Below are 57,671 nucleotides of genomic sequence, written 5' to 3' on the forward strand. Positions count from 1 at the left end.
CTAAGAAAGCGAGAGTTGCCATCGCCCGGACATTACTTGTGATCGTGTACCACCTATTAACCAAAAGAGAAATGTACAAAGAACAAGGGGCAAACCATTATAACCAACAAGCATTAGAAGCAAAAAAACAAAAGGCAATTAAGAGTCTTCAACGTTTAGGTTTTGTAGTCGACTTATCGCCACAGTCGGCTTAGAGAAGAATAATGAAATAAATATCAAAGTGACTTCAGGGATTTTTAAAAAAGTAATAAGATCCCCTTTATTTAGTGCGGTCTTAAAGCTGTAATTATTTTCAGGGTAGCTATCCAGTTCTACAGCTGTTGTTTCTCCGGCCAGGGCCATTGTTAAATCCAGGTCGGCCAGCATATTTTGTAAAACTTCCCGCACACCTCGTTCTCCCGCAACCGCCAGTCCATACATGCACGGTCTTCCCACAAGTACAGCATCAGCTCCAAGAGCCAGCGCTTTGACCACATCAGCCCCTCTGCGAATGCCGCTATCCATAAGTACAGGGATTTGATCTCCTACCGCTTCACAAACCTCCGGCAGCGCGTCCAGCGCTCCGATGGCGCCGTCCACCTGCCTGCCTCCGTGATTAGATACAATAATTCCATCCACTCCGTGTTCCAAGGCAAGCTTCGCATCTTCAGGGTGGAGAATTCCTTTTAACAGAATAGGAAGTTTCGTATGCTCCTTGATAAAAGTAAGATCCTCCCAGGTTAGTCCAGGGTTTCCGAAAGTCTGCGTCCAATGCATAATGGCTGAATTCGGGTCCTCTTCAGGGGTTTTTTCAAGACGAGAGCGGAATATAGGATCCGATAAATAATTTCCTACGCCTTCCCCTACCAGAAATGGAAGATAGACATTTTTCAAATCCTTCTCACGCCAAGCCATCATAGGTGTATCCAGGGTTACTACGATAGCGGAATACCCTGAATTCTCGGCTCGTTTCATGAAGCTGGCCGTTACTTCAGGGTCTTTATTCCAATAGAGCTGAAACCATCTAGGCGCATCGCCCATAGCCTCGGCAATTTCCTCAAGCGTCCTTGTGGAAGCAGAACTTGTAATATAAGGAACCTCCATTTCAGCCGAGGCTTTGGCGGCAGCCAGCTCTCCATCTGGATGGATAATAGACTGGACCCCAATAGGCGCAAGCATCAAAGGTGCTGCATATGTACGGCCGAATAGTTTAACTTCTAAATCGCGATTTTCTACGTTTCGGAGCATTCTAGGCACTATCTTCCACTTCTTGAATGCCTCAAGATTGGCGTCCAACGTGCTTTCTCCGCCTGCCCCTCCAGCTATGTAATCATAAGGTCCATCTTCCAGTACCTCTCTTGCGAGTTTTTCCCACTTTTCATAAACGACCGGCAGTCTGTCTGGATCCGGATCGGGCATCGTCTGGTAGATCTTGAACTGAATCTGATTACCGAAGTTCGACATGACATATCTCCTCCTTAGAATTTACACAATATGGTTATGCCCTCATTTTACCACATCATATGAATGCGTTTACAAAAATATAGGCTCTGGTATATCCATTTATTGATTTTATTAGAGATAAGCTCCCGATACTTTAAGACTCAGTTTCGAGATAAATGGGTCCGTTACGTTAGATGGATAAGGGTTGGTGGGGAAATAACTCGCTTTCCTATGAGGGAACGTTGAGCTTCCTCGCTCGTTTCACTCCCTGTGGGATCTCACCTAGTCCCTTCTCCCAGGGAGTCTCGCCATTTCCCCACCAACCCAGCCATTTTTTGTGAAACGCACCCTTCTAGAAGAGAAAGATTCTCCTCCTTAATCTGGATTAAATGCTTTTATGACAGGCTATTGCGGGTCGTCATCCTGAAAATAGCTGCACAATCACATGGTCGCATGTGATGTATGAAGTAGTTTCGAGCATCTTATTTGGCTAGGTCCGAAGGGGGGGGTGATGAATCTCCTGTGGGATAAACATGATCGGTAAGATCCCGGAAGGCGAAGCCTGAGGAAGCTTACCGAAGAAGAGGTTCGACTAAGAACGCCACGTCGTGTGGCAACGTCGAACGACCCTGCGTCGTGCAGGGCCGGAAAGCGAATCGCCCCCTCCGGACCTTCAGCATAATCAAACATCTCGAAACGGAGTCTTACACAGTCCGGCCTGTTAGTTGAGTAAGTGTCTGTGAAAATCACCGTAATGTATATCAAATCCCCAAATTAACCTGGCAATATCAGCCTCAAGACGGAACTAAATTCCTTCTGCAGTTCATCGTGGCATTACCTTATCCGCTATACAATAAATGTAATCCAATGATAAAGGCGTGATGAAAATGTCATCAGTTAAAGAAGCTGAGGTTCGTCAACATATGGCCGATCTTCAGGAAGAAAGTACACCTTCCGTTTTTAAAAACCGCAATTTCCTATTATTATGGGGAGCTGCTCTATTATCCAGTTTCGGTATTTCGTTCTTTTTATTTTCCCAAAGCTGGTATGTGGTCAATGTTTTGAACCTTGAAGCTTCCCTTGGGCTCATTTATATCGCAGCGAGCATCCCCCGCCTTCTGTTTATGATCATCAGTGGTACAGTGGCGGACCGATACGATAAGACGAAGATTATGTTTCTATCAGATTTTATAAGAGGACTGTTGTTAGCCGGGCTTGTGCTGTGGTTTCTGTTCGGTAGTATTACCCTGTGGACATTTGTCGGGTTTGCTTTTTTCTTCGGAATATTAGACGCCTTCTTCTGGGCAGCTGAGAGTGCCATTATTCCATCGATTGTTCAAAAAGAAAATCTGACTCGAAGTAATTCTATCATCCAGATGACCAACCAAACCTCCTTTATTCTCGCACCTATGCTTGCAGGCGTACTCATCGCCTATGGCAATTATGAAATCGTATTTGCCGTAACGGCCGCTATGCTGCTTACAGCCAGTCTATTGGTTATTTCTATGAAGCCAAAAAAAGACGAAGAGATGGAGGCCAATAAAAAGAAGAAATTCTGGCAGACCTTCAGGGAAGGAGTCACCTATGTTAAAGACTCCCGCTTACTGACCCTTATCGTTTCAGCCACTATATTTCTAAATCTTTTCATCGTTGGTCCGATGACGATGGGGCTCCCTTTATTTGTTAAGAATATTCTGGAAGGTACGGCAGTGGATTTCAGCTTTCTTGAAGCTGGTTTAGCGGGTGGAATGCTCGTTGGCTCCATCGTGATCGGAAGTTTAAACGTGACCAAAAAACGAGGGAAACTCACCCTTCTGACGCTGGTCCTTTCTGGCATCGCCTTTATAGGGCTGAGCTTCACGGCAGAACTGTGGCAAAGCATGGTGATGCTTGGGTTATTTGGAACCTTTCTCTCTATTTCCAATATCTCTTCCATTTCCGCTATTCAAAGTATTATCGAAGAAAAGGTGCTAGGTCGTGTAATGGGGCTCATTTCCTTAGCGTCGATGGGACTCATCCCTGTCAGTTATGCCCTTACCTCCGCCGTACTCTCTTTAGGAATATCCATTCACCATATCATGGCTGCCGGATCTATATTGGTTACTTTGTTTGCCTCCTTTGTATTCCTGACCTTTAAAGAATTGAGAGAACTTGATTGAACAAGACGCCAGCTTTATAAAAAGCCGGCGTCTTTAGTTTTTCACCTCAATATCAAAAAAAAGCGCCTTCCCAATAAATGGAAAGGCGTTACCCTATTTATTTCATTACTAACACTGGACACGTCGCATGCTGCACGATGTTATTACTTACGCTTCCAAGGAAAATTCGCTTCACATTGCCAAGCCCTCTGCTTCCGACAATAATCATATCAATTCCCTGTTCTTCCGCGTAGGTGCATACATCTTCTCCCGGGTTATTCTCAAGTTCTCCCACAAGCACGTTTGTCACGATCGTAATGTTTTCATCTTCATTTTCTTCTTTAATGAATTCCAGTTCCTTCTCATACTTCTTAGCCATTTCATCTCCAATACTTTTGGAGACAGCGGCATTGGTAAATGGACCAGTTGGCTTGACGACAGACACGACATGAATTTCTCTGTCTACTGTTTCAATAGCATGGTTTTTGGCTTCCATCACTGCCTGTTTGCTAGGTTCACTGCCATCATAAGCAACGAGGATTTTCTTAGTCATAGGAAAACCTCCATTCAAGCATTTCTTTTACACCACTATTTTATCACGTTTGAAAACGTTTTCCTAACATCCAGCCAAAGATTCATATAAATTCCATTAAACCGTCACAAAATATACATGATGGGGTATATTGTTTTTTCTGCTAAGTAGGAGTAAAATGAATGTATCGTTCACATTGTGAAATACATCACATAATATTAAGTAAGGTGAAGATAAAGGAGAGATGATGATGGGCAGAAAAATTATTATTGTAGGTGGAGTAGCAGGCGGGGCTACAGCAGCAGCGAGACTTCGCCGTTTAAGCGAAGAAGATGAAATTATTGTACTCGAAAAAGGAGAATATATTTCATATGCCAACTGCGGACTGCCTTACTATATTGGAGGCATAATTACAGATCGTGATGCCTTATTGGTACAGACTGTAGAAGGCATGTCCAAAAAGTTCAAGTTAGATATCCGGAATCTAAGTGAAGCCGTTGAAATCGATCGTGAATTACAAACTTTGACCATCAAAAACCTAAAAACCGGTACCGTATATAAAGAAAGCTATGATAAATTGATACTTTCTCCAGGAGCTAGACCCATTATTCCTAATCTGGAGGGATACAAAGAAGCATCCAATATCTTCACCTTACGATCTGTCCCCGACACGGATCAAATCAAGCATTGGATCGATGAACGCAAAACTCAGGAAGCCGTCATTATTGGCGGGGGATTCATTGGTCTTGAGATGGCTGAGAACTTAATGCACCAGGGGATTAAGGTCAGCCTTGTAGAGTTAGGAAATCAAGTCATGTCTTCACTGGATTATGAAATGTCAGCTATCGTTTACCAGGAGCTTCTGGATCAAGGGGTGAATGTAATCACAGAGGATGGAGTTAAGGCTTTCCGTGACCAGGGAAATATAGTGGAACTGCAAAGCGGACGGCTTCTCTCAAGCGACCTGACTATACTCTCTATAGGAGTTCGAGCTGAAAACGATCTTGCTAAGACTGCCGGCCTTTCTACTGGCAAGCGGGGCGGGATTATCGTCAATGAACATCTTCAAACGGAGGATAAGAATATTTATGCTATTGGCGATGCTATCGAAGTGAAAGATTACATTCAACAGACTCAAACGATGGTCCCTCTAGCCTGGCCCGCTAACCGTCAGGGAAGACTCGTAGCGGATCATATTCATGGAAAAGCTGTTTCTTATAACGGCACACTCGGAACTTCTGTTGCCAAAGTGTTCGATCTAACGGTTGCTGCTACCGGTAACAATGCAAAATTACTGGAACAACTCGGAATCCCGTTTGAAGCTGTCCATGTTCACCCTTCTTCAAACGCTTCCTATTATCCTGGAGGACGTCCCCTTTCACTCAAATTACTCTTTGATCCAAATACAGGAAAAATATTTGGAGCTCAGGCAGTTGGAGTCAAAGGAGTCGAAAAACGAATCGACGTCATTGCAACAGCAATTAAAGGGAACTTAACGGTTGAAGATTTAGCCGATCTGGAACTTTCCTATGCTCCTCCCTATTCATCTGCGAAAGATCCGGTAAACATGGCAGGATATGTAGCCGCAAATATAGTTGATAAGGAACTGAGCGTTGTTCATTACGACAAAATCGATGAAATTGTAGCCTGGGGCGGAGTTCTACTGGATGTAAGAGAGCCGGAAGAAAGAGAACATGGATATATTAACGGATCTATTAATATTCCGTTAGGGCAGCTGAGAGAAAGACGACACGAATTGCCTAAGAACCACCCTATTTATGTAACATGCCAGGTGGGGATGCGGGGATATCTAGCCGTTAAAACCTTGATGAACTACGGATACCAGGCTATCAATTTAAGCGGCGGGTATAAAACGTATGAAATGGTTCAGAGGATTAAAAAGAAAGAAGCGCTTCCGCTCTAAAAGGAAAAGGCAGCCCGTGACAGGCTGCTTTTTTTGCTTAAGAAAGTTAATAAGATCCGGACGGCTCCCGATTCTCCAGGTTCCAAAAGAATTAGGAATAAACTATTAAGAAACTAGAAAAAATATGGTAAGGTGATAAAATGCATTTATAAAAATAGGAGGAATACATCATGGGGAAACTATTTAAAGGGTGTTTAACATTAATCGGAGCGGTGGTCGTGATAGTTATAATTTTTGCGATCTTTGCGACAGGCGGCGATGATACAACAACAGAAAATAACTCAACCGACCAGGAAAACACGCAAACCGAATCAGATCAAACGAATGAAAGCCCCGGCGATGAGAATGCCGATGCCGATACAGAGGAAACCACAGAAGAATCAACTGATGAACCAAAAGAAGAAAAGACGGAAATGACAACGGCCCAGGAGAACGCCGTGCAGAGTGCGAATGATTATTTAGATTTCTCCGCATTCAGTAAAGATGGATTAATCGAACAATTAAAAGTTGGGGATGGCTATACACAAGATCAAGCCGAATTCGCAGTCAATCATATTGAAAATGAAGTCGATTGGAAAGAGCAAGCGGTCAAATCAGCAAAAGATTATTTAGATTTTAGTGCATTTTCTCAAAGCGGCTTGATTGAGCAATTAAAAGTCGGCGATGGATTTACGGATGAACAAGCCGAATATGCGGTCGATCAAATTGCGGATGAAGTCGATTGGAAAGAACAGGCGGTCAAATCAGCCGAAAGTTATTTAGAATTAAGTTCATTTTCTCGAAGCGGCTTGATTGAGCAATTAAAAGTCGGCGATGGATTTACGGATGAACAAGCCGAATATGCGGTCGATCAAGTAGGACTATAAGAAACGTTTTCAAGCGGTGGGGAAAATTCCCACCGCTTTTCTTGTGTACACGATGACAACCGACCGTTGCCGTTATCAACCTGCTAATTACTAGATTAATTGGAACGATATTCGCTTGACCAGAAGGGTAAATGGGACTTTATGTAGAAATAAATCAGGAATGTTTAGTAAAAATAATGATTGGAAGAGATACTATGATTACAGCATGGATAGGCAGTATTTCTTTTTTGGCAATAGCTATTTTGTACGTATTATTAGCTTTAGGTTTACCTTATGGGGAGTTTGCCATGGGAGGAAAATATAAAATATTACCAAAACAGATGCGAGTAGCCTGCGCAATCTCTGTCCTGATTCAATTGGCTGCCATCCTGTTTATATTACAGGCGGGGGATGTCATTTCGATCGATTTAATAGCGCCCATTGCAATAGGAGCCTGTTATTTTTTCGCTTTCTATTTATTCCTGAATACCATCATGAACCTTTTTTCGAAAAGTAAAAAGGAAAAGCTTGTCATGACACCATTATCTTTTATCACAGCGATATGTTTTTTGATCACGGCTTTGAATGGTTAATAGTCGGTTAGATTAAAAAGTCCATATCAAAACAAAACGCTTGGGTACTAAAGTCCAAGCGTTCTGTTTATTTATATGTTACTTGTGTGTCCAGCTGTCCTTTACTCTTAGGTGGAGCTTTTATTTTCTTTTTTGAATAAGATTAAAAAGTAAACCAGCGGACCGATCAGGATGAAGCTGCTGGTCAGAATCAACTTCGTAGATGTCGAAAGTTCGGTTAATCCTATCAGATATTCTGGTACGAATAGGAGAACTGGAATGATAATCGGGGCCCATAATTTACTCCATAAAGCCATGCCGATAAAGACAGCAGCTGCAAAAAGAAAAGTCAGGACATTGCCGGCGGTGCCGAATTCAACCGTGGGGGTACTAAATTGGTTATTGAAAAAAACCAGGGCGACAAAAGAACCCATGGGCGCAAACCCAGCTATGCCATAGATCAGCCATTCTTTCCATCTGGCGGGCCGGCTACTGCTGATATATCGCAGCCCAAAGGAGTAAATTCCAATAATGAACAGAAAAATCACGGGATATCCAACAGCCTCTAATAGAGAAAATTCTACTCCTCCATCCATGATTTCTCCAATCAGGAGGTAGGCAAGGGCTCCGATATAAATCAAAGGAATAACTTTAAAGATCATACCCTTATCCAATGGCATCTCCTGTGAAAATTGTTCCATGTATTCTTTAGGGGAGTTGCCGACAACATCTTCTATACCCTTGCCCCGTCGTTCAGCCTCATGCAAATGATCTTTCAGCTCTTCTGTAATTTCTTCGATTTCTTTTTCCTTTTTACCGCTCGCCATTAAGTACACCTGTAACCGACCAATAAAATCTTCACTCTCTTTAGAAAGCTCCAACTCTACCCCTCCTTATCCAATAATCGCTCGACACTGCTTGAGATCGTGTCCCACCTTTTTTTAAACTCCTCAAGTTCCACTTCGCCTTGTTCAGTGAGCTTATAATATTTTCTTTTCGGGCCTCCAGAAGGCAGCTGCTTCTGGCTGGTTTCGACCCATCCTTCTTTTTTCATGCGTAATAAAAGTGGATAGATACTCCCTTCCTTCACCATCGTAAATCCATGTTGATTTAGCTTTTCGATCATTTCATATCCGTAGGTTTCCCCCTGGGAAATAATCGACAGCAGACAGCCTTCCAGGATTCCTTTCAGCAATTGACTTGATGACAATTCACGTGCCTCCTCACCTCACTATCTTGTTATACAAGATAGTGACCCAAAACAAAAGCACTGCAACTAACTTGCAATACAATATAGTTAAAGATTACCATGACTTTCCAACAACTACAAGTACTATTTAATATTAATTTAAGCTTTATTGGGTATTTTCAAATGAAGAGAGTTATCAAACAATCGGACCGGATACTGTAAGACTCAGTTTCGAGATATTGTGTGGAAAAGGGGCTCCAGGGAACGACTCGCTTTCCGCGGCCGTGCACGACGCAGGGTCGTTCGACGTTGCCACAGGACGTGGCGATCTTAGTCGAACATCCCTTGTGGTGAGCTTCCTCGGGCTTAACAGCCCTGCGGGATCTCACCGATCATGTTCATCCCGCAGGAGTCTTCGCCGTTCCCCCATAGGAAAGTGTTCAAATGTGGAATCACCCCGAAAGACACGATCAGCATAAGCCGACCATCAAAAGGATTGTGGTTTTTCAATCCGTTGATGAGCGGCTTATGTCTCGAGTGTCTGGGTGATGGAACAAGACGAGTTATTTCCCCACCAACCCTCATCCCCATTTTAGTAACGGACCCATTTATCTCGAAACTGAGTCTTCAACAAACGGGAGCTTTTCTGTAAGAACCACGCTCAGAATCAATAGAGCTATCTGAATAAACTCTTCCTTACTCTTTCCGCAAGGTTTTCGTCAATAAAATCAACACGGTAAAGAAGCACGCGCCAAAGATAAAGCCGATTTTCAACAGTAAATTAGGAGCAATAAAAAAAGCTGAATAAAGCATAGAGCTCCAGATCATAATGAGTACAGATACTTTTGCTTTGACAGGAATTCCTCTGCCCGCTTTGTAGTTCTCTATATAAGAACCGAACCACTTGTTCGTCATTAACCAATTATAAAGACGATCAGAACTCCTTACATAGCAAGCGGCCGTTAATAATAAAAACGGCGTGGTAGGAAGCAGCGGCAGCACAATCCCAAGCACTCCGAGAATCAATGATATCGTTCCGATTATAATAAGAAGAATGTTAGTGAACTGCTTCATTTTGAACTCCCTTACTATTCAACACTTTCTTTTCCAAAAGGTTTGCTGGTCACATATATGCTTCCCCAAGCACCTTTTAACGCAAACCCTTGCGCATTTATTTTAGTTTATCATTTTCTTATAACCCACCGGAAGGCTGTCACCCATGACAAGTGTCATGGGTATACCCTGACGTTTATGTCTTATAAAATATGCGCTTTTTTCCTATGATAAGAATACAAGAGACACAACAAAGGAGTCTTACTATGAATAAAGATAAACAAAAAGAGTTGAAAAAAAGCGTAGCACGATTCGCGAAACCTGATAATAAAGCGGGCATCCGCCAACTATTGAATACACTGCTTCCATTTCTCCTCGTATGGTACCTGGCTTACGAAAGTTTGTCATGGTCCATCTGGATTACCATTCCACTTGCATTCATTGCGGGAGGATTCGTTGTACGACTATTCATTATCTTTCACGATTGTACCCACCAATCCTTCTTTGAAAACAATAAAGCCAACCGGATCGTCGGAACGATTACAGGCATTCTGACCCTCTTCCCTTTTGATAAGTGGAAACGAAGCCATTCGATTCACCATGCTACAAGCGGCAACCTGGACAAGCGGGGCACCGGTGATATCTGGGTGATGACGGTAGAGGAATATATGAAAGCTCCTCTAAAAACAAGAATAGCGTACCGTATTTACAGAAATCCTTTAATCATGTTCGGATTAGGTCCTATTTATTTATTCCTGATCTCTAACCGCTTCAACCGCAAAGGCGCGAAGCGAAAAGAGCGTATGAATACGTATGTGATCAACGCGGCAATCGTCGTCTTGTACTCCCTGATCATTTGGGCAATTGGATGGCAGTCCTTCCTGATCATTCACCTTCCTATCCTTTATGTTTCCGGGATGCTTGGAATCTGGTTATTTTACGTACAGCATCAGTTTGAAGATTCGTATTTCGAAGACGAGTCAGAGTGGGATTTTGTAAAAGCTGCGGTAGACGGCAGTTCATACTATAAGCTGCCGAAAGCATTACAATGGGTATCCGGTAACATTGGATTCCACCATGTCCATCACTTGAGCCCTCGTGTACCGAACTACAATCTGGAGAAGGCTCATGACAATACTCCTCCACTGGAGCATGCCACGACCATTACACTGGCAACGAGTCTTGAATCCATTCGTTTCCGGTTATATGATACAGCGAATAAAACGTTTGTATCTTTTAAAGATGTGAAACCAATGCTTAAAAGAAATAAACTGACACTTCCAGAGCGAAGATATCCTGAATTCCAGGACAAATAGAGGTCCACGGATGACCTGTTCACTAGTTCAAAATCATACCCCTGAAAGCCCATTCTACATGGAATGGGCTTTTCTACATCCAAATATCTCTCGTGACAGAAGGAACGCTTATCATATATATTGGATGTAGTAGAATGGATTTACCTAAGGAGATGAGCTTCCATGCAAAGCTGGTACCATATCATACCTAAAAACACAGGGCTGAGCACTTATGTGTGGATTATATTCTGCCTTTTGCCCTTTTTCTTCATCTTCCGTTCTTCTTCGATGTTTGAAATCGCATTCGGCATATTCATGACTTTGCTCTTTTTCTTATCCTATCGATTATCGTTCATTTCCAATAGCCGGATGGTTTATCTTTGGGTGAGTATAGAGATGGCGATCAGTCTTGTGATGACTTTCTTGTTTGGCTATATTTACTTTGCCTTATTCCTGGCCTTCTTTATCGGAAACATTAAACATTTAGGAGGCTTTTTGTCTCTTTATATTGTCCATTTGATGACTACAATTGCGGCTGTAGTGATGACGTTTGTTACAGAAGTGGATGATATTTTTCCTCATCTTCCTTTTATCGTCATTACCGTAATCGGTGTAATTCTGCTCCCGTTTACCGTGAGATATAGAAATAAGCAGCATAAACTCGAAGGAGAGCTTCAAGATGCCAACGAGCGCATTTCACAATTAATGGTGCTGGAAGAACGAGAAAGAATTGCACGTGACCTGCATGACACACTGGGGCAGAAGCTTTCCATGATCGGCTTGAAAAGTGACCTGGCAGGCAAACTCATTCCCGTAAAACCCGAAAAAGCGGTGGAGGAAGTCCAGGACATTCGCCAAACTGCCCGTACCGCTTTGAAAGAAGTTCGGGAAATGGTATCCGATATGAGAGGAACGAAGCTTGAGGACGAGCTGATTCGTGTCCAGCAGATTATAGAAGCAGCTGAAATGAGTTTTGAATATGAAGGCAGCCCTAAGCTTGAAAACACGCCCTTACTCGTAGAAAACGTCCTCAGCATGTGTCTGAAGGAAGCCGTTACAAATATTGTGAAGCATAGTGATGCCTCGCATTGTAAAGTGACGATTACCCAGACCAGTACAGAGATTTTAGTCGTCGTGGAAGACAATGGCCGCGGGCTGCCCGATAACATTGAGCCCTTTAAAGGCAATGGTATGCAGGGCATGAGGGAGCGCCTGGAATTCGTAAATGGAAGTATGGAGATCTACTCATCTCATGGCACCACTCTGCGACTGCATGTTCCAAATATTATCAAGCAGTCTAATAAGGAGGAGTCTGTATGATCCGAATTGTCATTGCAGAAGATCAGCGTATGCTACTCGGGGCGCTTGGAGCTTTACTTGATTTAGAGGACGGGATGGAAGTGGCAGGTAAAGCCGGTAATGGAGAAGAAGCGTGCAAACTGGTGCGCGAGCTTAAGCCGGACATCTGCCTGATGGATATTGAAATGCCGGTGAAAGATGGTCTCACGGCAGCGGAAGAGCTGGCAGACGAACCGTGCAAAATCATCATTCTTACAACGTTCGCCCGTCCTGGTTATTTTGATCGGGCAAGAAAGGCCGGCGTCAGTGGATACTTACTTAAAGACAGTCCAAGTGAAGATCTTGCGGAAGCGATGCGCAAGATTATCGACGGTCAGCGCATTTTCTCCCCTGAACTGGTGGATCTCGCCTATACAGAGCAGAATCCGCTCACGGAAAGAGAACGACAGGTCATTAAGTTAATGGCTGAGGGAAAAAATACCAAAGATATCTCAAAAGAGCTGTATATTACTCCAGGTACGGTGCGAAATTATGTATCCGTCATACTGGATAAGCTTGAAGTTTCCAACCGGATTGAAGCCATCTCACGCTTTAAGGAGAGAGGCTGGTTCAAGTAACGTTGAAATATTCCATTAAAAAAACCAGTTCCTGATTTGGAACTGGTTTTTTTGAATGAGTTTATAGATTTACTTTAACATCTGCATCTTCACGAAGTTTCTTCACAAGTTCTTGATAAGCTTGTGCTTCTTTTTGCTGGGTAAGCTGTTGTTTAAGAGTTGATTTCGCTTCTTCATATGGTGGAATTTGCTGCTCGCCGCCCGCTTCTTCCTGCTGGGCTTTCGCATCATCGTAAGCTTTCTTAATTTCTTCTTCAGTTGGTTCCAGGTCGCCGTTTTCTTCCGCTAGTAGTTTATCAACTTTTACTTGCGTTTTAACCTGAGACATCACTTCGTCTTCTTTCATGCCCTGCTCTTCTAATTTAGATAGGAACTCATCTTTAGACTTCAGACCGTTTTGCTCAGCCAGACTAGTTAACGTTTCATTAACTTCTTCTTCAGACGCCTTAAGATCGCGCTCGTTTGCTTCCTGAACAAGAAGCTCCTGGCCGACTAAACCTTCTGCTGTCTGCTTTTTGAGTTTTTCCTGATCAACTTCCTGCCCAGACATTTGTGACTGCATAGCCGCTTGCTGGAATTGGCTCTTATATGTCTGAGTGAACTCTTCTTTTTTAATTTCTTCGTCATTGACAGTAGCCACTACTTCAGGCACACCTTCTAAATCCGGCTCAGGCATTTGGGGCTGCTCAGAACCTTCTCCCTCTTGACTGCTTTCGCCTTCCTGGCTGCTTTCACTGTTCTCAGAAGATTCTTCCTGTTTAGCTTCTTCATTGTTGCTGTCTCCACCTGATCCTTCATCGTTACCGCATGCTGTTAATAACGCTATGAATAAAGCAAGTGTTAAGCTTAATAACCATTTCTTATTCAATGTCATTCCCCTTTCGAATACCTAATGCTTGTCATTGTAACACGTGCCCGCCTGCTGTACATCCATCACATTCTCGTCTGTGTGCCCATTGTAACATCTGTAATATAGCTATGCCCTGTCACAAAGCCTTTGGTACCACACCAGGCACACCATAATTTTAAATGTGGAATTTTTGTGTAAAATTTTTTTACAGCCACAAGTACTCTTCCTCTTCAGTTTTGCCAAACTTTATAGGAATCTTTCACCTTTTGCGAAATAAATGAGATGATATATGGATCGTAACTCTCCCTAACTATAACAACTTACAGTTAATTCCACAAATATAAACCTTGAATTATCAAATAAATTATGATACGTTACAAGGAACTAAATATTTTCTTATTTCAATTCTATTGAAGTAAGGATAGAGGTGCAAATTCCAAGAGTACGCATGTGAAGGAGAATGAGATCCTGCGAAACATGAGGAAAGGGGTTTTTGCCGAAGCTGACGGAATCTCATATTCCCGATGCTGGTTCTGATGCTTAAGAGGTGCAGAACTGTCATATAGGAGACTATATGGAGGGCTATCTTAATGCAGGAACGGATATCAAAGTTCTAAGCAGCAGCGAACCCTCGTTGCTGCTTTTTTGTGCTTTACTGCTGCTAAGCCCTCAAACCTCGAACGTATAAAAATCTAAGTAAAGGTGTGAGGTTATGAACTTTGGTCAAGTACTAACAGCCATGGTAACTCCGTTTGATTCAGAAGGAAATATTGATTTCGACGCAACTCGCTCCCTGGTTAATCACTTGATCTCCAACGGCTCTGATGGTTTAGTGATCGCAGGAACAACGGGTGAATCCCCAACATTAACGACAGAGGAAAAAGTAAGTCTGTATAAATTTGTCGTGGAAGTCGTGAATGGCAGAGTTCCAGTCATTGCAGGAACGGGTTCAAACAATACAAGAGCTTCCATCCAATTAACCAAACAAGCAGAAGAAGCAGGCGTTGACGCGATTATGCTTGTAACCCCTTATTATAATAAACCAACTCAAGAGGGCATGTATCAGCATTTTACGACGATTGCCAAGGCTACTTCTCTGCCAATCATGCTCTATAATATCCCAGGACGCAGTGTCGTGAATATGGCACCTGAAACGATCGTCCGCCTCTCTCAAGTGGAGAATATTGTATCTGTAAAAGAAGCGAGCGGTGATTTAGACGCAGCTTCTGAAATAATCAGTCGTACACCGGATGAATTCACTGTGTACAGCGGGGAAGATTCCAACACACTTCCGTTTGTATCCATTGGAGGTACTGGAATTGTTTCTGTCTCCGCCCATGTGATCGGAAATGAAATGCAGGCCATGATTCAAGCCTATCGCAACGGGAATGGCAGTTTTGCATCAGCTATGCACCGTACCCTTCTTCCGGTCATGCATGCCATTTTCTCTGCACCAAGCCCTTCTCCGGTTAAAGCCGCTTTGAATCGAAAAGGCGTAGAGGTCGGCGGCGTTCGCTTGCCCCTGCTTCCATTAACAGAAGAAGAAGCCAATGAGATTGAAACGATCCTGGCTTCCGTTCAGCAAAGAGAGCGTGTTTACAGCTGAATGAAATAATAAATCCCTGTGCTCGTCTGATCGAGCACAGGGATTTTTTTATGGATCTATTCATTTTTCTATAGTAAACCCTGGTAATTGTTCTGAATGAATTGAATCAGTATGCCAAGCGTCTGACCTTTAAATTGATCTGGCACGGAGTTCCCTTCAGGATCAGCATAATAAAGGGCTCCTACTTCTTCATTGTACCTGTACCCCATTTTTTTAAGTCGGTTCTGTAGTTCCTCAGGCAGCTGTTCCAAACCAGTTTGAGCTGTAAAATAGTCGGTTGGGTAGATCCACACATCTACATCTGTTAATCCTGTCTGAACGATAAATAAGTCCTGATCATATTGGGAAATCCACTGGTCTTTTGAATATAAAGAGACGCCTGTACCTTCAAGCGACGAGATGCCATCCAGGTTTATTCCGAAAATCTGATTGAGGACTCTTCGAATTTCGGGGCCATCGATCTTCTTGCCATAAGACGTTAAGTATAAATCGAGCACTTCTAGTTTGGATAGTGACGGAATGTCTTCTTCATCTAACCATCCTGGAAGCGATTCTTTTACCCCCTGGATAATTTCATCCGGATACGTTTGATTTCCCGCTCCCAGCTCAGAAATTCGCTTAAGGTCAATCGAATAAATCTGGTTAACGATTCTAGGAATTTCCTTAGCATCTACTTTTTTGCCATATGAAGCAAGGTAGTGATCCATAACCTCCACTTTACTCATGTTCTCAATCAGTAAAATCGCTTCGTCGTAACTGAGCGGGCCTTTCGTTTCTCGTCTTAGTGTTTTGAATACCTCTCGTATAATCTCTTTCGAGTACTTCAGTTCACCTTTTTCTGTCTGATAGAGTTCGTGTTTTAAACTTTCAGCCTGAACCGTAGTCGCTGGTAAGGAAAGAGTGGTCCCTGACAACATAACAATGGTTGTGACGATAAGTATTCTTTTTAGAGCCTGTGAAAACAAATTCATTATTCACCCTCCTGCGCGTTAAGTAAAGTTTCTATGGAGAAACCTCCTTATTGATATCGGCATGCTTAAGGTCATCATAAGCTGAATATGTGAAGATGAGCAAATTAAATTTGGAAAAATTTTAAATTTTACGTTTAGATTACAGAATAAACCGAAACACAATTAATGTAACACTTTTGAAATATTTTAAAGGAGGGGTCCTGTATGAAAAAAACAAAATATCTTGTGCCGTTATTAGCAGCGGGAATGACGTTTGGGGTTGGTGCCGGCAGTGCATCAGCTGAGAATTCAACGGTGACCTTTGAACGAGGAGACACGCTTTGGAGTATTGCACAGGAATACAGTGATGTGACCGTGGAAGATTTATATAAGTGGAACCCGGGTATCGATGCGGATGTTATTCAGCCAGGTTCTAAAATTACAGTGAAAACAGATGAAACGATACGGGAAGAAGTGCCTACAGAAGAATTCCACACCGTAACTCCTGGAAGCACCCTATACAGCATTGCGAACCTTCACAAGGGAGTTACACTTACAGAATTATTTGAATGGAATCCTGGTATTGACCCATGGAACCTGCAGATTGGTTCTGAGGTCCGGGTCAGTCCGCCTGAGGATCAGAATTCACATGAAATCTATCACACCGTAGAACCAGGAGAAACACTGTACAGCATTGCGAACCTTCATAAAGGAGTGACTCTTGAAGACTTGTATGAGTTAAACCCGGGTATTAACCCTCGCAATCTACCGATCGGATCCGAAGTGCAGGTTTATGAGAATGGGGATAAATCCGGCCCTATCGCAGATGGTGTAACGAAACAAGAAGCAGAAAAGCTGGTCAGGAAATATAAAGATTTGGAGAACGAACCGGCTATGAAAGTAGAATATGACCGCATGGTGGATCGCCAATACCTCGTACACGTCTATGAAAATGTAGACAACCATACAGCCACATACGGCTGGTACCTTGTCGATCCAAAAACCGGAGACATCCGCAACTATATGAAATAACCAAAAAAAGAGCAAAAAAATTCCACCTCAGGTCATCCAATATTTGGATGACCTGAGGTGGAATAATTTGTATTTGTATTCGGGTACTTAGATTTTTAGATTTCGACGGTCCAGCCGTAATCGTCTTCTTTTCTGCCTCGCTGGATTCCGGTTACGGTATCATAGAGTTTCTGAGCTACCGGTCCGATCTCGTGGTTATTGACAACCATTTTCTTCCCGAGCCAGTTGAATTCCCCTACCGGAGAAATGACAGCGGCGGTGCCTGCGCCAAAGGCTTCTTCCAATTTACCTTCTTCATAGTACTGATACAGTTCCTCAATCGAGATTCTTCTCTCATTCACCGTCCAGCCCCACTCTTTCAGTAGTTCAAGAATGGAGGTACGCGTAATTCCTCTCAGAATACTCCCGCTTAAAGCCGGTGTCACGATCTCTCCATCGATTTTGAAAAAGATATTCATACTTCCGACCTCTTCAATGTAGCGCTTCTCAACGCCGTCAAGCCAGAGTACATCCGCATTTCCTTCCTTGCTCGCTTTTTCCTGGGCCTGATAGCCGGAGGAGTAGTTACCGGCGGTTTTCGCCATTCCGGTTCCACCCTTCACCGCACGTGTAAATTCTTCTTCGACGTTAATCGTGACCGGACGAATACCGCCTGAAAAATAAGGACCTACCGGTGAAAGAATAATCATAAACTTATACATCTTCGAAGGAGCCACGGCAAGGCTCGGTTCCGTCGCTATAATGAACGGACGGATATATAAGGACGTGCCTTCAAATTCCGGCACCCAATCCCTTTCCAAATCGATCAGCTTTTTCAAGTAATCCATGACCTCTTCTTCATCAATCGGCGGAATGCTCAAACGTTCGCTGGAAAGGTTCAAACGCTCGAAGTTTTTTTCAGGTCTGAACAATAGTACACGACCGTCATCAGTACGATAGGCTTTCAAGCCCTCAAATACGGTTTGGCCGTAATGAAAAATCATCGCAGCAGGATCAAGAGTCAGTGGTTCATAGGGAACGATCCGCGGCTCATGCCACCCTTTGCTTTCTTCATAATCCATCACAAACATGTGGTCCGTAAAGGTTCGGCCAAAAGGGATCTGGCCGCTGTCTGGTTTTTGCTTTCTTAGGCGACTTTCTACAGTAGTTAATGATCGGGTCATAGGACAAATCTCCTTTTCCTGTCTTTGTGTACATCTATTCTTTAAATGAACAAAGGATTAGATATTAGTATTCATTGTACGTGGAACGGCTGGACTTTTAAAGAGTCAGGTCTCCATTTTTAGAAAATTTGAATTAAGATTCGTGAATGTGTAAGCCCAAAAGACCCCAATCGTAATTTTTATGCAGGATTGTATGGACGTCTCTTTTTGGTATATTGTAATAATATGGTATTTTTCATTATATACAATGAATGTAGTAAGTGGAGATTTTGATTCTCTCGCAGCTTATGGTCTACAGGCAGTTTGATTTTTGTGTTTACAGAAGGGTATCGATATTATTTTGAAGAGAATCGGAAAATCAACGGCTTTCTGTTTATGTGTGTAACAGGAACGATGTTACTTTTCGTATTGATTATGACCCTTACTGGATGATTTATGAATTTGGAGGGAATGGAGACATGACGCCAAGAAATACGGCGAGAACAGATAAAGAAAAAAATAGAGATATCGGGAGTTTTATCTTCGTGCTGGCCTCTATCATTATGGGGCCTTACTTATATAACACATTCAGCATACCAGTCAATATAGCTCTGGTGCTCGTTACCTATGTGCTTCTTCAGCTTGTCATCGGATGGTTATCTAACAACTGAACAATATTCCTGTTAAAAATACCGCTTCACCTCTATAGCCCCTGCCCCGATGTTTGCTATACTTTCTTTAGTCAGTAAAATGGAAAAGAGTGGTGAGACCTTGTGTTTAAGATCCTTTTGGTCGAAGATGATGCGACCCTATTTACAGAAATGAAAGACCGTTTAGCCCAGTGGTCCTATCAGGTCCATGGAATTACGGATTTTACGAAAGTAATGGAAGAATTCACGGCCACCATGCCGCACCTCGTGATTATCGATATCCAGCTCCCCAAGTATGACGGCTTCCACTGGTGCCGCATGATCCGGGAACACTCAAACGTCCCGATTGTCTTTCTATCTTCCCGCGATCACCCCACCGATATGGTCATGTCCATGAATCTCGGAGCCGATGATTTTGTACAGAAGCCGTTTCACTTTGAAGTCTTAATTGCAAAAATCCAGGCCGTGCTCCGGCGTGTGTATAATTACAATGCCGAACCTCCCGTGCTAAAAACGTGGCTCGGTGCGACCATCGATTATGAGCGGAACCGGGTTCAATATAACGAGCAAACCATTGAACTTACAAAAAACGAAATGTTCATCCTGAAATTACTCGTGGAACGGAAAAACAAAATTGTCAGCCGTGAGGATTTGATTACAAGCTTGTGGGAAGATGAGCGATTTGTTAGTGATAACACGCTCACAGTAAATGTGAATCGTTTACGGAAAAAACTTTCCGACCTCGGGCTTGGCGATTCGATCCAGACTAAAGTCGGGCAGGGCTACACGGCCGTCGAAAAGGCCGAATCATGATCCGGAAATTTCTCCTGGAAAAAATCAGCTGGATTGGTTTCTTTCTTATTCTTCAGCTTCTCGCGCTGCTCATCGCCTATGTAGATACGAATCTGGCGCTAAGCTCGATGTATTATTACACGTTTTTATCGTCGCTTCTGTTTCTGATTTTTTTATTTATCCGGTACCAGAAGGAAACCAGATTTTACAGAGAGATGGACGACCGAGCAGCCAATCTCGATGTGACCACCATTCCCGATGGGGAAAGCCCGTTTGAAAAAATCACCGAAACCAGCATGGTCGATCAAATGGAACGGTTAAAAAAGGAATCTTCCCACAATCAATCGCTGTTGGAGCAGGAAAAAGACGACATGCTTGCCTGGATTCATGAAGTCAAAACTCCGCTCACGTCGATGCATTTGATTTTTGACCGAATCAGCGACCAGAAAACCCGGTCCCAGCTTACCTACGAATGGCTGCGAATTCACTTGCTGCTGGATCAGCAGTTACATAAAAAGCGGATGCCTTTTATCAAAAATGATTTATACATGGAAGAGATTCAACTGGAGCCGCTCATTTTCTCAGAATTGAAGACCCTGCAGTCCTGGTGCATCCAAAAAGGGATCGGTTTTGATATCGATTTGGAAGTGGCCTCTGTTTTATCCGACAGCAAGTGGCTCGCCTTTATGCTCCGGCAGCTCCTCACCAATGCGGTTAAATACAGCGAAGCCTCAGAAATTATGATACGCAGCTTCGAAGACAATGGGCAGACCAGGCTGGCTGTCACCGATACCGGACGAGGAATTGACGCAAGGGATCTGCCGAGAATTTTTGATAAAGGTTTCACATCGACGTTGGCTCACCATGACCATGCCGCCACCGGGATGGGGCTGTACTTAACTCATAAAGCTGCCGACTCCCTGAACATCAACATAGAAGTGGACTCTAAACTTGGAGAGGGCACGACGTTTACGCTGGTTTTTCCTAAGCGGAATGATTTTGTGGAAATACGAGATCAATAATGTGGTAAAAAGCTTGTAAAAAGCAACGATTTTTACAAGCTTTTTTGTATTGAACGTAAAAAAAACACACGCGCGAAATGTTTCCCCCGGCATATGAGTGATCGATATGACAAAAATGTCACTTTGTACTGGGTCATTGTTAGGTCATTGAAAGGAAAAAGAATCAGGAAATTTATACAATAGAATTAACAAATAAAGGGGGAAGCGAGATGAACATTTTAGAAGGATACAAAATTCATAAAAGCTACGGCAACAAATTTACGAAACAGCATGTGCTCATGGGAATCGACATGAGCATTGAAAAAGGAGAATTTGTCAGCATTATGGGCGCGTCCGGATCCGGCAAAACGACCTTGCTGAACGTCCTCTCTTCCATCGATCGTGTGAGCCACGGCACCATTACGATCAACGGTGAGGAAATTACCGGCCGGAAAGACAAACAGCTGGCGGAATTCAGAAAACACCACCTCGGGTTTATTTTTCAAGAATACAACTTGCTCGATACCCTTACGGTGAAAGAAAATATCCTCCTGCCGTTATCGATCGCTAAAGTTTCGAAAAAAGAAGCGAACCGGAAATTCGACGCGGTCGCGGAAGAGCTTGGGATTAACGATGTTCAGGATAAATACCCGAACGAAATTTCCGGAGGTCAGAAACAGCGCACATCTGCGGCCCGCGCATTTATCCACGAACCGAGCATTATCTTCGCCGATGAGCCGACGGGAGCACTCGATTCGAAGTCCGCTTCTGACCTTCTTAATAAACTCAGTGATTTGAACGAAAAGAGAGATTCCACGATCGCGATGGTTACCCACGACCCGGTAGCCGCAAGTTATTCGAGCCGTGTCATTTTTATTAAAGACGGGCAGATTTATACGCAATTACGAAAAGGCGACCAGTCGCGGAACGCTTTTTTGAAAGACATTATGAAAACTCAGGGTGTGCTCGGCGGGGTGCAGTATGAATATTAACCAGATCATCTTCCGCAATCTGAAAAAGAACCTGAAGAACTACTACTTGTATGTGTTCGCGCTGATTTTCAGTGTGGCGCTCTATTTCGCTTTTGTTACCTTGCAATACGATCCGGCGATGGATAGTACGAAAGGGACGCTGAAAGGCGGTGCGGCCGTCCGGACTGCATCGGTGTTATTAATTGGTATTGTCGCCGTTTTCCTTGTCTATGCTAATAATATTTTTATTAAACGAAGAAGTAAGGAAATCGGCATGTTTCAGCTAATTGGGCTGACGAAAAACCGCATCTTCCGGATTCTTAGTGCAGAGAATTTAATCATTTATTTTGGTTCGTTGATCGTGGGTATCTTTCTTGGTTTTGCTGCCTCAAAACTGATCCTCATGATTTTGTTCCAGATCACCGATGTAGAAACGGCGGCGACTCTCAGGTTTTCGTTTAAAGCTATGGTGCAGACACTGGGCGTATTCGGCGGAATCTATGTACTCATTATGGGAATGAACTACCTGTTCATTCAGCGGCAGACGATTCTTTCCCTGTTCCGTACTTCTTCAAAAACTGAAGGCAAAGTGGGCCGGATATCGCTATTTGAAATCATTATGGGGATTCTGGGGCTTGGACTCATTGCCACGGGGTATTATGTTTCTTCCCAGCTATTTTCCGGGGCGACAACCTCCATGAACAGCTTGTTCGGCACAATGATTTTTATTCTCGCATCCGTCATCATCGGCACGTACTTCTTTTATAAAGGATCGGTACGGTTTGTAGCGAATATCATTCGCAAGAACAAACAGGGCTATATGAATATTAATGAAGTGCTGTCTCTGTCTTCTGTGATGTTCCGCATGAAATCTAATGCGATGCTGCTGACGATTATTACTACGGTATCCGCTCTTGCGATTGCCCTGTTGTCCTTAAGTTATATTTCTTATTACTCTGCTGAAAACTCTGCTGGGCTTGGAGCGCCGAATGATTTTTCCTTTGTTACTGAAGGGCAGGCGGAAGAGTTCACTGAAAAGCTTGACGGGATTCCTTACACCGAAGAGAAGATTGATGTGCTAAGGGTTGCTATTAATGTGGAGGATATTGTCGAAGCCAACATGGAAGATCTGGGTGGTTTTGATGCTGAGGAAATGACGCTGTCTGTAATAAAAGATACAGCCGTTGAAGGGATCGATGTCGGGCAGGACCAGACGATCTTTACTGGGTTTTACGATGCCCTCCAGCGAATGATGCAATTGGAAGACTCAGGAGAGCTAGTGTTTAAGGGGAAAGAAGAATCCTTTAATTTAAATTTCTTAGGAGTTTCAAGGGAGAGCGTCCTTTCTGGTTACTTTTCTGGAGGAGGGATGCCCACTGCGGTTGTAGATGAAACCGTTTATAACCAACTATCGCAAGACCTTAACCCTGATATTCAGGGAGAGTACTCCCAATATATTGGCATAAACCTGGAGTCTGAAGAACAGGTAGAAGAAGCAGATGAAGTGTTCCAAAGCCTGGCACTCAGCAATGAGGTTGGCACTAACTCGCGGTACGCAACTACCAAGAACCAGAAACAGAACATGGGGCTGATCATGTTCATCGTCGGCTTCCTCGGACTCACCTTCTTAATTACATCCGGCTGTATCCTATATTTCAAGCAGATGGATGAAGGCGAAGAAGAACGTCCGAACTATACAATATTAAGAAAGCTCGGCTATACAAATGCGGATTTACTGCGAGGCATTCAGGGCAAACAGGTCTTTAACTTTGGCATCCCGCTTCTCGTCGGCCTGCTGCACAGCTACTTCGCAGTCCAATCAGGCTGGTTTTTCTTTGGAACCGAGCTATGGATTCCGATGTTCATCGTGATGGGCCTGTACACAGGTCTCTATTCCATATTCAGCCTGCTCTCCGTCCTCTACTACAAGCGCATCATCAAAGAAGCCCTGTAAGGTTGTAGGGTTGATACATTTATTTCCACCTCAGGTCATCCAGAATCTGGATGACCTGAGGTGGAATATTTTAGTTGGTCAGCTTTGCCCTTCACTTGCTCAGTCGGTTTTCGTAAATTTGTTTGTTCTCTTCGTCGAAGCAGACGAAATAGACGTGTTCGATTTCTTCGTGGTCCTCTAAACAGTCCTGAACGGTGCGGATGGCAATATCAGCCGCTTCTTCTTTCGGAAAGCCATAAATTCCAGTGCTGATATTCGGGAATGCCACGGTTCGAAGGCCATGTTCTGACGCACGCTTCAGGGAGTTACGATAGCAATCCGCGAGCCGGTCCGCTTCGTTCTTATCGCCGCCATTCCAAACGGGCCCCACGGTATGAATCACTTTCTCAGATGGCATGTTTCCAGCTGTTGTCACCACCGCTTCACCTGTTTCGCATCCGTCAAACTTCTTACTCTCTTCCATAATCGCTGGACCGCCGGCCCGGTGAATCGCTCCATCAACACCGCCGCCACCGGCGAGCTTTTTGTTCGCCGCGTTCACCACCGCATCCACCTCCATTTTAGTAATATCACCTTTGATAATTTCAATTCTCTGATTCACATGTATCCACTCCTTTTGAAGATGAACTTGAGCGTTTCCAACTTACGGATGCTTGTTCATTTGTTATAGTAAAGATAGAGAAAGTTTGAGGTGAAGTTATGGATCCGGAAAATCTACTCCATAAAGTCAGCAAGCACAGCCCGTCCATTCTTGGAAGTAAAAATTTCGTGAAATTCGCTATTCTGCTACCGCTTATTGAGAAAAACAATGAAACACACGTCCTGTTTGAAGTTCGTTCTCATAAAATGAGAAGACAGCCCGGTGAGATCTGTTTTCCCGGCGGCAGAATTGACCAGCAGGATCCCGACGCAAAAGCTGCAGCCCTCAGGGAAACAAGGGAAGAACTGGGCATACCTGAACGGGATTTGCTGCACGTTCACCCCCTTGATTACATGGTTTCCCCGTTTGGGATGATTGTATATCCTTATGCAGGCTACATTAACCAGCCTTACAGCGCTGTTGACCCGAACCCAGATGAAGTCGGTGATGTATTTACGGTTCCCTTATCCTATTTAATGGAAACCGAACCCGAAATTCATCACGTTGGGTTTGAGGCAAAACCGAAGGAAAATTTCCCTTTTGAATTGATCGAGGGTGGCAAGGATTACAACTGGCAGACCCGCCAGTTTGAGGAGTACTTTTACAAGTATGAGGATAAAGTGATCTGGGGATTGACGGCTCGTATTCTCTCACACTTTATTGACATGGTTTCTTCTGAGAACTAAACAGATAAGCAGCTTCCAAAAATGGAAGCTGCTTTTTTTGGTAACCAAAAAATGAATGTGTACAATTACCAAAGCTCGAGTCCGTCACTCGCTATCCGTGGAAGACCTTCACCGTAAACCAATACCTCGAAACCGAGTTTTATAGAATAGGATAGCATTCGTTTAATAAGACCTTCCTCATCTAAATAGAGTGTCTCTACTAATGGCAATTCGTTTTGATGAACCTCTTAGTATCAAACGGTAACAGAACCCCTTTCTAATTTAAGTGTTGATTTTTTAAACCTATACGTTGATAATGATTATCAAAATCATTTATGGACTTTTGCTTCCTACTATAAAAAAGGAGATATGAAAATGAAAAATTTACTTAAACCGGTGATGCTTATGGCGGCCGTTTTAATGGTCTATGATGTATGCAGCCATAAATCAGCCGCGGCAGAAGAACTGCCTGATCATTCCTATGTCGATTTTTCCAGTGATCGTTCGACATGGTTTTTCAGAACAGATGGAGGAAACCGTCAAGTCGCTTTTTTCGACTTTTTCTCCCCCCTGGATCCTACTGTGAAAGTAAAAGCGTACGATCCTTTAACGATGTATGAATTAGATCATGCCTATGAAATCCGCGAAGATGGTTCACTCATGATCCAGCTTGAGGAGTTGAAAAAGTTGTACGATCCGTACTTTGATTATGAGGTTACGGATGACATGCTTCATATTCGTCACACGGTCTATGACAAGCTTGTGACAGATAGACACGGTCAACGGGCACCGACCATAGAATATACGAAAAAAGTATGGGATGTAACGTTTGATTTGACTGGAAACGGTGCAAAGGATGCGGGCGTGTATGATTATGAAGAGTACCTTCCTGTGGAGGGAGGAAGAAATAAACCAGAAATCAATCCTGTTGATTTGAATGCTGAAGAAAGCGAGGAGCAGCACCCTTTTACTTTTTCTAAAGGAGGCGTGGAAGTAAAAGACGGGGACTATTACGTTCCGCTTGCAGAGATGATGGAAGTGATGGGGAAAGTGAGTTTCGAAGAAGAAGGGTATTTGGCCATTCAAGCAGAGGGCATGCCTGATGTCACGGAATCTGTGAATCGATCGGATCAAGAAGTAAAGATCGATGACCTCGTAGTTCCAAAACCGTCCAATACTTGGCACGGCGGAGCGTTAGAAGAAGTTGATCCTGATTATACATGGGCCGATTATATGGACGATGTCGCAGATGGAAAACGTCAGACAGGCTGGTTATGGAAGTCATTCTATATGCCTTCTGGGAACGATTTCAAGGATGAAAATGGTGAAAAAGTGAAGCTTGACGCTGATCGTATTGTTCCGTTCTCCTTATATGTGCCGCAGGATTACGATGCGGAAAAGACACGGCTCACGTATATGCTGCATGGAGGGACAGGTAATGAACATACTCCTACGTCCCGACTGATCAAAAACGACATACCAGTGGAAACTTACGCCGAAGACTATAATTATATTTTACTATCTCCAAATGGATGGACACAGAACCCATTATGGAGGCAAGGTCAGGCTCTTCAGAGTTTTGAGAGATCCTTTGACTATACATTGAATCAATTTCCTGTCGATCCTGATCATTTATTTATCACAGGGAACTCGCTTGGAGGGAGAGGTACACTTGAGCTTGCGACGCGTTTCCCTGACCGTTTCCAGGCGATGGCTCCAACCGCACCTAAAATAACCGATCGAGCTCCGGGTGGGGGGACGATGGTGAATATCGAAGGGAACGATTATGATTTACGTGCGGTCAAAGACTTGCCTGCTCTCGTCGTTCAAGGGACCGCAGATACGACGACTTCTTTTAAAGTGCAGATTGGAAACGGCGAAGCTCCAGGATCCATTGTTTCGTCCGTTATACCGAAGCTTGAGAATGCGACGTATGTCACTGTGGAACAAGGAGGGCATTCTTATTCCTATGCAGCTGTCCTTGAAATGATTTTTCAATTCTTCGAAGAACAAATTTCCGTCAATCAAGAAACAGAAGCCTTTGAGACTTTGAATCTTTATAAAAACAGCGAACAAGCCCGAATTGATCAAGAAATCTATGATCTCGAAGTACCTACAGAAACCACCGATGAAACAACAATGGTCGCTGCAGGAGACTTAGAAGAGATGTATGGAACAGATTTAAAGGTGTATCCTGTTCACCTTTATGATAGCGATCCTGACCAACCCGCGGATTATTGGACGCTTCTTCATAACGGCCAATCTTTGAACTTTACGGTTGGGGAGACTGCTTACCGCCTCAATATGGAACGATATCAAGAAGATGCTAAAGTGACGAGAAGCGGAGCGCCGAGTGATGAAGATAAACTGGAAACCGCTCCTCATTTCACGACAGCTCCCTATGAAAAGGACGGAGAAATCTATGTACCTGCAAAGGAAGTGCTTAGTGCTTTTGAACTTGAGGTCAGCGTAACCGAACAGAGCGTGTGGCAAAAGAACCGCACCGCTTTCCTCGCTTCAGGGTCTGGTTTGTTCCTTGCAATTCTTGGATTAGGCGGGTACTTCGTGAGACGAAAGCGTAAAAGGCATGCCGAAGAATAAACCGTCCAACGAAGTCAGGAGTAGAAGCACTTAGAAAAAAATGAGTTGGAACAAAACCTTTACACAGAAAAAGCATAAGATAGATGGACCTTTAATTACCGGGAGGACCATCAATTATGGATTACTATCCGTACCATCCCTACCACCAGGCCCTTATGCGTTCGCAAAAAAAATTCATGCAGGATCTTGAAAAAGCGATTAACGGTGAATACAGCGCGATTTCCTGCTACAAGAAGCTGGCGCAGCTCGCACCGGACAAACAGATTAAAAATCGACTAAATGAAATACGGAACGATGAACAAAGGCATTATGAAGAATTTCGCAGACTGTACACCCAATTAACGGGAGGCGGCCAGCCTACTCCACAAATGACAGAGCAATGCCCCGCTTCCTATGAAAAAGGCATAGTCTTTGCCTTCAAGGATGAACAGAAGACAGTTGATTTTTATCTGGATATAGCAAACCAGGCTCAGGATCCCTCTGTAAAAGAAATATTCCGCCGTGCAGCTGCTGATGAACAGAACCACGCGGTGTGGTTTTTATCCTTTCAGATGAAGAGCCCTGGACCATCAGAAGATGAGAGACAGAATACCGAGGAATACGGAGCTCAGGGAGCCATGAACGCTGCCACTTTAACGGTTCCTGATATGCTTATCTATGCTATTCAGGATGAACATTTAGCTCAGGCAAGGTATGAAGACGTTTTAAACACGTTCGGATATGTACGTACATTTGCACGGATCAAAGAAGCAGAACTTCGTCACATCAATGCTTTAAACACACTTTTCGCACGTTATCAGGTGCCATTACCTGAAGACACCTCCCAGCTCTTCATAGTAACTCCTGAAAATATCAAAAGGGCCTACGGAGCTGGCGTTCGAGGGGAAATTGACAATATAGCGATGTATAATAAATTTTTAACTTATGCACTTCCCGCTGATATACGAGTGGTGTTTACGCAGCTGAGAGATGCATCGGTGAATCATTTGGCTGCATTTGAAAGAGGACTTGAGCGAGAATAAGCAGCGATACCTGCCGCTTACTGAACCCACCCCTAAAGACACGACCAGCATAAGCCGACCATCAAAAGGATGATGGTTTTGCAATCCGTTGATAATCGGCTTATGTCTCGAGTGTCTGGGTGATGGAACAAGACGAGTTGACTCCGCAGCCAGCCCCTTCTCTTGCTTAACAATGGGACCAGAAGATATCCCGGCGGGGGCGTGTGGGCTCCTTACGATGTACGCTTCCGCTTACGAACCACAAAGAATATTACTACACCTAACAGAAGAACCCCAACTGCTGTCAGAATAATATTTCGAACTGCTGTCAGAATAATATTTCGAACGTTTGGAACCGCAGCTTCCACCATGAGTTCTGTGGTTCCAGCAGTTTGGATATTCCACGTTAATACATTGCCATTGACTTCATCGGCATTGTGATCCTTAGGCGAAATAGGCAAATCCAAGGTAAAGGTAAGATCCAGCTGATTCGAGACGAGCTGCTGCATCCCGCCTAGTAACCCTGAATTTTCAAGATCCAATTCCCCTTCTACACGGTACGTTTTCGTAAAAAATCCATCCTCCATCGACACATCTAGCGGTACATTACTTACGGCACTTCCTGATCCCGTCTCACTAACCGCTCCCATCGAAGGAATCACCTGCATATCCTGAACATCTTCAAAAGACCGCGCGGCTCTGAAGCCCCTGTATCCGTCTTCCGTGTAGGATTCAACGGTATAACCCTGAGCTTCCAATTCATCATTCACGGAGTTCAGCATAGTCTCTGCACGCTGACCGAACCGGTCGTAGGCCTCCTCCTCAATTCCTAGTGTAATCGTGCTTTCCCCGCTGCCATCTTTATTAATTTTCACGGCTACATCTCCCTGTACGCAGGCAGTTAATAGAACAAGCAGGACGGCTGTTATAAGTATCCAGGCTTTTTTCACGGTCATCTCCCCCAAAAATGGTATCTGTTTTTATTATACTCTATGAGAACTGGAGATAAAAAAAAGACCTGATGCTTGTCGATCAATCCAAGCGTAAGGTCTTTTTTTAGACGGTGTTCAATAAAATACTTTAACAAATGCGCATTTAATACATTTTTAGTTCAACAATCCCCCAAATATGATGGGCACAAAGAAGTAAACAATGATGACTGAAAAAACGATACTGCACAGATTTAACCAAACGCCAGTCAAAGCCATTTTACTCATTTTTATATAGCCTGTGGCAAATACAATAGCATTCGGAGGAGCTGCCACTGGGAACATAAATGCAAATGTTGCCCCCATACAAGCGGCCACCATTAAGATAATCGGGTCAGTTCCTAAGGCAGCAGCACCTGCCGCAACAATTGGATAGACCATAGTGGAGGTAGCTGTATTCGAAGTAAATTCTGTTAATAAGGTGATTACAGCTATGATTAGTCCAACCATGATAAAAAATGGAATGTCACTGAAATTAACGAGCTGGTTACCAATCCACTTATCAAGTCCGGAACTTACGATACCCGCAGCGAGAGCTAGTCCACCTCCAAACAACCACAATATCCCCCAGGGAAGTTTTAACACTGTATCCCAGTCCAGGATGCTGCCTTCTTTATTTCTAGAAGGGATAATAAACAAAACAAATGCTCCAAATAAAGCAATAATTGTATCGTCAATTCCTGGAATGAATTTTTCAAGCAGCACACTTCTGGTAATCCAAGCTAAGGCGGTCATGGAGAATACAGATAACACAACTTTTTCTTCGTAACTCATTTTTCCGAGCTCTTTTAGTTCTTGCTTAATTATTTTACGCCCTCCCGGAATATTTTTCACATCCATTGGATAGGCGATTTTGACTAAGTAAAACCATACGATCGGTATAAGGAGGACAACCATAGGAATCCCGAATAACATCCATCTTGCAAAAGAAATCTCAATACCATATAAATTATTTACGGTTGCAGCTAAGATGGTATTTGCCGGAGCTCCGATTAACGTACCAAACCCTCCAATAGTCGCTGAGTAAGCTGTCCCCAGCATAATGGCCGTACCAAACGGAAAATTCCCTGGAGATACATCCACTTCTGAACTTTTCTTTAATGAATCTGCTACATGCTTCGTTACGGCTAAGCTAATAGGAACCATCATCATGGTGCTGGCGGTATTAGAAATCCACATCGATAAAAACCCGGTAGCCACCATAAACCCTAAGATAATCATATTTGGACTACTTCCAATAAAAGCAATTATGGCTAAGGCAATTCGCCTGTGAAGATTCCATTTCTCCATTGTAAGAGCAATCATAAAACTACCGGCAAACAGAAATATTAAAGGATCTCCATAAGATGTTGATACTTCACCCGTTTCCATAACCCCGGTAATTGGAAACAAAAGCAATGGAAGCAATGAGGTTATCGGTATAGGCAGAGCTTCGGTCACCCACCAAGTGGCAATCCAGCTTATAAGACCGAGCATTTGTACAGCCTCTTCACTCATTCCCTCTGGATGAACTAGCAAAATAATAGACAAATATAGTAAAGGACCCAGAAACAAACCTAATTTTTGAGATGTTGAATAATTTCCTGGTTTAGGGGGTTTAGCTTCTGCTTCATCTTGAGAAGAATTGATGTCTTCTCTTACAGTCGCACTGGATGAAGCTTTAGAAAATAAAAAAGATGTAGTTTTCCTTATATCACGTCTCAGCCTATAATCCCAACGCCACATTTGTTCCCATACTAATTGAAAATACATTTGTTTAATCCATCCTTCCTCCGTTTTGATAACGCTTTCATGATTGAATAATACTTTACGTATACATTAAAGTCAAATTATTTCTAAAAATTATAAATATAATAAGAAAACAAATAATTTATTGACTTTTACGTATACATTACTTAATATTTTAAATAGTTAATCAAATCAAAATATATTAGGAGGAATTATGTATGGATGTTAAAAACCATTTTAGACTAGCCGTAATACCAGGGGATGGAATTGGTGAAGAAGTTATAAATGAAGGACTACGCGTCATAGATCATCTTTCAAAAACATCTAATAAATTCACTTTTGAAAGCGATTACTTTCCTTGGGGCTGTGAATATTATTTAGAGAATGGAAAAATGATGGCCGAAGATGGATTAGAACAAATTAAGAATCACGATGCTATCTACTTTGGGGCTGTTGGATACCCTTCTGTCCCCGATCATATTAGCCTATGGGGACTGAGACTTGCTATTTGCCAAGGGTTTGACCAATGGGCGAACATTAGACCCGTTGAATTTTTGCCGGGCATAGAAGGAAAGCTCAACCATCCAAATAAAGAAGAATTAAACTGGGTGTTAGTAAGAGAAAATACGGAAGGGGAATATTCAGGTGTTGGAGGACGAAATTTCACCGGTAGAGGGCCAGGTAAAGAAGTCGCCGTTCAATCCTCCATATTTACAGAAGAAGGCTGCGAAAGAGTCATTAGGCACGCTTTTGAATTAGCCCTGACAAGAAAAAGGAAAAAAGTAACCAGTGTTACGAAAAGTAACGCTCAACAACACGGCATGGTCTTATGGGACGAAGTGTTTGAAAGAGTAAGTAAAGACTATCCTAAAGTAGAAACTGATAAATGGCTTGTCGATGCTATGGCGGCACGATTTGTGCTGCACCCCGAGGAATTAGAAGTAGTAGTAGCATCTAACCTTCATGCGGATATATTATCTGACCTAGGAAGCGCTCTAGCAGGTAGTCTTGGCATAGCTCCAAGCGCAAACCTTCACCTTGATGGACGATTCCCGAGTATGTTTGAATCCGTTCATGGTTCGGCTCCTGATATAGCTGGAAAAGGAATAGCCAATCCAATAGGAACCATTGGAAGTGCTGCTTTAATGTTAGAACATTTGGGACACACCGAAGAAGCCCAGCTCATTAATGATGCCATACGCTCTACCACCAAAAGCGGAATATTGACAGCTGATGTTGGAGGCAGTAGTACAACTAAAGAAGTAACCGATTCAATAATATCCCATATCTCGAAAAGGTACGCGAAGGTCTAATCCTATTCAAAATAAAAGAGGGGCCTCCCTCTTTTATTTTTTCCTATTGTTATAATAGTTAGAAAGACAAAAGGTGAAGTGGTGAACTATGAAAGATCAACAAGCGAAAAACACAGAATCGTCAATCGACATCCAAAAGGTTCAAAAAGATTTAGAACCCATCATTAAAAATGTCACAGAGAGGAAACTGCCTCAGCGGGCTTATCAAATACTTCGACTGGCTATTAGAAATCTCATCATACTGCCGGGAAAGACAATCCTTGAAAGAGAAATTGCGGAAGTTCTCGGAATGAGCCGTACTCCCGTCAGAGAAGCATTGATTCGTCTGCAGACCGAAGGGGTCGTGAATCTCATTCCTAGAAAAGGGTTTGAAATAGAACCGATAGAAGCTAAAGATTTGCTTGATATTTATGAAGTCGTAGAAATGCTTGAAGGTTTAGCTGCTAAGCTGTCCACCCATACCATTAGCGAAGATGAATTAACTGAATTAGATTCACTGATTGAACATCAAGCAAAAGCACTCAATGAAAAAGATTTAGAAGAATGGGCCAGGCTTGATAATTTATTCCACTTTAAAATTATCAATTCTGCTAAAAATGAAAGGCTCGCTAACGTTATAGATGTTCATGCTGATCAATTATATCGAGCCCGTCTTATTACAATCAATCAACGACCGTTACCTTTTCAATCTATAGTAGAACACCGCGCTATTGTTGCCTGTATGAGAGCTAAAGATGGTGACGCTGCCCAAATGTCCATGCAGTCCCATAGAAAAAGAGCAAGGAATGAAATTCTTAAGGCGCTATAGAAAGTTGATAATACTGATAATCGATAGGTGAGAGTAAATAAGCCTGGAAAGGACAGAATTTATGAAATGTTTATTGGCTCCTGATTCATATAAAGGTAGTTTATCTGCTTTGGAAGTAGCTGAAAGCATGGAGAAAGGTGTAAAACATGTTTTTCCATCCTGCGAAATAAAGTCTTTTCCTTTGGCAGATGGAGGCGAAGGAACAGTTGATTCCCTTATAAATATTACAAATGGAACTAAATGGACCAACGAAGTGTCTGGACCACTGGGTGGAAAAGTACAGGCGCAATGGGGAATATTAGGAGACGGCCATACCGCTGTAATTGAAATGGCTCAAGCTTCAGGGATTACATTACTACCTGAAAACGAGTTAGATCCTATGCGAGCCACAACTTACGGGACAGGAGAACTTATAAAGAGAGCTCTTGATCATGGATGCAGAAAAATTATTTTAGGTATCGGAGGCAGTGCCACTAATGATGGGGGCGCTGGGATGGCCGAGGCTTTAGGTGTGGAGTTTTTGGATAAGGACGGGGAACATTTACCTCCAGGTGGTCAAGCACTGCAATATTTAGATAAAATAAGTACGAAACAATTGGATCCAAGAATAGTGTCTTCAGAAATTGTGGTCGCTTGTGACGTGGACAATCCCTTGTGCGGTCCAGATGGTGCATCTGCCATATTCGGTCCTCAAAAAGGAGCCACTAAAGAAATGGTTATAGAACTGGACGAAAGTCTAAAGAATTTTGGTCTTAAAATAGAGAAATATCTAAATAAAAATATTATGTACGAAAAGGGTGCTGGAGCAGCCGGAGGACTAGGCGGAGGACTTATGGCTTTTCTTGGGGCCACGTTAGTACCAGGGATCAACCTCGTTTTGGACACTATTCGCTTTGAGGAAGAATTAAAGGATACGGACTTCATAATAGTGGGAGAAGGAAAGACGGATAAGCAAACCGCATACGGGAAGGCTCCAATGGGTGTTGGAAAAAAAGCCAAAGAGTACGGGATTCCCGTTATCTGTATCTCCGGAAGTTTGAGCGAAGGGTATAGAATTTTAGCAAATCAAGGGATTCAAGCGTTTTTTAGTATAGCTAACTCCCCTTCCACTCTAAATTTTTTAAGTGAACATGCAGGTTCTCTTATCGAAGAAACCGTTAAGAATGTAATGGAAGTCTATAAATTTAATGCGCCCATACAAAGAGCTTGATGCCTCTTTTATTAAATAACAGCACCCTCTAAAAGCTGAATTTACTTTTACATTAATTTAATCATAGTAAAGAAAGGTCTTTCCTGCTTCTCTCGGAAAGACCTTTTTCATATTTGGATATTATATACTATATATGTTCTCGCTCTAATTAATCTACATGGCCATTAATAAATCAGAATTAACCGCCGGCAATCATCCGTGCGAGCTGACCACAAAGCAGGGCAGCATAAGTGCCGACGACATTACCGAGAATCCCCATCAGTAAGCCAACAGGCGCAAGAGCCGGCTGGAATACAGATGCGACAATAGGTGCCGAGCTTGTACCGCCAATGTTCCCCTGCGACCCGACTGCTACGAAGAAAAGCGGCGCTTTCAGCAGTCGTGCGGCGGCGAAGATAAAGATAATGTGGATGGACAGCCAGACCATTCCCATTAAAATAAATTGCGGCGCCTGAACGATATCCATCAGATTGGCCTGGGAACCGATCGCCGTTAAGAATAAGTAAATCCCGAGGTAGCCGATTTTACTCGCTCCGTAATACTCCAGATTCCGTACCTTCGTAAAGGATAGAAGAATGCCTACGGCTGTAATAATAAGGAACGTCCACGTAGACGTGTTCATCACATCAGACTTTGGAATAAAGGATAAATCCGCGAACAACCGAACCAAATAGGATCCGGCGAAACCGACAGCTATGATACCAAACAGCTGAGGCAGCTGAAGCGGCTTAGCGTTACGCTGAACATCCGTCGCAATTTCCTCGTTCACTTTTTTAATCTGAGCATTGTCTGCGTCATTCCAACGGTTGAAGCGATCCTGGAAATTAGCAAATGAAATCATAACACCCATCCACCCGATGCCGACCAGCGTATCGGTTAAAATTATCGGACTCAGAATATCGTCGGGTGTATGGAAGGCTTCAATCATGGCGCCCATATTGGCAGACCCGCCAATCCAGCTTCCTGCGAGTGCCCCGACTCCGCGCCAGGCTTCCTCAGGAAGAATTCCCTGAAACAGGGCGAAGGCAGTCGGTCCGCCCACAACGACACCAATTGTACCAGCAAGGAACACAAGCACAGCCTTGCCTCCAAGCTTGAAGGTCGCTGGAACGTTTGTACTGATCATTAACAGAAGCAAACCAGCCGGAAGCATATACGTGCTCATGAAACTGTACAAATCAGAGCTCTGCGGAATGATTCCGAAAGTGGTTGAAAGCATCGGTAAAAAGTACATCCAGATCAACGGCGGAAGATAGCCGAAGAATTTTTTAATCGGCTTAATGTTTACGGTAGATAACATAAAAACAATGCCGACAATCGCGATTAAATAAGCAAAAATCGCCATTGGTTCCTGTATAAAAGCTTGTCCAATATTCATGCTGCATCTCCTAACTGCAAAATCCTTTGAATTGTCAAAATATTATAGTGATAAAATTTCGCATTTGAGGAGTGTAGCACATATTTTGGAACGACAAAATAATTTTGCTTTACCCATTTATGGTCTTAAAGAAGCGCATGATTTTTTTACGGCTGGGAGACTCTAAAAGCAGGAGGGATCATTATGGACGAGCGCAGCTTATCGATTGAAGAATTTAACGAGCTTCTGCAGCAATGGAGCGGGAACACCATCCGAATTACGAAGCATGAACTTCGTGACCAGGACACCGTTTATATGAACTTAGATCACATTGATTATTCGAAAGATACGAGAAGAATGGATGATTATGAGCCGATGCACGCTTTACACCTGCACGGTACAGGCAGAACAGAAACGGATGCCCTTAATGTTCAGCCACTTCCATCTACGTATTACGAGATTCCATTGGAAGACTCTACGCAGTACCAGTTTGGCGAGAACCATTTCTCCCTGGTGACTGATCGCGGCACCTATACGATTCAGCTTATCCATTATTAAGGAGCAGCGTTTGTCCGGGATAGGCAGGCGTTTTTATGTGGGGGTTCTGGTAAAGTTCAGCATCGATATTACCTAAAAAAGGACTTCCTATTTTATGGAAGTCCTTTTTGGATATATTATTTTATAGCTCCGTTTTTTAAAAGAATTCATTTTGAGATAACTTTGTTATTTGCAACCCAACTCCTGGAGAGTAGCTCTATTATCAAAGGGGTAGATGCATTTCTCTTTTTGGATTATAAACGTCAAGCCAATTTTCCGTTTCCTCCTCTATCCAAATTCCAAAGTGCTCCAAGAAATTTAATATTTCTTCTGAATTTGATAAAGGGTTGATTGCGTACCAAAGCGCTGTTCTCATCTCTTGCTCTTTTTCGGGATAATGCTTCGAAAATAATTCATAGGCTGGGAATAGATCCCTTGTATACGACTGTTCTTGAACAATCACAAGCGCACCACCAGCCCTCACCATAATTCTCATGATCCATGAACAGCAATCTTTAATGTCCTCCATGTCGTCATTTCCTTTTAAATCATGCTTGGCTTTATCCATGAGAGGTGTTAAGTGAATGAGATGTTCATTCGCCAAGGAGCTGTCGGGTTTATAATCAGGGAGCTTACTTATTAGATTTTCGCCATAAACACAAATGCCATAGGTTTTTAGAATAAAAGGAATCATGGAGCAGTATTCCGACTCCTCAAACTCACTTAAAGGGTTGAATCCTAATTCTACACCGTTGATAAAAGAGAATTTCTGATTAATAAATTGTTCCGTCTCCTCTACCCAATTCAGGTCAAGTTCTTCAGGACTAGAATATGTTACGATGATTACGTCCACATCCGATACCCCTTCAATGTCTAACCCTCTTGGCACAGAACCTCTTATGTAAATGCTGTGGATTTCCTTTGGTAATGCGGAAAGACAGCTTTCATTTATAAGCCGGATGACTTCCAGAAATTTATTATTGATTTTTTTGTGATCAGACTGGTTTATGATGTAGCCTTCTTCGTCTAAAGAACATAAAGCCCCTATTTCTTTAATTTCAGTCATACGTATAAATCCCCTTTATTCATTAAAATGATCTTTTCACATAAAAACAGCGCATTTCTTATTCTAGATTTGCCGCCAAGACAGGAAAATTCGATTCCAAATTATTTTAAGGAAGAATTGTTTATTCATCTGTGTAAAACAGTAAAATTCGTTTAAACATTCTATTAGACTGGTTTATTCGCTTAGCGAGAAGCATGTGTATCATCGTTAATAACAATGTTTCCTACATATTGAGCAGTGTTACTTTCATCCTTAAACGTAGCTTCTAAAATGTAATTTCCTTCTTCAGTCGGGAACCTGAATTCTCTATACTCATTCATATCGATTTTGATTTTTTCTCCATTTTTCCATAGAACAGCTGTGATAGTTGGGGCCGACCAAATATCTCCGCCATTTTCTTTATTCTCTTTAAACTCTAAAGAAGCATCTTGCCCTGGGAAAACCTTTATTTCACCTTGGGATCGTCCATATTCTTCGATATCATCGAATGTTTCTTCTACTTTCCCGTTTGAGGAAGACCAACTGATATTCGCTTCTGTTAATTGTACAGATTGACTAAGGTAGTGAGCATCTATATATAAATGAGCAGTTGGAACTCCAACATCATAATCTTCAGCGATACAACCTATCAGCGCAAAGAAGAAAAACATCCCTAAAATTAATTTTAAAGATTTTCTCAAGAACAACACTCCTCCCCTTTTTACCACCATACCTATAAACTCTACTTCTTGTTAAACTTCCCTGCCTCGTAGAAAGCTACATTCATGAGCGTTCCTATGCTTATGTAATAAGGGTATGTTCGAATAAGTAATATCGTTTTTAGAGTCTATAATGACGGAGGACTATCTGAAAGGGTATTAGCAAAAATGATATAGATTAGTAAATTAGAGGGTAAAAAAATAAATAATAGCCTCACCATAAAAGATGATATTCCGAAATACTCAGCTATTCCACCACAAATTCCAGCAATTGATTTATCTGAAGAAGACTTTCTTAATTTCTTATCCATTGTATAATTCCAGTCCCCCTATGAGAATCTTTTCTTCTGAACACTATTACTACATTTTTATTAAGCAATGGCCTTCGTTTACGTAAGACTCCGTTTCGAGATATTCTGATTTACAAACAAAAAATTGACCGGTCTATACTGTGTTATTCACAAGAAGATGACCTTTATTTTACTGTTGAACTCACCACCAGATGTTGGATACAATTATGTTTAATCTTATGAATAATAATTCCTAATCGATTTAATAAAGCGTCTATAATGGAATAGAAATAAATGAAAAGGAGATTTTATGCAACCCTTGGGAATTTCTTATGATTTAACTCCCCCTTTATTTTTAATAGTTTTCATAGTTATCTGCGGGATAACCTTTTTGTATTTACATTTTAAAAAGAAAAAGAAGAACTTCAAAAAACTATTTCTTTTCGGGGCCACAATTTTTTATGTCGTATCAGTAATTAAGTTAACGTTATTACCAATAACGGTCAGTTTTAAAGAAGGAGTGTTTCCGGACCTCGCTTCTAGCGACTTTTACAATTTAGTTCCTTTTCAGACAATATCGCAAGCCTTAAGTTACGGAAATTATGTACAAGTATTCGGTAATATTGCTCTACTCTTCCCCTTACATATTCTACTTGGATTACTTAGAGGAAAGGTTTTAAGTTTTTTTAAATCCCTGCTACTATTAATTGTTATAACTCTTACGATTGAATTAACCCAGCTGATTATTAACCTGGCTACAGGAATCGCTAATAAAGTTATAGATATAGACGACTTTATATTAAATGTATTTGGCGGTTTGGTAGGTTGGTTCTTATCAAAAGCTTATATCAAGTTTTTTACTAATAAAGAATCTTCTCAAGAGAATTTACAACGGGCCACCAGTTAACGTGGCTCGTTTGATTATCTAAAATATTCTCTCGCCCCCATTTTCATACGGAGCGTAAATCCTATTTATCCATAGCCACTAGATAGTATAGGGTTGTCCCCAATATAGGAAAACTCAGTACTGAAATAATTTTGCTCATCCTAACAGAATTGATCCGAAATATAAGAAACTCATACTGAGAAAGACAAAAGAAAACGTAGTTATTGGTTTTGGTAATTTCCCCTTGGAATAAATCAACAGTAAGCCGATCAATATATGAACAGCTATAAATAGGAAAATGAACATCTTGTGCCGTCCCCCCTGGCAGTTATCTTATTGTGAATGAAACAAGTATATTGGAATTAACCTTTATACTTGTTGAATAAAAAATATCTTGCATTCACAAAAAATATAGTTCCAAGAAGAAACAACATGATTATCAACCAACTTGCAATAGCCGAATAATCACTTTTAAAAATAAATTCACTCGTTAAAGTAACAAATACCATGGCTGCCATAACAATATACAACCCTACTACATGTTTCATCAGCTGAACCTCCCTCCTATACGATAGATACAGCACTCTTTTAAAAAATCCATTGATTGACTATGTAAAGCAGCCTAATTTTAATTAAATTTTGCTCGGTAAGTTTAAAAAGCTAAATAATCTATTCTTATGTAACAGGGGCGATCCCATTATTAAGCAAACGCTCCCTTTACGGTAAGAGTTAAATTAGAGATATCTTAGAGTTAATCTTCAACTAACTTAACCGCACTTTATAGTTTATCAATGTGGATTCACAAAACTTTAATATAGATATTCAAGCTATGTTGCCTGCCCCCTTGACCTTTAAGGATCAAGGGGGCAGGCACTTTCACATTCTTTTTACCTAATCCATTTGCGGGAGGAAATATTTGCTTAACGCCTGCTGCAGAGTAGCTAAGGTTTCGGTCTGATAATTAAATGTAAGTCCGGCACTCATAACCTCTCGTACGATTTCTTTCCTTAAACCAGTAATGACCGTTTTGCAGCCCATCATATTTAAACCATCAATACTCTTCTTTAATTCAATGATTGATTCTCGGTCCATTACGGCGACTCCGGATAAATCCAGAATCAGTGTTGCTATTCTTAATTCTGAAACCTTGGTTAGCACTTTTTCCTGAAGGATTTCTGCACGTTTAGTATCCATCGTGCCGACTAATGGAAGTACGAAAATGGAATCATTAATAGGGATAATTTGTACAGAAAGATTTTCAACCAACTGTTGCTGAGACTTTATTAGTGAATCTTTATAGACGGAATACCGAATGAAGAAGGTATTCAAAAAGTCATCTACTCGATTGTTAATTTCAGTTTCCAGCTCGAAAAAATCCTTCATTTGCTCAAATTCGCTTTCCTTATAGTATTTTTCAATAAACAGCCACAATGTTCTGCGTATGGAATGCACCCATTCTAATTTGAACGATAGATCAATGGAGTGAGTGGCCCAGGCAATTCCCTCTTGTTCAGCGAATTTTTTTAAAGATTCATCTTCTCCATTAATGATATACATGACTAATGTATGCGCATTGTTAACAAGATCGATGTTTCCCACCCGCATAATTTCATCTATCTTATCTTTAACATTCACCGCTTCGGATAAAAGGGTTTGTTCAAAGAGCGTACTATTTTCCTTAAAGTATTCTTTAAATCTATTGGAGTACCCATAAAACTGTGCTATTGGACTCGCCCCTTTCTCTAAGGTTAGAAACAATAAATCTCATTCTCAAGACATCCTTCTTGTATTATTCTACAAAAGGATAAAATTCCCTACTAAAAAATAGAAATGGATTTAACCTGAACATGAAACAATCGAAGCGAATCCTTTTATCTCGCAACTGAGTCCTTCAACCATACCGCTCTTTTCTTGAAGAATCAGCAGACAATGAAGCACTTCCCTCCATCTCCCTAACATTCCCCCTCGTTTTACCACTACCTTTCCCCAGGCAAAACAAATGGGCATTTATGGTAAAATAAGCGGAAAAGGTGGTGATCGTATGAGTGATTCTAAATCCACTGACTCTATCCAGAACATGTTTTCGCTAAAAATCACCTGGCTTAGCTGGATATCAATCCTCTTTAATATCGCAGCCATCCTATTGTTTAACACTCTTCTCAACAGCGAGCCGCCCGGGGAATATATGAGCTAGCCTGCGACGACCATTTTTACTCTTTTAGCCCTGGCTGCTTTAACCGCCTTCATTGCTTTATTTGTCAGCAAAGGCTTTGGAAAATGGATAGCGGGGCTTTCTCTCATTCTTGCGTTACCTGTAGCGTTTATGATCTATACAGCCATCGCGGTATCAGGGATGGGGCAGCCACATTAATTTTTTGCTGCTTCCCTTTAATTTTTATAAAAATATTGAAATGACAATAAGGAGGCCGATCAAGATGAGACCAAACCCCGAAAGACGTGATTCATTACCTTTTCAAAACAAAGCCTCTGGCAATCCCGGGGAGTGGTATCTCGGGGATACACCAGAGAACCTATCCGGTTCCAGGCGCCCGGTCCTGTTCATTCATGGGTTTAACCGGTCCTCTGACACGTGGTATGAAGGCAATGATATGTACGTGACCGCTTACGAGAGCGGCTATGAAACCGCCTTTATCGATGTCTATCCGGACCGAAGCATGTGGGAAAACGGCGCTCTGCTGGCGCAAAAAATAAAAGACATCTACCAGCATTTTGGAGAAAAAATCGTGGTGGTCGCCCACAGTAAAGGCGGTCTCGATACGCAGGTCGCTCTGGTTCACTATGGTGCCGACCCATACATCGAACGAATGATTACCCTGGCCACTCCTTATTACGGTTCGCAATTAGCGGATTTAGCCTACAGCCGCTGGGGCAGCTGGCTCGCGAATATACTCGGAAGCAAAAATGAAGCCACCTACTCCCTGCAAACCGGCTACATGAACCGCTTCCGCTCCGAAACAGACAGCCAGCCGAATGTGTATGAGACGCCGATTTATACCCTGGCCGGCACGAAATGGGGACGGTTTGGCAGCTCGTTATACTGGGGCGGCTTATACTTACGCGCGTACGGCAGCAATGACGGAGCCGTGACGGTGAAAAGCTCGCGGATAGAATATGCGACTGAAATCCAGGCCGGGGAATGGAATCACACGACGATTAAAGAGGGGTCCTCGACATTCGACGTATTTAAGCCGTTTTTACAAGAAGAAGCAGCGTTCTTCGCGAATCGCGAGGCCGCAGACACAGCCCATGTAGTGCAGAATCCCGAAGCTTGCAATTACGTGAGCGGAGGAGCATTTACCGGTACGACGAACGAAACCATCTATGTGGAAAAAGGAGTTCATGAAATGACCGTCAACTGGTTGAGTGATCAGGCGGATTCTCACTTAACCCTTATCGATCCTGAGCGGAGTACCTATCCGTATTTCACAACAGGTCAAGATGCTGAGGCTTTTTTCGAAGGAGCGTATCATCATACCCTCACCATTCACAATCCTGGATCCGGATCGTGGACACTGGAAGCAAGCTCTGTTCAGAAGGAGCATTACTTATTAAACGTCAGCTTTGCAAGTCCTCTTAACGCTTTACTCAGCACGGCGCTTTCCAATGAGGACAGGCATGTAACCATCAAAACTCATAACTTAGAATTCCAAACCGATGTAACAATCGATTATTACAAAAATGGCAAGCTGCAGTTCAGCGATAGGGAAGCCAGTCAGGCAAGCGGATCCTTCGAGGTACCTGACCTCGGCGAAGGTATGTATAATATGACGATGAATATTCACGGAAGCTATGCCCAGCAGCCTTTTCGGCGTACCATTATCCAATCCGTCTATGCAGATAGCCACGGTAATCTCTACTAAAACAAGCTAAGCGGTGACTCCTCCGCTTCTGTAATATTTGGCAGATATTTGTAAAATGATTATCATCTTAGCTTAATGTTCCTGAAACCTCCTTGGAGATATTCTTTGTTAGACTAAGGATTAGTTTGAAAGATACGCACTATTCAACACACATCGATTCAAAACGACAGGAAGTACATAAATCAGATACACAATAACTACCATCTTTCAAACTTCTATTGTCCAACGTCCGCAGGAATTAACAACAAGGAGGAGTTTGAATGAACGAAAAATCTAGATTGTCCGTACGAAAATATGTGGTTTCGTCCACCGTGGCCGCAACCATCGTCCTCTCGCCTATGGCCACTCAAGGTGTGTTTGCGCAGGCGAATCCAGACCAAATAGAGGAAAGTGACGCTGGTGCGTCCTCAGAAATTTCCTTTCTTCATAAAGGAGATCAAGGTGAAAGCGTAGAGGCGCTGCAAACCGAACTTCAATCGCTTGGTTATTATACATATAGCCTGGACGGCCTTTATGGCCCGATTACTGAAGATGCCGTGGAAGAGTTTCAAGCAGACCAGGGTCTCAAAGTCGATGGATTAGCCGGACCGAATACGATGGCCGCGCTATCCTCTACTGAAGAGCCAAATGAAGATGACGTAGCGCAGGAAACAGAAGAAGAACCTGAGGAAGAAGTATCCGCTTCCGGTCAGGTGGATTCCGAATCCAGCGAAGTGGCTGACATTGCCGAAGATCTCATCGGTGTCCCTTACGTCTGGGGCGGTACCACACCAGACGGCTTCGACAGCAGCGGCTTCATTCAATATGCTTATGAGCAAGCCGGAATCGACCTATCCCGTACCCATCGTGCGAATTGGAGTAATAACGGAGAATTCGTTGATTCACCGGAAGTTGGGGATCTAGTCTTTTTCGAAGGCACCTATGATGTAGAGGGCGCTTCTCACAGCGGCATTTATGTCGGGGATAACAAAGTCGTTCACGCAGGAAGTGACGGCATTGAATACGCCGATCTGACGAATGACTACTGGCAGGACCATTATTTAGGCACGAAGTCTTTTGAATAATCAATAGAAAAAGGATGACCTCTGATCAAATCAGGAGTCATCCTTTTTTTGTGTGATCACCAACTTACTGGTGGACCGGTTCTTTTTCCTTCAGCCCAAGCGTTCTCGCAGTGGAGCTGTGAATCTCGTTCAGCAGATCCTGGTGCTCACTCAGCGATTTTCCGTAAGAAGGAACCATTTCTGTAAGCTTCGGTTCCCATTCGTTCATATATTGCGGGAAGCATCGATCCAGCACGTCGATCATGACATGGACAGCCGTAGAGGCACCCGGCGAAGCACCGAGCAGAGCCGCAATCGAGCCATCGGCACTATTAACGAGCTCTGTACCGAACTGCAGCGTTCCTTTGCCGCCTTCTTCTGTATCTTTAATCACCTGCACACGCTGGCCTGCCACAACTAAATCCCAGTCCTCGCTTTTCGCATCGGGGATAAATTCGCGCAGCGCTTCCATCCGCTGTTCTTTCGTCTGCAGGACCTGGCCGATTAAGTATTTCGTAAGCGATATTTCCTTCACACCTGCAGCAAGCATGGTCAGGATATTACTCACTTTAATGGACGTGAATAAATCAGCGAGCGATCCCGCTTTCAGGAACTTCGGAGAGAAGCCGGCAAACGGACCGAACAACAGCGACTGCTCATTATCGATATATCTAGTATCCAAATGAGGAACGGACATCGGAGGAGCACCTGCTGCCGCCTTGCCATAGACTTTCGCTTCATGCTGCTTAGCCACTTCCGGATTGTTACAGACCATGAACTGTCCGCTTACCGGAAAACCGCCGAAGCCTTTTCCTTCAGGCACACCTGATTTCTGCAGCAGATGCAGACTGCCGCCGCCACCGCCGACAAAGACGAAATCAGCCGAATGAAGCGCTGTTTGATGGCTGTCCATATGTTGGACTTTTACCATCCACGAGCCATCATCCGCACGATTCACATCGTCCACGCGCTGATTATAGTTCAGTTGTACATTCTGGCTTTCCAAGTGATCAAACATCTTCTCGGTTAAGGTTCCGAAGTTCACATCGGTTCCGGTTTCCATGCGAGTCGCCGCCACCGGCTCATCCAGGGTGCGGTTCTTCATAATGAGCGGAATCCATTCCTTCAGCTTTTCCGGATCCTCAGAGTATTCCATCCCCTTAAACAGTGGATGGTCGGTCATCGTTTCATAACGCTTTTTCAAAAAGTTAATGTTGTCTCTCCCGTGAACGAGGCTCATATGAGGCAGGGAGCGCACGAATTCTTCCGGGTTATCGATGTAGCCTTTGTTGAGGAGATAGGACCAATACTGCTTCGTAATCTGGAACTGTTCATTGATTTTAATCGCTTTGCTGATATCAACCGATCCATCGCTCTGCTCTTTTGTGTAATTGAGTTCACAAAGTGCCGCATGGCCTGTCCCGGCATTATTCCATACGTTCGAGCTTTCTCCACCTGTCTTATCAAGCTTTTCAAACACTTTAATATTCCAATCGGGTGCTAATTCTTTCAGAAGGGATCCTAATGTGGCACTCATGATGCCGGCGCCGATCAGGATGACGTCTTTCGTTTCTCTGTTGGTCATTGTTAACCATCCTTATTCCTGAGTTTTGCAGAGAAGCTGCGGGATTTATTCAGTCGCACCTCTCCAATAATAAATTACTAGCTACTTATATGATAACGCTTTAACAGTGAAAAAGTCATGCTTCCTTAACAATTATACATGATTTATAACTGGTAAAAAAAGGATTAATTATACGGTAAGGGATTCCCAATCCCCTCCATTACCACGTTAGCCTGGAATCCTTGATTTCTTCTTCCCAAAAATCTTTTAATTCCTTAACCATCTGCGTGGGCAAGCCACCTTCTGTTGCCATCAGATTGTGGTTTAATTGCGGAATATTTTTCGCTCCGGGAATAATGACAGACACATCTTTCCCCAATCTTTCTCATTACCTAATTGCCACGCTCCAAAACCAACCTCAGACACTTGAATTCCTGTCTTACCTAAGCTGCGTGTTTTCAATTTGGTTTCCACCTTCTCTTTCTCTTTTTTCCGTTCAAGGGAGTGGGTAAGTAAAATAGATCGATGTTGCTTATGCGTTCTTTTTCTACGAATGAATAGTCAAAACCCTTCCAATGACAGTTTACACCCAAAAACTAACAAATTCTAATAGGAAGGTGATGAACCGCTTGTCATAAACGTTCTATAAGAAGCCTTAGACTCTTAAAAGAACGGACAGCCTGGAGTCCTATTGCTTCGACAACTCTATCATTCTTATGGATAGGGTTGTTTTTTTAAACAGAGTTCCAACCTCTGGAATGGTAAAATAAGAGAACATACTCTACCTTAATATCTTTCAACACATTAGGAGGCGGAGCTGATATGTAAAACAGGCAAATCAGTAGATCTTTAAAATGGAGGGGAGAGGGTTACGTGGCTTTTAATTTTTTTGTAGGGGCGTTATTAGTTTTTACTATAGGAAACTATCTGTTTTTCTTATGGGATCAGCAGGAATATTGGTTTTCTTTACCGAAAATTAGAAAGGCTTTGTACACTCTTTTTGTGTGTGGTCTCGCTGTAGGACTGTTGGTGGGAGAGACACATCTATCTAATTGGCCGTTTATCTTAACACTCACGTCTGTCATAGTATTTATGGATTTAGCGTTATTACTAACTCCAAGCATTATGAAGCTATGGAAAGCAGAGTTTGAACACCATAACGATTTGCAAAACATTATTCTGACATATGAAAAGGTGAGAAAAGCAAATTACCGACGGGTTGAAACTATGTCAGCCATGATTCAAAATGCACATAACTATTTTCCCGAGGATTACTTTCCGATGCTAAGTCGCGCGAGAGATATAGAAAAGTACCTAAAAGAGTACACAGACCTTTATGGTATATCTGTTCAAGTGTCTCCCTTGGAAGTGTCTCCGCCTGATTATAATCCTGGATGGGAAGGAATGAGTGAAGAAGAAAAATATGAATTTGAAAAAGTTCAACCTGTATATGAAGCTATTTTAAGACAGTTGGACACCATTGAAGCCACTCATAATTTTGAGATGGGAAAATATAAAGAGGAATATGCCGATTACCTGCTTCAATATGAAGTGGTATCTTTAATAGAGGAAGAAAGCATGATTGTTCCCGTGATCAACAAGAAAGAGCAATATTTAATAGTTCTGAAGAGTGAACACGGGGAAGTATTAGAAATAGACGCTCTTCATATCGTTAATCTAACCAACCTGTATCAGCTGTATCGTTAACTATGTGTTATAATAAGTGTAAGAACACTTGTAAAAGGAGGGCTTACTATGAATATCAAACTTCCTCAAAAAACAAAAATAAGAGGTAAAGTTGTGAAAAGTGCTAATGATCGCCATGCCCGCTTCTCCAGGGAAGAACAAGTGACTACGTTATCGGAGCATTCCAAAAGTAAAACGACCAAAGAACTTGAAAGACTCAATAAAAAAGTAATGTCGTATCTAAATCGATAGAGTACAAACAGGATGCCTCAATAAGCATTCTGTTTTTTTGTATAGATTTCCTGTCCTTTGAATAGAATGAGTAAAAACAAAGGAGAAGGGAGATCAAGCCAAATGGCTAAAGATCCCAAACGAATAGAAAAATTCAAGCGTGGCATTACTCATTTTTCAGAAGAAACTTTGGCTAATTCAAAAATGGCAAAGCTTCATAAAGAAGCAATGAAAAAGATCCTTGCGTATAAAGGAAGATTTGGTTGATAGATAGATTTTCAAATAGTCTATGACTAAGAATCGATTAACCTTACGTTCAAACCGTAGGAGAGCATTATTTGGTTTTATAATTTAATCGGAACAGAGCCATCCGTTGTCTGCGGAAGGTTGTGGGTTCAAGTCCAGTACACCCCACCATTTTGGTCTTAGGAGATCAGTTTTTTCTTTCATAATACACCCTACTTAAAAAAGAGCTTCCACTTTCATGGAAGCTCTTTTCCTATACAGTTAATTTTGCCACTACTATAAGGCAGGGGAAAATAAACGAGCAAACGATTCCTTGGTTCGAACCACTATCCCTCTATTACGGTAGGCTTTTGCATCCACCTTGTGGCTGTGCTCCATATCCTGTTTGTAGTTATCGATCAGGCTCGTGACACTAGAAGTCCGAAACAGGAAAGCATTCACTTCGAAGTTTAAATTCAGGCTTCTAAAATCAACGTTAGCCGTTCCGATCGAAGCAGACTGACCATCTACAATCATGATTTTCTGGTGCATAAACCCTTTTTCATACTGATAAATGTCGATTCCTTTATCGAGAAACTTGCCAAAATAAGACCGCGTGGCGTATTTCGGTAAAAAACCATCACTGATCTCGGGAACCATCAGTTTAACGTCGATCCCTTTTTTAGCTGCCAAGGACAGGGCAGTCCGAATGTCCTTATCGGGTACGAAGTAAGGGGTGGCAATCCAAACGGAATGCCTGGCATTCGCAATCATATTGAAATAAAGCTCACTGATCATCCCTCGATTAGCGTCAGGACCACTGCTCAATATCTGTACGCCCCCGGTAGAAAGCTCCTCCGTATTCTGAACAGGCGTGTACGTATCCAGATCCAATACTTCATCCTTCAGGTAGGACCAGTCGATCATGAAAATGGTCTCGAGACTCCGGATCGCTTCGCCCTCCACCTTCAAATGAGTATCCCGCCAGAAACCTATCTTAGGGTCCCGTCCCAAATATTCGTCACCAATATTCAAGCCGCCGACAAAGGCTGTGTCGCCATCGATCACAAAAATCTTCCGGTGGTTGCGAAAATTAATTTTCTGGGTGAAAAAACCACTTTTTATAGGGTGAAAACAAGCCATTTCGACACCGGATTTTTTCATGCTGCGCTTCGCGTGTCCCGACATCCCAATACTGCCGGCCGCATCAAAAATCACTTTAACCTCAAGGCCAAGCTCTGCTTTTTCCTTCAATATATCGATAATCTCCTGACCGATCTGATCATCACGAAAGGTGTAATATTCCATATGAATGTAGTCTTTCGCTTCCCTTAAACGTTCTTTAATAGCAGGAAACGTCTCATCCCCATCTTTCAAAACGGATACTTCGGAAGAAAAATTAATGGGAAAACCCGCTTCTTCTTCAATCCGATTGGATATGAACTGCTCCTCCCTGTTCAGCTGATTCCAGCCACTGGAAGTGTTTTTATCAATCAAGGGCTCTAAATACCTTTGATTATCTCTTCTTTTGCTATCGAATAAATGCCCTCTGACCTGTAATTGACCGGAATAGATAAAGAAAATGTAACCAGCTACCGGAAAAAATAAGATCGCATAGATCCAGACAAGTGTTTTGTATGGCGAGCGGTTTTCCAGTATCAATACATAACAGACAGACAGTACGATTATTAAATAAACAGCGGCGGCCAATGCCCTGATGAAGAAGGGCTGCTCGCTGAAAAACGTCAGATAAAACGTCACACTGAGTAGTAGAACGAAAATGATTTGTCTCGTTTGCTTCATTAGCTGTACTTCTCCCTTTTTTTCTCCTTGTAATCCTCTTGTAACACATCTAAAAATTACCCTTTGGAAAAATGAAGTAAACATTGCGTTGAAGGTAAAAATGGGTCCGCTGCTTAGTTCCTGGGGCTGCAGTCGAATAAAAAAACACGTGACTTGGACGTGTTTTTTTGGAATGACCACAAGGCAGATTTTCACCCGTGGCAACTTCCCTTTGTCATGTTCAATATAAAAATCCATAAAACTATCGGTGCTGATCGATCAGGATCGGATTCCCATCAGGATCCACCATCGTAATGTTTTCCGGTCCCTCAGTCGTTTCGTCAGCTTCAGATACCAGGTTAACCCCCTGTTCCTTCAGCTGCTTCTGGATTTCCCGCACATCTGTAAATGGATTCACGTCTTCTGCATTTTGATTCCAGCCAGGATTGAACGTTATGATGTTGTCCTCAAACATCCCCTGAAATAGACCAATCACACTGTTTTCATTTTTCATCACAAGCCAATTTTGAGTAATGTCACCTCCGAATACTTCAAATCCTAACTTTTCATAAAAGGCTTTCGATTTATGAATGTCTTTCACGCTTAAACTTATAGAAAAAGCACCCAACCGCATAAAATCCCTCCTGGATAATTATTTAGTACTTGATAGGTTCGCTTTTCTCACGTGAAAACCCTTTTTAACGTTCTCCATATGCAAAAGGTTCACTAGGACCGTAAGCAAATACCACCAAGCAAAAAAATCCCCCTCATGAAGAGGAGGATACATCCAGCGCCATCTTTAAATAATCGACAAACAACTCCGACTGCTCCTTCACGCTCACCTTTTCCTCAGGCAGAATCGCGTGGTCAAGCGCCAAACCATCGACAAACGTAATGATCGATTTCGCTAACAATTCGCTATCATAGCGGGCGCTGAACTCTCCGGATTCCTGACCGGACTTAATAATTTCAGCGTAAATGCTCACTCCCATTTCGTACCGCTTTTCCCCATAGGTACGACGCCGTTCATTGTTGCGGCCGGTGATAAAGAATTCGAGCTTGCTCGGGGCAAGTGGGTCCATGTTTGCATCCGGACTTCCATCTTCCCCGAACATCAGCTTCATGAGTAACGTCCAGTACTGTGATGCTGATTCTTCAAGAGAAAAATCGGACTCTTCCGCTTCCTGATTAATCCCTTCTTCAAGAATCGCTTCGAAAAGGTCCTCTTTGTTGGCAAAATATTGATAAAGACCACCCCGGCTGACATTGGCGGCTTCCATGACGTGCTTCATCGTCGTATGTTCATAGCCATGCTCAATGAAGACGCTGGTTGCGGCCTCCATAATGTCAGCTCGTCGTTGCTTCAGGTGTTCTTTGCTTACTCGTGGAGACATCTGCATTACCTCGCTCTACTTTTCGTTTTGTTAAAAATCCAATCAGTGATACCAGGACGAGAAGACTCGCCGTAATCGTAAACGTCGGAATCACGCCGATGATCGTCGCGATCCACCCTCCAAGCAGCGGGCCAATGATGGTTGCCGTTGTCATCACGCTGTTGAGAACGCCGAACACGCGCCCCGTCATATGGACAGGCGTGCGGACCTGGACGGTCGCCTGGAAAGGAACGAAAATCAGGCTCGCCGAGAAGCCGGCCGTGAATCCCAGCCCCGGCCCCCAAAGGATCGAATAGCCTAAGTCGTAATGGGCAAGGACTCCCATCATGCCAAAGCTCGCGCCGATTCCACAAACCCCGAGGAGCATGAGTGGGTAAGGGTTGTAGTCGGTTTTTTTCGCTAGTAAAAAGCCAGCTGTGAACATACCGAGACCAGAACCTGTCACCAGGTACCCGAATAAATCAGGAGAGGCATAGGTCAGTTCTCTGATCAGGACGATTAATTGTGAATCGGCCATTTGCAGGATCAACAGGCTCAGTCCCACAAGACTTAAACCCGTTAGCATGAAGCGGCTTGATTTGATAAAAGAAAAACCTAAAGCGAATTCCTTTTTGAATGACTCCTGCGCAGATTCCGTTTTCGAGATTTTATGGTGGACGGCGTTCGGAATGAACAGCAGGATAACCGCTGAAATCGCGAAGGTAGCTGAGTCGATCATGAACACCTGCTGGGCACCGAATACAGTGACAAGCAAGCCACTCACCAGCGGACCGAGAATTTTTGTCGACGAATCGATCATCGAGGTGATCGACATCGCCCCCTTCATATCTTCCTCTGCCACTATTTCCTTCAGCTTCCCGTTTTTCGCTGGAATGAACAACGAGGAAAAAATTCCAACCGCGAGGAGCGTGGCATATACCATCCAAAGTGATGAAGCGACGGTTAAAAGGAGAATCAAACCCGCCCGGACGACATCAGAAACGATCATAAGCGTTTTCCGGCTGAAACGGTCAGCTACCATACCGGCAACGGGGCCAAACAACGCCATAGGTATCGCTAAGCATAAAAATACGAATGAAACCTCAAGAGGTGAAGCTTCCCACTTCAAGCCGACCAGAGTAATGATGGCGACAATGCTGAGCCAGTCGCCGATGCTTGAGATCGCCTGGGCGGACATCAAGGTGATGTACCCTTTGTTTTTCAATAAACGCTGCATGTAAGTGCCCCTCTCACTAAAAAGACATTAGTGTCGTTTTGTTAATTTTATTATATCGACATTGGTGTCGTTTTGCAATCCTTTTTTTGTTTGAGGATTTTCCCACCCTAAAAGTAAAGTAATTTAACGAAGTTACCCATAAAATACTTGAAAATTACCCAAATTTTTCATTATACCTTTTATTACAAGACTCCGTATGTTAACTTAGCATAGAATTAATTAAATTATTTTATAAACTACTTTGTAACCGCATTCAATATGTCCATAAGTTGTTCAGTAAATAGACTGCCACCCCACGCATTTATGTAAGTCTTAGATACAGATTCCATGCTTGTGTTAGACCAAAGGAAAGTCCCCACCCTAAATAAAAGGAGAGAAAAAATATGAATCTATTTACGGTCATATCGTTTTTATTTTTCACTGGTTTAGTTGCTTTAATTTCTTATTATATTACGAGAAGAGAAGATTTGAATTCGCAGGATGGTTACTTTTTAGGGGGCAGGAGTCTAGGTGCGTGGACGATTGCAGGTTCTTTAATGCTAACCAACTTGTCAACGGAACAATTAATTGGGCTGAACGCTCAAGGGTATTCTGACACCATTGCGGTGATGGGGTGGGAAGTAGGAGCGGCTATTGCGCTAGTTATCGTAGCCTTTTTCCTTTTACCAAGATACTTAAAAGGCGGCATTACCACCATTCCGGACTTTCTGGAAGACCGTTATGACTTCGGTACCAAGCAGATCGTCACGATCCTGTTCTTATTTGGCTATATATTAAATCTATTACCGCCGATACTATATTCCGGAGCCGTTGCCATGAATGGATTATTCAACATCCCGGAAGCTCTTGGCATAGGCAGGCTTCCCTCTTTATATGTGACCGTATTAGCTATAGGAATTGTCGGCTCCATTTACGCCATTTTCGGAGGATTGAAAGCGGTTGCCGTTTCCGACTCGATTAATGGAATCGGACTATTATTTGGCGGGTTAATGATTCCGGTTATTGGGTTATTCGTTCTAGGCGATGGCTCTATTGGCGCCGGCTTCTCGACCATTCTGGAAAACTCTCCGGAGAAGATGAATTCCATCGGCGATTCTGACAGCCCCGTCCCATTCAGTACTATGTTTACCGGGATGCTGCTAGTGAACCTGTTTTACTGGGGCACGGCTCAGCATATTATGCAGCGGGCCATTTCAGCTAAAAGTTTAAAAGAAGGGCAAAAAGGTGTTCTGATTGCGGCCTTCTTAAAATTGCTGGGACCCGTTTTTCTTATCTTACCAGGGATCATCGCTTTCAATATGTTCGGTCCTGATATGGAACCAACCAATGCTTATCCAAGACTTGTGAATGAGATTCTGCCAACACCTTTAGTAGGCTTTTTCGCTGCGGTGTTATTCGGGGCTATTCTTTCTTCCTTTAACTCAGCCTTAAACTCATCCGTTACCTTGATTGCGTTAAATATATACAAGCCCTATTTCAAACCGCAGGCCTCTGATAAAGAAGTGGTTCGTAAAGGGAAATACGTCGGTACAGTCATCGCATTATTCGCGATCAGTATTGCGCCATTAATCGATTTAGTACCACAAGGGTTTTTCCAATACCTGCAGATGGTCAATGGATTCTATAACGTGCCGATCTTCACCATTATGATCGTCGGTTACCTGACCAAACGAGTGCCGGCCATTGCCGCGAAGATCGCGTTGTTTGTATTTATCTCCACTTACGCAACGACACAGTTAGTGTGGGATACCGGCTTACACTTCCTTCATATTCTGGGTATTCTATTCGTGGTATGCTCCACGCTTATGCTAATAATAGGAAAGCTCTATCCAAGAAACGAAGATTTCTATTTAGAAGAAAAAGCAAAAGTAGATATGAAGCCATGGAAGCTGTTATATCCAGTTGGAATTGCAGCAACCATCGCGATGATTATTATCTACACACTATTATCACCGGTTGGCATTCTATAAAACTAACAATCTATAAAAAAAGGGAACTCAATATGTTTGAGTTCCCTTTTTTATGAAAAATTCCCTTTAATGGAACGCTGCTTCTGCACGAGACGGACGGTATCCTTCTTTCTACTTCCATTATACCGCGGTTTGGCAGTAAATTATAGACTACTCTTTCTTGTCACCCTGCCCTATACTGTTATATACAAGTCAAATAACCTGAGAGGTGTATCCATATGAATGACAAAAAAGATGTCTTAGATCATGGTCCTTTCTTTCATGGTACAAAAGCCGAACTAAAAATTGGTGACCTATTACAACCGCAATACCGCTCCAATTACCAGGACAAGAAATCGAACTACATTTATTTCACGGCCACGCTGGAAGCTGCCAAATGGGGCGCTGAATTAGCATCATCTTCATCTAAGGAAAGAATCTACATTGTAGAACCATTAGGCGACTTTGAAAATGACCCGAACGTAACAGACAAAAAATTCCCCGGAAACCCGACACGCTCTTACAGGTCTAAATCGCCTTTGAAAATTGTAGCTGAACTCGGTTCATGGGAAAGGCATTCCGAGGAAGAAATCAATCATATGGTGTCCTCTATTAATAAATTGCGCGAACAAGGAAAGGCCGTTATATACGATTAATCCTAATCCCACTACCCAGAAAGAAAGCTCTGACCCTTAATGGATCAGAGCTTTCTTTTTATTACAATAGAAGCAGCGTCAGTCCCGGCGCGATAATCGAGACAATGACCGCGCTCAAAATCATCGCCACCGTACTAATCGATCCTTCCAGCGTATCCCGTTCCATCGAAGCCGCCGTGCCGATCGCGTGGGAAGCACTTCCCATCCCGACGCCCCGGCCGATCCGGTGGGTCAGACCGCTGTAACGCATGACGAGTGGATGAATCAGCATGCCGCCGATACCGGCGATCATCACAAATACGGCGGTGAGCGGCATCACGCCGCCAGTAGATTCAGAGATCGACATGGCGACAGGTGTCGTGACCGATTTAGGCACAATCGAATGGATGATCTCAGTGCTGAAGCCGGCCCATTTACTAAGCAAGAGACCAGAGCTGATGCCGACCACCGCTCCGATCGTTGTCCCCGTCATGATGGGAACGAGCATTTTCTTAAGAATCTCCCGGTGCTGATAGAGCGGGTAGGCAAGCGCCACGACCGCTGGACCTAACAGACGATCAATCCACTTGCCGCCTATCATGTATGTTTCATATGAAACATGAAAAAGCAGCAGGAACACGATAATCACCGCGGTCGCGACAATCACAGGTGTCGTGTAGATGCGTCGGTACTTTCGGTAAAGATGGAGAGAGCCGATATAGGCAGCAATCGTGAAGCCGATCATAAATAAAGCCACAAGCGCAGGATTCATGCTTCCTCCCTCCTTTTCACCATCCACTGGGTCACCCGTCCGGCCAGTGCCATGACGAGCGCCGTGCTGAAGAGTCCAATCACAATCAGCAGCATTCCTTTCCCTTTAAATACATACGCATAGCTGATGATCCCAACCGTCGCCGGTATGAAAAAGAAAGGCAGGTGCCTGACCATGAATGAGACTCCTTGTTGCAGAATCCATTCCGGCACCAGTTTTAAAGACAGTAACGTAAACAGGATCAAGAGGCCGATCACACTGCCAGGGATGAAGAGGTCAAACAGGTTCTGAATCCCTTTGCCGGCTAAATAAATCAGATATAACATGGCAATTTGTATGGGTATAATGATAGCTTTGTCTTTAAACAACTTGAATCCTTCTTTCTATACATCAATGCCGCAGGAGGCATCCTTTTTATTCAAATCCTCCATTATGATAACTCTAATTGCTCTCGATTTACAGTATTAAAAAAAGCACCTGATCCCCCTGGGAGAGAACAGGTGCAGAACTGTCATCATAGAAAACGATTACATATTTTTCTGCTTGCTCACATCGATCGTTGTGCACGCTTATCACTGTACATTTTCTTATCAACAGACGTATATAGCTCGTCCATCGACATCCCCTCTTGATAATCCTGAAACCCATAGCTGAAGCTTAAGGTTTTAAGTAAAGGGTCTTCCCTTTTTTCAAGCAAACGGTGAATGCTGGTCACATAAGGATCAATATCACTGCCGTTCTCTACCAGGACGATGAATTCATCCCCGCCCAGCCGGGCTGCCAATGCCTGGTTAGGAAAGGCCTCCTTCAGAACCCGTCCAAACTCAATTAGAATCTGGTCCCCTTTATAGTGGCCATATTCATCGTTAATGTGTTTAAAATCATTCAAGTCGATCAAAACAATTCCAAACGAACACTTTTTTTCAATCAGGTGCTGAAGGTAGGTTTCATAGCTCTGCCGGTTATACAGCTTCGTCAGAAAATCCTGTTCCGTAGTCGTTGATTCTAGAAACGTATAAGCCACAAGCACGACAAGCGCAATCGACGTCCAGGAGAAGTACAGCTTCGAATCAAATAGCTGCACGATCATGCCGCCAATCGGCAAGGCGAAGAAAATAAGGAAAATCAACTGAACAGAGGAAGGAACTTTAGTACGGTGTCTAATCACCATCACAAACATAGCGATATAAATACTTGCTAAAACCACATAGTGAAGATCCATGAAATCGCCGCTGCTGAACCGATTGGTAATAGGTGCAACATCAAAATAGACAGGGTAAATAAGATTCACCAGCAGAATCAGAAGGGTCAGTAAGCTCATATGCTGATAAAACATTCTCTTATAAATACGTGAGGGGCTTCTGAACAGATGGTAATCGACATAGGAAAGCATCAGACCGCCGAGCACCGGTCCGATCAGAAATAGAATAAAGTTGGTAGAATACTCGAGGAAATAAGCACCGAAGAAGAGTTTTCGATCAAATATCCACGTCAGCGGCTCAAAGACAATCGCAACAGCAGCTCCCACCATAATCATTTTCAAAAGTCTCTTACTGAAACTCTTCACTCTCGATTTCGCTCTCATAATGATAAAGAGCACTGCAAGAATCATCATCGCAAACATGTTCAATTGAAATTGCACGAAATATTCCATGACCTTTGCCCCTTAT

General features: G+C 42.9%; 55 protein-coding genes, 1 pseudogene and 1 riboswitch. Of the genes and pseudogenes, 30 read left to right on the forward strand and 26 right to left on the reverse strand.

The window, feature by feature from the left end; translation table 11 throughout:
* Positions 1-194: pseudogene (locus BMZ06_RS20950) on the forward strand (IS110 family transposase); the annotation flags it as partial.
* Here the strand turns inward: BMZ06_RS20950 and BMZ06_RS03675 are convergent.
* A complete protein-coding gene (locus tag BMZ06_RS03675) occupies positions 139-1,443 on the reverse strand; it encodes a lactate 2-monooxygenase (protein ID WP_245755945.1) in 1,305 nt (434 codons plus the stop codon). The pseudogene BMZ06_RS20950 and the gene BMZ06_RS03675 overlap by 56 nt on opposite strands.
* Positions 1,444-2,309: 866 nt before the next feature.
* On the opposite strand from BMZ06_RS03675, the gene BMZ06_RS03680 reads away from it, so the two are divergent.
* Positions 2,310-3,581, forward strand: coding sequence for an MFS transporter (locus tag BMZ06_RS03680; protein ID WP_089750250.1), 1,272 nt, complete (start codon positions 2,310-2,312; stop codon positions 3,579-3,581).
* A gap of 97 nt (positions 3,582-3,678) precedes the next feature.
* Here BMZ06_RS03680 and BMZ06_RS03685 read toward each other — a convergent pair whose 3' ends face one another.
* Complete coding sequence (locus tag BMZ06_RS03685) at positions 3,679-4,113, reverse strand: universal stress protein (protein WP_089750253.1); 435 nt, start codon at positions 4,111-4,113, stop codon at positions 3,679-3,681.
* A 229-nt stretch (positions 4,114-4,342) separates the two neighbouring features.
* On the opposite strand from BMZ06_RS03685, the gene BMZ06_RS03690 reads away from it, so the two are divergent.
* The 3 genes from BMZ06_RS03690 (at position 4,343) to BMZ06_RS03700 (ending at position 7,454) form a co-directional block, all read left to right on the forward strand.
* Positions 4,343-6,016, forward strand: coding sequence for an FAD-dependent oxidoreductase (locus BMZ06_RS03690; RefSeq protein WP_342708417.1), 1,674 nt, complete (start codon positions 4,343-4,345; stop codon positions 6,014-6,016).
* A 170-nt stretch (positions 6,017-6,186) separates the two neighbouring features.
* Positions 6,187-6,882, forward strand: a complete 696-nt coding sequence (locus tag BMZ06_RS03695) for an Ltp family lipoprotein (protein ID WP_089750257.1) — start codon at positions 6,187-6,189, stop codon at positions 6,880-6,882.
* Positions 6,883-7,013: 131 nt separating this feature from the next.
* Complete coding sequence (locus BMZ06_RS03700) at positions 7,014-7,454, forward strand: hypothetical protein (protein WP_245755946.1); 441 nt, start codon at positions 7,014-7,016, stop codon at positions 7,452-7,454.
* Positions 7,455-7,561: 107 nt separating this feature from the next.
* Here the strand turns inward: BMZ06_RS03700 and BMZ06_RS03705 are convergent, their stop codons facing one another.
* From BMZ06_RS03705 to BMZ06_RS03715, 3 genes are all read right to left on the reverse strand, one after another.
* On the reverse strand, positions 7,562-8,314 hold the full coding sequence (locus BMZ06_RS03705) for an HAAS domain-containing protein (protein WP_089750259.1): 753 nt from the start codon (positions 8,312-8,314) through the stop codon (positions 7,562-7,564).
* Positions 8,315-8,316: 2 nt separating this feature from the next.
* The gene (locus BMZ06_RS03710) at positions 8,317-8,643 is read right to left on the reverse strand and encodes a PadR family transcriptional regulator (protein ID WP_089750261.1); all 327 of its coding nucleotides are present in this window, start codon (positions 8,641-8,643) and stop codon (positions 8,317-8,319) included.
* Positions 8,644-9,318: 675 nt separating this feature from the next.
* Entirely contained in the window at positions 9,319-9,696 is a 378-nt protein-coding gene (locus tag BMZ06_RS03715) for a YbaN family protein (protein ID WP_089750263.1), read from the reverse strand.
* Between the two features lie 245 nt (positions 9,697-9,941).
* Here BMZ06_RS03715 and desA point away from each other — a divergent pair, with 245 nt between their 5' ends.
* From desA to BMZ06_RS03730, 3 genes are all read left to right on the forward strand, one after another.
* Entirely contained in the window at positions 9,942-10,991 is a 1,050-nt protein-coding gene (gene desA, locus BMZ06_RS03720) for a Delta(5) desaturase DesA (RefSeq protein ID WP_089750265.1), read from the forward strand.
* A gap of 162 nt (positions 10,992-11,153) precedes the next feature.
* A complete protein-coding gene (locus BMZ06_RS03725) occupies positions 11,154-12,290 on the forward strand; it encodes a sensor histidine kinase (RefSeq protein WP_089750267.1) in 1,137 nt (378 codons plus the stop codon).
* The gene (locus BMZ06_RS03730) at positions 12,287-12,886 is read left to right on the forward strand and encodes a response regulator transcription factor (RefSeq protein ID WP_089750269.1); all 600 of its coding nucleotides are present in this window, start codon (positions 12,287-12,289) and stop codon (positions 12,884-12,886) included. Before BMZ06_RS03725 ends, BMZ06_RS03730 begins: the two co-directional genes overlap by 4 nt.
* A gap of 61 nt (positions 12,887-12,947) precedes the next feature.
* On the opposite strand, the gene BMZ06_RS03735 is transcribed toward BMZ06_RS03730, so the two are convergent.
* Positions 12,948-13,760: a SurA N-terminal domain-containing protein gene (locus BMZ06_RS03735; RefSeq protein ID WP_342708419.1), complete on the reverse strand. Its 813-nt coding sequence runs from the start codon at positions 13,758-13,760 to the stop codon at positions 12,948-12,950.
* Positions 13,761-14,150: 390 nt separating this feature from the next.
* A riboswitch (Lysine riboswitch) is annotated at positions 14,151-14,329 on the forward strand.
* A gap of 119 nt (positions 14,330-14,448) precedes the next feature.
* Between BMZ06_RS03735 and dapA the strand changes: the two genes are divergently transcribed.
* Positions 14,449-15,342: a 4-hydroxy-tetrahydrodipicolinate synthase gene (gene dapA, locus BMZ06_RS03740; RefSeq protein WP_089750273.1), complete on the forward strand. Its 894-nt coding sequence runs from the start codon at positions 14,449-14,451 to the stop codon at positions 15,340-15,342.
* A gap of 68 nt (positions 15,343-15,410) precedes the next feature.
* On the opposite strand, the gene BMZ06_RS03745 is transcribed toward dapA, so the two are convergent.
* On the reverse strand, positions 15,411-16,313 hold the full coding sequence (locus BMZ06_RS03745; protein ID WP_089750275.1) for a hypothetical protein: 903 nt from the start codon (positions 16,311-16,313) through the stop codon (positions 15,411-15,413).
* Positions 16,314-16,517: 204 nt separating this feature from the next.
* Between BMZ06_RS03745 and BMZ06_RS03750 the strand changes: the two genes are divergently transcribed.
* Positions 16,518-17,324: a muramidase family protein gene (locus tag BMZ06_RS03750; RefSeq protein ID WP_089750277.1), complete on the forward strand. Its 807-nt coding sequence runs from the start codon at positions 16,518-16,520 to the stop codon at positions 17,322-17,324.
* Positions 17,325-17,419: 95 nt separating this feature from the next.
* On the opposite strand, the gene BMZ06_RS03755 is transcribed toward BMZ06_RS03750, so the two are convergent.
* Positions 17,420-18,487, reverse strand: coding sequence for a branched-chain amino acid aminotransferase (locus BMZ06_RS03755; protein ID WP_089750279.1), 1,068 nt, complete (start codon positions 18,485-18,487; stop codon positions 17,420-17,422).
* A gap of 458 nt (positions 18,488-18,945) precedes the next feature.
* Here BMZ06_RS03755 and BMZ06_RS03760 point away from each other — a divergent pair, with 458 nt between their 5' ends.
* The 5 genes from BMZ06_RS03760 (at position 18,946) to BMZ06_RS03780 (ending at position 23,834) form a co-directional block, all read left to right on the forward strand.
* Positions 18,946-19,137 carry a hypothetical protein gene (locus BMZ06_RS03760; protein WP_089750282.1) on the forward strand — a complete coding sequence of 64 codons (192 nt, stop codon included), beginning with the start codon at positions 18,946-18,948 and terminating at the stop codon, positions 19,135-19,137.
* Between the two features lie 102 nt (positions 19,138-19,239).
* Complete coding sequence (locus BMZ06_RS03765; protein WP_089750283.1) at positions 19,240-19,929, forward strand: response regulator transcription factor; 690 nt, start codon at positions 19,240-19,242, stop codon at positions 19,927-19,929.
* Complete coding sequence (locus BMZ06_RS03770; RefSeq protein WP_089750285.1) at positions 19,926-20,930, forward strand: sensor histidine kinase; 1,005 nt, start codon at positions 19,926-19,928, stop codon at positions 20,928-20,930. The genes BMZ06_RS03765 and BMZ06_RS03770 overlap by 4 nt, the downstream gene beginning before the upstream one ends.
* Before the next feature lie 209 nt (positions 20,931-21,139).
* Positions 21,140-21,901: an ABC transporter ATP-binding protein gene (locus BMZ06_RS03775; RefSeq protein ID WP_089750288.1), complete on the forward strand. Its 762-nt coding sequence runs from the start codon at positions 21,140-21,142 to the stop codon at positions 21,899-21,901.
* Positions 21,891-23,834: an ABC transporter permease gene (locus tag BMZ06_RS03780; RefSeq protein WP_089750290.1), complete on the forward strand. Its 1,944-nt coding sequence runs from the start codon at positions 21,891-21,893 to the stop codon at positions 23,832-23,834. Before BMZ06_RS03775 ends, BMZ06_RS03780 begins: the two co-directional genes overlap by 11 nt.
* Before the next feature lie 91 nt (positions 23,835-23,925).
* Here the strand turns inward: BMZ06_RS03780 and BMZ06_RS03785 are convergent, their stop codons facing one another.
* Entirely contained in the window at positions 23,926-24,435 is a 510-nt protein-coding gene (locus BMZ06_RS03785; protein WP_089750292.1) for an O-acetyl-ADP-ribose deacetylase, read from the reverse strand.
* A gap of 98 nt (positions 24,436-24,533) precedes the next feature.
* On the opposite strand from BMZ06_RS03785, the gene BMZ06_RS03790 reads away from it, so the two are divergent.
* From BMZ06_RS03790 to BMZ06_RS03800, 3 genes are all read left to right on the forward strand, one after another.
* A complete protein-coding gene (locus BMZ06_RS03790) occupies positions 24,534-25,160 on the forward strand; it encodes an NUDIX hydrolase (RefSeq protein WP_089750293.1) in 627 nt (208 codons plus the stop codon).
* Between the two features lie 354 nt (positions 25,161-25,514).
* Positions 25,515-27,740: an alpha/beta hydrolase family protein gene (locus BMZ06_RS03795; RefSeq protein WP_089750295.1), complete on the forward strand. Its 2,226-nt coding sequence runs from the start codon at positions 25,515-25,517 to the stop codon at positions 27,738-27,740.
* A gap of 116 nt (positions 27,741-27,856) precedes the next feature.
* Positions 27,857-28,762, forward strand: a complete 906-nt coding sequence (locus BMZ06_RS03800) for a ferritin family protein (RefSeq protein WP_175477790.1) — start codon at positions 27,857-27,859, stop codon at positions 28,760-28,762.
* Between the two features lie 212 nt (positions 28,763-28,974).
* Here BMZ06_RS03800 and BMZ06_RS03805 read toward each other — a convergent pair whose 3' ends face one another.
* Both BMZ06_RS03805 and BMZ06_RS03810 read right to left on the reverse strand, forming a co-directional pair.
* The gene (locus tag BMZ06_RS03805; protein ID WP_175477791.1) at positions 28,975-29,691 is read right to left on the reverse strand and encodes an LppM family (lipo)protein; all 717 of its coding nucleotides are present in this window, start codon (positions 29,689-29,691) and stop codon (positions 28,975-28,977) included.
* Between the two features lie 156 nt (positions 29,692-29,847).
* Positions 29,848-31,482, reverse strand: coding sequence for an SLC13 family permease (locus tag BMZ06_RS03810; protein ID WP_089750300.1), 1,635 nt, complete (start codon positions 31,480-31,482; stop codon positions 29,848-29,850).
* Positions 31,483-31,676: 194 nt separating this feature from the next.
* Here BMZ06_RS03810 and BMZ06_RS03815 point away from each other — a divergent pair, with 194 nt between their 5' ends.
* From BMZ06_RS03815 to BMZ06_RS03825, 3 genes are all read left to right on the forward strand, one after another.
* Positions 31,677-32,771, forward strand: a complete 1,095-nt coding sequence (locus BMZ06_RS03815) for a tartrate dehydrogenase (RefSeq protein WP_089750302.1) — start codon at positions 31,677-31,679, stop codon at positions 32,769-32,771.
* An 88-nt stretch (positions 32,772-32,859) separates the two neighbouring features.
* A complete protein-coding gene (locus tag BMZ06_RS03820; protein WP_089750304.1) occupies positions 32,860-33,579 on the forward strand; it encodes a GntR family transcriptional regulator in 720 nt (239 codons plus the stop codon).
* 61 nt (positions 33,580-33,640) lie between these two features.
* Positions 33,641-34,789, forward strand: coding sequence for a glycerate kinase (locus BMZ06_RS03825; protein ID WP_089750306.1), 1,149 nt, complete (start codon positions 33,641-33,643; stop codon positions 34,787-34,789).
* A 178-nt stretch (positions 34,790-34,967) separates the two neighbouring features.
* Here BMZ06_RS03825 and BMZ06_RS03830 read toward each other — a convergent pair whose 3' ends face one another.
* The gene (locus BMZ06_RS03830; RefSeq protein WP_245755947.1) at positions 34,968-36,167 is read right to left on the reverse strand and encodes a DUF819 family protein; all 1,200 of its coding nucleotides are present in this window, start codon (positions 36,165-36,167) and stop codon (positions 34,968-34,970) included.
* A gap of 183 nt (positions 36,168-36,350) precedes the next feature.
* On the opposite strand from BMZ06_RS03830, the gene ymzB reads away from it, so the two are divergent.
* A complete protein-coding gene (gene ymzB, locus BMZ06_RS03835) occupies positions 36,351-36,704 on the forward strand; it encodes a protein YmzB (RefSeq protein ID WP_089750308.1) in 354 nt (117 codons plus the stop codon).
* A 202-nt stretch (positions 36,705-36,906) separates the two neighbouring features.
* Here ymzB and BMZ06_RS03840 read toward each other — a convergent pair whose 3' ends face one another.
* From BMZ06_RS03840 to BMZ06_RS03850, 3 genes are all read right to left on the reverse strand, one after another.
* Entirely contained in the window at positions 36,907-37,749 is an 843-nt protein-coding gene (locus BMZ06_RS03840; protein WP_089750310.1) for a nucleotidyltransferase domain-containing protein, read from the reverse strand.
* A 182-nt stretch (positions 37,750-37,931) separates the two neighbouring features.
* On the reverse strand, positions 37,932-38,429 hold the full coding sequence (locus tag BMZ06_RS03845; RefSeq protein WP_245755948.1) for a hypothetical protein: 498 nt from the start codon (positions 38,427-38,429) through the stop codon (positions 37,932-37,934).
* 146 nt (positions 38,430-38,575) lie between these two features.
* Positions 38,576-38,758 (reverse strand): PspC domain-containing protein, encoded by a 183-nt coding sequence (locus BMZ06_RS03850; protein ID WP_089750313.1) that lies wholly within the window; start codon positions 38,756-38,758, stop codon positions 38,576-38,578.
* Between the two features lie 289 nt (positions 38,759-39,047).
* Here BMZ06_RS03850 and BMZ06_RS03855 point away from each other — a divergent pair, with 289 nt between their 5' ends.
* A complete protein-coding gene (locus BMZ06_RS03855; RefSeq protein WP_089750316.1) occupies positions 39,048-39,644 on the forward strand; it encodes a VanZ family protein in 597 nt (198 codons plus the stop codon).
* A gap of 341 nt (positions 39,645-39,985) precedes the next feature.
* Here the strand turns inward: BMZ06_RS03855 and BMZ06_RS03860 are convergent, their stop codons facing one another.
* Positions 39,986-40,171 carry a hypothetical protein gene (locus tag BMZ06_RS03860; RefSeq protein ID WP_089750318.1) on the reverse strand — a complete coding sequence of 62 codons (186 nt, stop codon included), beginning with the start codon at positions 40,169-40,171 and terminating at the stop codon, positions 39,986-39,988.
* Positions 40,172-40,514: 343 nt separating this feature from the next.
* Positions 40,515-41,348 (reverse strand): STAS domain-containing protein, encoded by an 834-nt coding sequence (locus BMZ06_RS03865; protein ID WP_089750534.1) that lies wholly within the window; start codon positions 41,346-41,348, stop codon positions 40,515-40,517.
* A 710-nt stretch (positions 41,349-42,058) separates the two neighbouring features.
* On the opposite strand from BMZ06_RS03865, the gene BMZ06_RS03870 reads away from it, so the two are divergent.
* Positions 42,059-43,504, forward strand: coding sequence for an esterase/lipase family protein (locus BMZ06_RS03870; RefSeq protein ID WP_089750320.1), 1,446 nt, complete (start codon positions 42,059-42,061; stop codon positions 43,502-43,504).
* Between the two features lie 260 nt (positions 43,505-43,764).
* Positions 43,765-44,568: a C40 family peptidase gene (locus BMZ06_RS03875; RefSeq protein ID WP_089750321.1), complete on the forward strand. Its 804-nt coding sequence runs from the start codon at positions 43,765-43,767 to the stop codon at positions 44,566-44,568.
* 64 nt (positions 44,569-44,632) lie between these two features.
* On the opposite strand, the gene BMZ06_RS03880 is transcribed toward BMZ06_RS03875, so the two are convergent.
* On the reverse strand, positions 44,633-46,132 hold the full coding sequence (locus tag BMZ06_RS03880; RefSeq protein WP_089750324.1) for a malate:quinone oxidoreductase: 1,500 nt from the start codon (positions 46,130-46,132) through the stop codon (positions 44,633-44,635).
* Between the two features lie 303 nt (positions 46,133-46,435).
* Positions 46,436-46,573: a hypothetical protein gene (locus BMZ06_RS20575; protein WP_175477789.1), complete on the reverse strand. Its 138-nt coding sequence runs from the start codon at positions 46,571-46,573 to the stop codon at positions 46,436-46,438.
* Positions 46,574-46,984: 411 nt separating this feature from the next.
* On the opposite strand from BMZ06_RS20575, the gene BMZ06_RS03885 reads away from it, so the two are divergent.
* From BMZ06_RS03885 to BMZ06_RS20580, 3 genes are all read left to right on the forward strand, one after another.
* Positions 46,985-47,818, forward strand: a complete 834-nt coding sequence (locus BMZ06_RS03885; protein WP_175477792.1) for a type II toxin-antitoxin system SpoIISA family toxin — start codon at positions 46,985-46,987, stop codon at positions 47,816-47,818.
* Between the two features lie 48 nt (positions 47,819-47,866).
* A complete protein-coding gene (locus BMZ06_RS03890) occupies positions 47,867-48,049 on the forward strand; it encodes a hypothetical protein (RefSeq protein WP_089750327.1) in 183 nt (60 codons plus the stop codon).
* A gap of 102 nt (positions 48,050-48,151) precedes the next feature.
* The gene (locus BMZ06_RS20580) at positions 48,152-48,295 is read left to right on the forward strand and encodes a hypothetical protein (RefSeq protein ID WP_014645262.1); all 144 of its coding nucleotides are present in this window, start codon (positions 48,152-48,154) and stop codon (positions 48,293-48,295) included.
* A 255-nt stretch (positions 48,296-48,550) separates the two neighbouring features.
* Here the strand turns inward: BMZ06_RS20580 and cls are convergent, their stop codons facing one another.
* From cls to BMZ06_RS03910, 4 genes are all read right to left on the reverse strand, one after another.
* Positions 48,551-50,056 carry a cardiolipin synthase gene (gene cls, locus BMZ06_RS03895; protein WP_089750329.1) on the reverse strand — a complete coding sequence of 502 codons (1,506 nt, stop codon included), beginning with the start codon at positions 50,054-50,056 and terminating at the stop codon, positions 48,551-48,553.
* Between the two features lie 241 nt (positions 50,057-50,297).
* The gene (locus BMZ06_RS03900; RefSeq protein ID WP_089750331.1) at positions 50,298-50,669 is read right to left on the reverse strand and encodes a VOC family protein; all 372 of its coding nucleotides are present in this window, start codon (positions 50,667-50,669) and stop codon (positions 50,298-50,300) included.
* Positions 50,670-50,802: 133 nt separating this feature from the next.
* Positions 50,803-51,429, reverse strand: a complete 627-nt coding sequence (locus tag BMZ06_RS03905) for a TetR/AcrR family transcriptional regulator (protein ID WP_089750333.1) — start codon at positions 51,427-51,429, stop codon at positions 50,803-50,805.
* On the reverse strand, positions 51,383-52,645 hold the full coding sequence (locus BMZ06_RS03910) for an MFS transporter (RefSeq protein WP_089750335.1): 1,263 nt from the start codon (positions 52,643-52,645) through the stop codon (positions 51,383-51,385). Before BMZ06_RS03910 ends, BMZ06_RS03905 begins: the two co-directional genes overlap by 47 nt.
* A 383-nt stretch (positions 52,646-53,028) precedes the next feature.
* Between BMZ06_RS03910 and BMZ06_RS03915 the strand changes: the two genes are divergently transcribed.
* Entirely contained in the window at positions 53,029-54,615 is a 1,587-nt protein-coding gene (locus tag BMZ06_RS03915) for a solute:sodium symporter family transporter (RefSeq protein ID WP_089750336.1), read from the forward strand.
* A 218-nt stretch (positions 54,616-54,833) separates the two neighbouring features.
* The gene (arr, locus tag BMZ06_RS03920) at positions 54,834-55,250 is read left to right on the forward strand and encodes an NAD(+)--rifampin ADP-ribosyltransferase (protein ID WP_089750338.1); all 417 of its coding nucleotides are present in this window, start codon (positions 54,834-54,836) and stop codon (positions 55,248-55,250) included.
* 61 nt (positions 55,251-55,311) lie between these two features.
* On the opposite strand, the gene BMZ06_RS03925 is transcribed toward arr, so the two are convergent.
* The 3 genes from BMZ06_RS03925 to BMZ06_RS03935 form a co-directional block, all read right to left on the reverse strand.
* The gene (locus BMZ06_RS03925; protein WP_089750339.1) at positions 55,312-56,001 is read right to left on the reverse strand and encodes an LrgB family protein; all 690 of its coding nucleotides are present in this window, start codon (positions 55,999-56,001) and stop codon (positions 55,312-55,314) included.
* Positions 55,998-56,369, reverse strand: a complete 372-nt coding sequence (locus BMZ06_RS03930) for a CidA/LrgA family protein (protein ID WP_245755949.1) — start codon at positions 56,367-56,369, stop codon at positions 55,998-56,000. Before BMZ06_RS03930 ends, BMZ06_RS03925 begins: the two co-directional genes overlap by 4 nt.
* A 179-nt stretch (positions 56,370-56,548) precedes the next feature.
* Complete coding sequence (locus tag BMZ06_RS03935; RefSeq protein WP_089750340.1) at positions 56,549-57,655, reverse strand: GGDEF domain-containing protein; 1,107 nt, start codon at positions 57,653-57,655, stop codon at positions 56,549-56,551.
* Positions 57,656-57,671: the final 16 nt, after the last annotated feature.

Origin of the sequence: Halobacillus alkaliphilus (assembly GCF_900113125.1) — a bacterium.
Taxonomy (GTDB): Bacteria; Bacillota; Bacilli; order Bacillales; family Halobacillaceae; genus Halobacillus; species Halobacillus alkaliphilus.

Excerpts from the sequence above, each read along its gene's own strand:
- BMZ06_RS03675 (WP_245755945.1), bottom strand. The coding sequence starts at position 1,443 with ATGTCGAACTTCGGTAATCAGATTCAGTTCAAGATCTACCAGACGATG.
- BMZ06_RS03680 (WP_089750250.1), top strand. The coding sequence starts at position 2,310 with ATGTCATCAGTTAAAGAAGCTGAGGTTCGTCAACATATGGCCGATCTT.
- BMZ06_RS03685 (WP_089750253.1), bottom strand. The coding sequence starts at position 4,113 with ATGACTAAGAAAATCCTCGTTGCTTATGATGGCAGTGAACCTAGCAAA.
- BMZ06_RS03690 (WP_342708417.1), top strand. The coding sequence starts at position 4,343 with ATGGGCAGAAAAATTATTATTGTAGGTGGAGTAGCAGGCGGGGCTACA.
- BMZ06_RS03695 (WP_089750257.1), top strand. The coding sequence starts at position 6,187 with ATGGGGAAACTATTTAAAGGGTGTTTAACATTAATCGGAGCGGTGGTC.
- BMZ06_RS03700 (WP_245755946.1), top strand. The coding sequence starts at position 7,014 with ATGGGACTTTATGTAGAAATAAATCAGGAATGTTTAGTAAAAATAATG.
- BMZ06_RS03715 (WP_089750263.1), bottom strand. The coding sequence starts at position 9,696 with ATGAAGCAGTTCACTAACATTCTTCTTATTATAATCGGAACGATATCA.
- desA (WP_089750265.1), top strand. The coding sequence starts at position 9,942 with ATGAATAAAGATAAACAAAAAGAGTTGAAAAAAAGCGTAGCACGATTC.
- BMZ06_RS03725 (WP_089750267.1), top strand. The coding sequence starts at position 11,154 with ATGCAAAGCTGGTACCATATCATACCTAAAAACACAGGGCTGAGCACT.
- BMZ06_RS03730 (WP_089750269.1), top strand. The coding sequence starts at position 12,287 with ATGATCCGAATTGTCATTGCAGAAGATCAGCGTATGCTACTCGGGGCG.
- BMZ06_RS03735 (WP_342708419.1), bottom strand. The coding sequence starts at position 13,760 with ATGACATTGAATAAGAAATGGTTATTAAGCTTAACACTTGCTTTATTC.
- dapA (WP_089750273.1), top strand. The coding sequence starts at position 14,449 with ATGAACTTTGGTCAAGTACTAACAGCCATGGTAACTCCGTTTGATTCA.
- BMZ06_RS03745 (WP_089750275.1), bottom strand. The coding sequence starts at position 16,313 with ATGAATTTGTTTTCACAGGCTCTAAAAAGAATACTTATCGTCACAACC.
- BMZ06_RS03750 (WP_089750277.1), top strand. The coding sequence starts at position 16,518 with ATGAAAAAAACAAAATATCTTGTGCCGTTATTAGCAGCGGGAATGACG.
- BMZ06_RS03755 (WP_089750279.1), bottom strand. The coding sequence starts at position 18,487 with ATGACCCGATCATTAACTACTGTAGAAAGTCGCCTAAGAAAGCAAAAA.
- BMZ06_RS03760 (WP_089750282.1), top strand. The coding sequence starts at position 18,946 with ATGACGCCAAGAAATACGGCGAGAACAGATAAAGAAAAAAATAGAGAT.
- BMZ06_RS03770 (WP_089750285.1), top strand. The coding sequence starts at position 19,926 with ATGATCCGGAAATTTCTCCTGGAAAAAATCAGCTGGATTGGTTTCTTT.
- BMZ06_RS03775 (WP_089750288.1), top strand. The coding sequence starts at position 21,140 with ATGAACATTTTAGAAGGATACAAAATTCATAAAAGCTACGGCAACAAA.
- BMZ06_RS03780 (WP_089750290.1), top strand. The coding sequence starts at position 21,891 with ATGAATATTAACCAGATCATCTTCCGCAATCTGAAAAAGAACCTGAAG.
- BMZ06_RS03790 (WP_089750293.1), top strand. The coding sequence starts at position 24,534 with ATGGATCCGGAAAATCTACTCCATAAAGTCAGCAAGCACAGCCCGTCC.
- BMZ06_RS03795 (WP_089750295.1), top strand. The coding sequence starts at position 25,515 with ATGAAAAATTTACTTAAACCGGTGATGCTTATGGCGGCCGTTTTAATG.
- BMZ06_RS03800 (WP_175477790.1), top strand. The coding sequence starts at position 27,857 with ATGGATTACTATCCGTACCATCCCTACCACCAGGCCCTTATGCGTTCG.
- BMZ06_RS03810 (WP_089750300.1), bottom strand. The coding sequence starts at position 31,482 with ATGTATTTTCAATTAGTATGGGAACAAATGTGGCGTTGGGATTATAGG.
- BMZ06_RS03815 (WP_089750302.1), top strand. The coding sequence starts at position 31,677 with ATGGATGTTAAAAACCATTTTAGACTAGCCGTAATACCAGGGGATGGA.
- BMZ06_RS03820 (WP_089750304.1), top strand. The coding sequence starts at position 32,860 with ATGAAAGATCAACAAGCGAAAAACACAGAATCGTCAATCGACATCCAA.
- BMZ06_RS03825 (WP_089750306.1), top strand. The coding sequence starts at position 33,641 with ATGAAATGTTTATTGGCTCCTGATTCATATAAAGGTAGTTTATCTGCT.
- BMZ06_RS03830 (WP_245755947.1), bottom strand. The coding sequence starts at position 36,167 with ATGAATATTGGACAAGCTTTTATACAGGAACCAATGGCGATTTTTGCT.
- ymzB (WP_089750308.1), top strand. The coding sequence starts at position 36,351 with ATGGACGAGCGCAGCTTATCGATTGAAGAATTTAACGAGCTTCTGCAG.
- BMZ06_RS03840 (WP_089750310.1), bottom strand. The coding sequence starts at position 37,749 with ATGACTGAAATTAAAGAAATAGGGGCTTTATGTTCTTTAGACGAAGAA.
- BMZ06_RS03850 (WP_089750313.1), bottom strand. The coding sequence starts at position 38,758 with ATGGATAAGAAATTAAGAAAGTCTTCTTCAGATAAATCAATTGCTGGA.
- BMZ06_RS03855 (WP_089750316.1), top strand. The coding sequence starts at position 39,048 with ATGCAACCCTTGGGAATTTCTTATGATTTAACTCCCCCTTTATTTTTA.
- BMZ06_RS03860 (WP_089750318.1), bottom strand. The coding sequence starts at position 40,171 with ATGAAACATGTAGTAGGGTTGTATATTGTTATGGCAGCCATGGTATTT.
- BMZ06_RS03870 (WP_089750320.1), top strand. The coding sequence starts at position 42,059 with ATGAGACCAAACCCCGAAAGACGTGATTCATTACCTTTTCAAAACAAA.
- BMZ06_RS03875 (WP_089750321.1), top strand. The coding sequence starts at position 43,765 with ATGAACGAAAAATCTAGATTGTCCGTACGAAAATATGTGGTTTCGTCC.
- BMZ06_RS03880 (WP_089750324.1), bottom strand. The coding sequence starts at position 46,132 with ATGACCAACAGAGAAACGAAAGACGTCATCCTGATCGGCGCCGGCATC.
- BMZ06_RS03890 (WP_089750327.1), top strand. The coding sequence starts at position 47,867 with ATGAATATCAAACTTCCTCAAAAAACAAAAATAAGAGGTAAAGTTGTG.
- BMZ06_RS20580 (WP_014645262.1), top strand. The coding sequence starts at position 48,152 with ATGGCTAAAGATCCCAAACGAATAGAAAAATTCAAGCGTGGCATTACT.
- cls (WP_089750329.1), bottom strand. The coding sequence starts at position 50,056 with ATGAAGCAAACGAGACAAATCATTTTCGTTCTACTACTCAGTGTGACG.
- BMZ06_RS03900 (WP_089750331.1), bottom strand. The coding sequence starts at position 50,669 with ATGCGGTTGGGTGCTTTTTCTATAAGTTTAAGCGTGAAAGACATTCAT.
- BMZ06_RS03905 (WP_089750333.1), bottom strand. The coding sequence starts at position 51,429 with ATGTCTCCACGAGTAAGCAAAGAACACCTGAAGCAACGACGAGCTGAC.
- BMZ06_RS03910 (WP_089750335.1), bottom strand. The coding sequence starts at position 52,645 with ATGCAGCGTTTATTGAAAAACAAAGGGTACATCACCTTGATGTCCGCC.
- BMZ06_RS03915 (WP_089750336.1), top strand. The coding sequence starts at position 53,029 with ATGAATCTATTTACGGTCATATCGTTTTTATTTTTCACTGGTTTAGTT.
- arr (WP_089750338.1), top strand. The coding sequence starts at position 54,834 with ATGAATGACAAAAAAGATGTCTTAGATCATGGTCCTTTCTTTCATGGT.
- BMZ06_RS03925 (WP_089750339.1), bottom strand. The coding sequence starts at position 56,001 with ATGAATCCTGCGCTTGTGGCTTTATTTATGATCGGCTTCACGATTGCT.
- BMZ06_RS03935 (WP_089750340.1), bottom strand. The coding sequence starts at position 57,655 with ATGGAATATTTCGTGCAATTTCAATTGAACATGTTTGCGATGATGATT.